Origin of the sequence: Brucella intermedia LMG 3301 (genome assembly GCF_000182645.1) — a bacterium.
Lineage (GTDB): Bacteria > Pseudomonadota > Alphaproteobacteria > Rhizobiales > Rhizobiaceae > Brucella > Brucella intermedia.
Map to the genome: position 1 here is coordinate 1,376,481 of NZ_ACQA01000001.1, position 55,863 is coordinate 1,432,343.

The following is a 55,863-nucleotide window of genomic DNA, read 5'->3' on the forward strand; positions in this document are numbered from 1 at the left end:
CCAGCAGACAGCTTGATCTGGCACACGCCGGAAGGGATTGACGTCAAACCGCTCTATACCGAAGACGACCTGAAAGGGATTGGTCATCTGGGCACCTTGCCTGGTTTCGAGCCTTTCGTTCGCGGCCCGCGTGCCACCATGTATGCGGGTCGTCCCTGGACAATCCGGCAATATGCGGGGTTCTCGACGGCGGAAGAATCCAATGCATTCTATCGCAAGGCTCTCGCCGCCGGTCAGCAGGGCGTTTCAGTCGCCTTCGATCTCGCCACCCATCGCGGCTACGACAGTGATCACCCACGCGTGGAAGGCGATGTCGGCAAGGCTGGCGTGGCGATCGATTCCGTCGAGGACATGAAGATCCTTTTCGACGGCATTCCGCTTGAAAAAATCTCTGTTTCGATGACGATGAATGGCGCGGTGATCCCGATCCTCGCCAATTTCATCGTCGCGGGTGAGGAACAGGGGGTTCCGCGTGCGCAACTTTCCGGTACGATCCAGAACGACATCCTCAAGGAGTTCATGGTTCGCAATACCTATATCTATCCGCCGGAACCATCCATGCGGATTATTGCGGATATTATCGCCTATACGGCAACCGAAATGCCGAAATTCAACTCGATTTCCATTTCTGGCTACCACATGCAAGAGGCAGGCGCGACGCTGGTTCAGGAACTGGCCTTCACGCTTGCCGATGGGCGCGAATATGTACGCGCTGCGCTCAATAAGGGCTTGAATGTCGATGAATTTGCAGGGCGTTTGTCCTTCTTTTTCGCCATTGGCATGAATTTCTTCATGGAAATTGCCAAGCTGCGCGCTGCGCGCCTGCTCTGGTCACGCATCATGAAGGAATTCCATCCGAAGAAGCCCGGCTCGCTGATGCTGCGCACACATTGCCAGACTTCCGGCGTTTCGCTTCAGGAACAGGACCCCTATAACAACATCGTCCGCACGGCCTTCGAAGCCATGTCGGCCGCATTGGGCGGAACGCAGTCGCTGCACACCAATTCCTTCGATGAAGCCATTGCTTTGCCAACGGAATTCTCCGCACGCATTGCCCGGAACACTCAGCTCATCCTCCAGAATGAAACCGGCGTGACCAAAGTGGTCGATCCGCTGGCGGGCTCCTATTACATCGAAAACCTCACCAATGAGCTTGCCGAAAAGGCTTGGGCCTTGATTGAGGAGGTCGAGAAACTCGGTGGCATGACCAAGGCCGTCGAAAGCGGACTGCCTAAACGTCTCATCGAGGAAGCGGCCACCAAACGGCAAGCGGCAGTCGATAAGGGCGAGGAAGTCATTGTCGGCGTCAACAAATTTCGGCTGGAGCAGGAAGACGAAATCGACATTCTGGAGATCGACAATTCGGCCGTTCGCCAGTCGCAGATTGCGCGTCTCAACCGCATCAAGGAGACGCGCAACAAGGCAAAGGTCGAAGCCGCACTAGCGGAACTGCAAAAGGTAGCGGAGACCGGCGAAGGCAACCTCCTCGCTGCCGCAGTCGAAGCCTCTCGTGCGCGCGCCAGCGTCGGCGAGATCTCCGATGCCATGCGCCGCGCATTTGGCGATCATGCTGCAGTTCCGAAGGTCGTCAACCGAGTTTACGGCTCAGCCTATGAGAACGAACCGGAATATCAAACGCTGGTTGACCGGCTAAGCGATTTTTCAAAACAGATCGGTGAAAAGCCAAAGGTGATGGTAGCCAAGCTCGGCCAGGATGGCCATGATCGTGGTGCCAAGATCATTGCCTCAGCATTCGGTGATATAGGCTTCGAGGTGTTGGCTGGTCCGCTGTTCCAGACGCCCGACGAAGCCGCTGACATGGCAATCGAGGCGAAGGTCCATGTTCTGGGAGTTTCGTCGCTCGCAGCCGGTCACAAGACACTTCTGCCCCAGCTTGTGGACACACTGCGCAAAAAAGGGGCGGAGAATATCATCGTGGTCTGCGGCGGTGTCGTTCCGCGTCAGGATTATCAGTATCTGTTCGATCATGGAGTAGCAGCGGTGTTTGGACCGGGCTCCAATGTGCTCGACTGCGCCCGTGCAGTGCTCGACCTGATGGAAGGTAAGCGCCGCAATCTTTGAGTATTATCAGTCAGATATATTGATTGCAGGACTCATTTTGTGAACTACTTCAGAAGCCGGGCAAACAGCCCGGCTTCTTGCTTGCAGCCATCTTTCAATCTTTCGGCCCGGTAAAACCTGCGATCGTTGAACCAGTTACGGAGACCGGATCGCTGGCGGGAAACGTGTCCTCCAAACCTTCATCGAGCTGGCGTTCGAGCTCTGCCCGATCACCGGCACGGCGGGCGCTTGGACGCGTCACAAAACTGCCCGGCTCGATACCGCATTCCGTACATGCAACCCCAAGAGCCTCACCCAGCTTCATGGCAGCGCGCCGCAGTACTTCATCGCGTGCCAATTCTGCGTCTGTCTCATTCTCCACCTTGACGGTGATCTTCTCTTCGCCCTCGGTGACGAATTCCACCATATAGAGCTTGAAGCCCCCCACCGAGCTGATGCGGGTTTCAACAATTACCATCGGCTAACCTCCGCGTTTTCTATGTAGGGGAAACGTTGAGCAGCGCGTGAAAGTTCCCTGCCTCATGCGATTGCGGAACCGCGCCCCTCCATTGAGCGTTTTATGTCAGCCATTTTGGAGGTTTAGATGTCACAGTTCTTCACAAAGCTCAGCGAAAAAGCTGCCGAACTTGCAGGTCATTACCTGGCGTTCGTTTTGGCGAGTTTGTTCATCATCATATGGGGCGTCACCGGCCCCCTGTTTAACTTCTCAGACACGTGGCAACTTGTGGTGAATACGTCGACCACTATAATCACCTTTCTGATGGTCTTTCTTATCCAGAATGCGCAGAATCGCGAAGCGAGTGCGACCCAGGCCAAACTTGATGAAATCCTGACTATCGTATCTACGACCAAGATCGAGACCATCGGTGCGGAACATCTGCCCCTCAATGAGTTGAAGCTGCTTTTACAACGGTTTGAAGAGCAAAGCGAAGCCGTCCACGTCGAGGAGCAGAAATGAGGAGCCTATCTTTCCATGCTGGCGGCCGCGCCTATATTCCACCGGAAAAATCCCATCGTTAGCAGAAAGGATGTCCCATGGCCGTCACCAGAAAGCAGGAAGCGCGTGCCCTCAATGCCGACGAAAAAGAACTGGTCGAAAAATCGCACCATCCTTTTTTGCAAAACGTTCCCGATGAAGAACTTGGCCATCTGGCGAAACTGATCCGCGAACGCCGCAAGAAGGCACGAGATCAGGCCCATCAGCGCAGGCGCGAAATGCGCGGAAAGGCAGCGGCTCGCGGAGCCACTCCTGCCAAAGCCGACGAAGGCTCGCATCTCAAAGTTTCCATTTTGGCCATGGCAGTGCGTCGTATCAACACGGAAGTTGAACGTCGGCGCCGCATGGCGGCGAGCGCCCAATTGATTGCAAATGCCCGTAAAGCGCTCGCGGTCAAGGAAGCAAACGAAAAGAAGGGCAAGGATTTCAACACGCGCCACGCACTGCAAGGCATGCGTAACATTCCGAACGAAAAATACGACAGCCTCGTCCGGCCGGCAGAACGTGGGCGGTTACGAAAGGCTGCAAGCGTAGCGCAGGCCAAGAAGGATGCCCGCCAGAAGGAAGCGGGTTAAGCACGTCCGCTCGTTACAGCATTTCCAGCGCCGTCTTTCGGGACGGCGGCGAGAAAGTCTGGTCCAGACGTTTCAACTGATCGTTGGAAAGCCGCAACTCAGCAGCTTTTCTGTTATCCTGGACATGATGCAGGTTGGACGACTTTGGAATTGCGATGACATTGCCGCCGCGCATCGTCCAGGCAAGCGCGACCGAAGCTGGCGTACCGCCTGTCTGACCCGCAATTTCGGTCAAGACGGGATCATCCAGCAATCGTCCCTGTTCAATTGGCGAATAAGCCATCAGCGGAATTTTTCGCTCTGCACACCACGGCATCAGGTCGAATTCGGGTCCACGCCGCGTCAAATTATAGAGTATCTGGTTCGTCGCGACATCCATGCCGCTCGCCACACTGGCAAGTTCTTTCATGTCGTCCGTGTCGAAATTGCTGACGCCCCAGCTCGCGATCTTGCCTGCATGTTTCAGCTGTTCGAAAGCCGCGACAGTCTCTTCCAGTGGATAGCGCCCACGCCAATGCAGAAGGTAGAGATCGATACGCTCGGTACGGAGCCGCTTCAGGCTTCGTTCACAGGCCTCGATGGTACCCTTCCGTGACGCGTTGAACGGCAGAACCTTGCTGACGAGGAATACATCGTCCCGCCGACCTGAGACCGCTTCCCCAACGACGTCCTCCGCCTCGCCGTCTGCATACATTTCCGCCGTATCGATCAGCGTCATTCCCAGATTGATACCACTCCTCAGCGCTTCGATTTCATAGCGGCGTTGTGCGCTGTCCTCGCCCATATACCAGGTGCCCTGCCCGAGCGCCGGAACCATCTGTCCCGATGGAAGAGTAATCCTTGGTATGGTTCCGGTCATGGCATTTCCCCTTGAAACGATCATGGCCATGATCGTCACCTGGCCGCAAAATTCAAGACCTTGGGGGAGAGATCAGGCGAAATGCAGACCGAAGCCCTGCATGAGCCTGCGAATGGCGTAATCCGGATTCTGCGAGGTCACCACCGCCAGATCGTTGTGATGATGCAGTTCCTCAACGGCTCGACGCGGTTTCAGCAAAGAAACGGTACGCCGGGCAATCGCTTCGGCCGGATCGAGCCAATCGACCGGCCATGGCGCCAGGCGCCGAAACACATTGGCAAGGAACGGATAATGCGTACAGGCCAGAACAACAATGTCGGTCCGGTTGCCATCCTGTTCAATGAAACAGGGGGCAATCTGTGCCACGACCAGCGCTTCGTCGATCTTCTCGCCACGAATATGAGCTTCCGCTACTGCCGCAAGCTGGTCAGCACCGACGAGACGAACATGGCACTGGGACGCAAAGGATTGAATGAGATCGCGCGTATAGGCCCGCCTGACGGTGCCGGGGGTGGCCAGCACGGAAACAAGGCCCGATGAGGTTCTTTCGGCCGCGGGCTTGATCGCCGGTACGGTTCCCACGAATGGCACCGCAGGATAGGCGTTCCGTAAGTCGTCCAACACCAGCGTGGAGGCGGTATTGCAGGCGATCACCGCAATTTCAGGATCATAGTCGGCAATGAGCTTGCCGAACAGTTGGACTATTCTCGCCCTCAACGCATCCTCTTCCCATCCGCCATAGGGAAATCCGGCATCGTCCGCGACATAGACGAAACGGCGATCCGGCATCAGCACCCGCGCTTCCCGCAAGACCGTCAGCCCTCCGATGCCGCTGTCGAAAACCAGAATCGGTCTTTCGGCGTCGGCGGAAGGCACGGCAGAGAAGCTCACAGCGAGTGCGTTTTTCATTCATCCTTGTCCTTTGTTGCCGGAGCCTCGGTCGCGGGCTTGCGCGCACGCCCATCCGGAGCACCAGAACCACGTGGCTTTTTCGGCGAGAACACATCGAGCGACGTGATGACGCCGCGCAGAAGTTTCAGCTCTGCTGATGCGAAACCGGCGCGGGTCAGCACTGCCCGCAGATTATTGACCATGATTTCCTTGCGGGCTTCCGGGCGGAAATAGCCGCGCACATCAAGGGCTTCTTCGAGATGGTTGAAGAGTCCCTGCAATTCCTGCTTCGGCGCCAGCTCAAGTTCCGGCCCACGGAATACCGTCTCCGTTTCGTTCTCAAGCCCCGATTTCATCCACTCATAGGACATGAGCAGGACAGCTTGCGCGATATTCAGCGATGCAAAGGCTGGGTTGACCGGGAATGTCACCAGTTCGTCCGCAAGTCCCACTTCCTCGTTGCTGAGGCCGAAGCGTTCGCGGCCAAACAGGATACCGGTCTTCTCCCCAGTTCTAAAACGACGGCGCAGCTCGCCACCGGCTTCCACGGCACTGCGAACCTGCTTGAAACCGTCGCGTTCGCGAGCCGTCGTTGCATAGACGAAATTGAGGTCAGCGATAGCGGAAGGCAGGTCGTCATAAACCACAGCATTGTCGATCACATGATCGGCCTTGCTCGCCGCGGCCCTCGCCTTCTCGCTCGGGAATTCCTCGCGGGGATTGACCAGACGTAGTTCTGCCAGTCCGAAATTGGCCATGGCGCGCGCCACCATGCCGATATTCTCCGGCAATTGCGGTTCTACCAGAACGATTGCTGGTCCTTCCGCGAGTATGGGGCGCTGTTTATCTGTTCCTGCCATGATGTTTTCCGCTGTGCTATAAAATCGTGGCGCTTCCCTGACATAATTGACGCTGAATCGCAAAGATTCCCCTTACAGGCCCGGGTGAAAAGCCTGTGTAGTAGCCCGATAACACCTATCTTCCGCCGATTTGTGCCAGGCTGTCGCCACCGGATACAGGATCAAGGGAGGAAACCATGTCGGGTAAGAAAATACTGATGCTTTGCGGCGACTTCGGTGAGGACTATGAAACGATGGTCCCGTTCCAGACGTTGCTGACTGTTGGCCATGCGGTTCATGCGGTCTGCCCCGGCAAGAAAGCCGGGGACCATATCGCGACAGCCATTCATGATTTTGAGGGCCACCAGACCTATACGGAAAAGCCGGGCCATAACTTCACCCTCAATGCAACCTTCTCCGACGTGAAACCGGAGAGCTATGACGCGCTTGTCATTCCCGGTGGCCGGGCGCCGGAATATCTGCGTCTCGACGACAAGGTTATCGCCGTGGTGAAACATTTCTTCGAGGCGAACAAGCCCGTTGCAGCGGTCTGCCACGGTGCACAACTGCTCGCCGCCGCGCGCGTTCTGGAAGGCCGCACCTGCTCGGCCTATCCGGCTTGCCGGCCTGAAGTCGAACTCGCCGGCGGCACCTATGCCGATATTCCGGTCGACCAGGCCGTTACGGAGGGCAATCTCGTCACCTCGCCTGCGTGGCCCGCCCATCCGGCCTGGCTGGCACAGTTCCTCACAGTCCTCGGCACCAGGATCACCCACAGCTGATCGCGCTCTCCCCGCCCGTACCCGACACGGTTGCAGGCGGGGCAAAACTGCGCGACAGTAAGTCTGGGAGAATGATCCGGAGGAAACCATGTGCAGGCTGTTCATCGGCGCCAATCCTGAACTCTGGCTGAGCGTGACGCGATCGCTGCGCATAGACGGCGTTGTAACAAGCGTTCGCCTTGAAAATTTCTTTTGGTGGGCTTTGGAAGATATTGCGGCGCGCGATGATCTCACTGTCAGTCGCCTCATTGGCAAACTTTATGATGAATCCCGGAATGAAGGCCACGACCTCGATAATTTCGCCTCATTCCTGCGGGTCTGCTGCGGTCGATATCTTTCGCTGCAGCTGAATGGTCTCGTACCCACAGACAGGGCGACTGCCATCTCCACGCTGGATGCAGACGCCATTCTGGCAAGTGAAGAGAAAAACTATCGCCAGCGGCAATCATCTTGGGAGAAGTCTCGCGATAACGACAGGTCGGCCCACCGCGCTGCATGATCGGGTTTGCCCGAAAGACGTTTCGCGCATTTCGCAAAATCTCTCCCGAATTTTTGACCATTCAGATGGTCTATAGGCCAAAGAATAAGCCTCTTACGCTTTGCCTTATTCGCCGTGAGTGCTATACGGGCGCGACGCATTGAAAAAGAGGCTTCATCCATGGCAAAAATCAAGGTTGCGAACCCGGTCGTCGAACTCGACGGCGACGAGATGACCCGCATTATCTGGCAGTTCATCAAGGACAAGCTTATCCATCCTTACCTCGACATCGATCTGAAATATTACGATCTGTCGGTTGAGAACCGCGATGCGACCAACGATCAGGTCACCATCGATGCAGCCAATGCCATCAAGGAACATGGCGTCGGCGTGAAGTGCGCAACCATCACGCCTGACGAAGCGCGCGTTGAGGAATTCAAGCTCAAGAAAATGTGGAAGTCGCCAAACGGCACCATCCGCAACATTCTGGGCGGCGTGATCTTCCGCGAGCCGATCATCTGCAAGAACGTGCCGCGTCTGGTGCCGGGTTGGACCCAGCCGATCATCGTTGGCCGCCACGCATTCGGCGACCAGTACCGCGCGACGGATTTCAAGTTCCCCGGCAAGGGCACGCTGACGATTAAGTTCGTTGGTGAAGATGGTGAAACCATCGAACACGAAGTCTATCAGGCTCCTTCGGCTGGCGTGGCTCTTGCCATGTACAACCTTGACGAATCGATCCGCGAGTTCGCCCGCGCTTCGTTCAACTATGGCCTGCAGCGCGGCTATCCGGTCTATCTCTCCACGAAGAACACCATCCTGAAAGCCTATGACGGCCGGTTCAAGGATATCTTCCAGGAAGTCTTCGACGCAGAATTCAAATCGAAGTTCGAAGAAAAGAAGATCTGGTACGAACACCGCCTCATCGACGACATGGTCGCTTCGGCACTCAAGTGGTCGGGCGGCTACGTCTGGGCATGTAAGAACTATGATGGCGACGTTCAGTCGGACATCGTGGCACAGGGCTTCGGCTCGCTCGGCCTGATGACCTCCGTTCTGATGACGCCGGATGGCAAGACCGTTGAAGCTGAAGCTGCCCACGGCACCGTGACCCGTCACTACCGCCAGCATCAGAAGGGCGAGGAAACCTCGACCAACTCGATCGCTTCGATCTTCGCATGGACCCGCGGTCTTGCCCACCGTGCCAAGCTTGACGACAATGCCGAGCTGAAGCGTTTTGCCGACACGTTGGAAAAGGTCTGCGTGGACACTGTTGAAAGCGGCTTCATGACCAAGGATCTGGCGCTGCTCATCGGTCCGGATCAGCCTTGGCTTTCCACCACGGGTTTCCTCGACAAGATCGATGAAAACCTCAAGAAGGCCATGGCCGCCTGATCGGCTATTCGACCCCTTCTCGATATGCAGAACCCGGCAGCATTGCTGCCGGGTTTTTTCATTTCCTTTTCAAGGGAAAAAGCGCATCCTGCCACCTCTTACAGGGAGGATGAAATGGCTGAGTTGAAGCTCTATACCAACCCGATGTCGCGCGGACGTATCGCGCGCTGGATGCTGGAGGAGATCGGCAAACCCTACGATGTGGAAATACTGGATTTCGGCCCGCCGATGAAAGGCCCCGACTACTGCACGATCAACCCCATGGGTAAAGTGCCGGCCCTGCGTCACGGCGATGCGGTGGTGACGGAAGTGGCGGCGATCTGCGCTTATCTCGCAACGACATTTCCCGAAGCCGGTCTGGCGCCGCATCCGAATGAGCGTGCAAATTTCTTCCGCTGGCTGTTCTTTACGTCCGGCCCCGTCGAAGCTGCACTTTCCAACCATGCGCTCGGCGTTGAAATCCCCGCCGACAAGCAGGGAATGGTCGGCTACGGCAATTACGACACAGTGGTCAACACTTTGGAAAAAGCCGTCTCACAGCATCCATATATCACCGGCGACCGTTTCACCGCAGCTGACGTTTACGTCGGTTCACACGTAGGATGGGGCCTGCGCTTCGGCACGCTGCCGGCCCGGGGAGCATTTGTGGCCTATTGGGACCGGTTGAAGGATCGCCCCGCGATGAAACGAGCCACTGAACTGGACGAAGCAGCCGCTGCCGCAACACAACATTCATACTGAACGCTGGCTGTTCAGGTCACGTGATCTGGCCAGCCAGTTCAAATGTCCGCGAAAATGCCTGTGATCCTTTGGGCGAAAAAGCGATGACCCGGCCCGCTTCCCGGCGTGCCCACCCTTGCGAAATAAAATGGTTCAGGAGCGCCGCACCCAGTGCTCCGCCAAGATGGTTGCGGCGTTCGCTCCAGTCGAGGCAGTGCCGGCAGACCGGCCGCTTGCCCTGCTCCAGGGTAGTGACATTCACACCAAGACAGTTGAAAAACGATTTGCCCTTCTCGGTCAGCATCGGCTCGCCATCGTCGGCAATGAGACCAAGTCTATACGACGCATCAAGCAACTCGACGCCCCGTTCACCCGCCAGATGATCGTAGCAGATGCGCGCCTTGCGTAGCGCCTGGTCTTTCGGGCCCGTCCTCACCCGCACGGCGCCGGTGCGTTGCGCGAGTCCCATTAGTCCTTCCAGAACCTGCGCAACATCCGTTCCTGAAAGACGGAAATAGCGATGCCGTCCCTGCTTCTCCGCAACCAGCAGATTAGCAGCATCAAGTTTTGCAAGGTGCCCGCTGGCCGTTTGCAATGTCACACCTGCCGCAGACGCAAGCTCACTGACCGTCAGTGCGCGGCCGTCCATCAGCGCCGTGAGCATGTTTGCACGCGCAGGGTCCCCAAGGAGCGCGGCAACGGAAGCTATGATCGGGCCATCTTTCATACTTCGATGCTAACCGAACTATAGAGATAATTCAATTGCTACATTGTCAGCATCGAACACAGGCATTTGAAGGAGACATGCATGATTACCTGTTTCATCCGCTATCAGATCGACCCGTTCAAGGCGGATGCCTTTGCTGAATATGCACGCAACTGGGGACAGGCCATTCCGCGATGCGGCGCCGATCTCATTGGTTATTTCGGACCACATGAGGGTTCGTCAACGACAGCATATGGCGTCTATTCAATCGAAAATCTTGCCGCTTACGAAGCCTATCGCGCTCGGCTTGCCTCCGATCCACTGGGACGCGAGAATTATGAATTTGCGCGCCGGGAGCAATTCATCCGGTCCGAAGACCGAATCTTCCTGAAACTTCAATCCGCACCGCATGGGGAGTTCATCAAGCCATGATTGCAGTCATATTCGAAGTCTGGCCGGCTGATGACGACAGGCGCGGCCAATATCTCGATATTGCAACTAGCCTGCGCGACGATCTTTCCAGAATCGACGGCTTCCTGTCGATAGAGCGCTTTCAAAGCCTTGCCGATCCCGATAAGTTGCTCTCGCTTTCGTTCTGGCGCGACGAAGAAGCCGTGCGCGAATGGCGCAACTTGCCGTCCCACCGACTGGCACAGGGACAGGGCCGCAAGGGCGTTTTCGAGAATTATCGCTTACGTGTGGCCAGCGTCATGCGCGATTATGGCCTCGATGATCGTTTTGAGGCTCCCGAAGACAGCCGTTCAGCGCACGCTGCATAATGAAAAGCCGGGCAATCGCCCGGCTTTTCTATTTCTGTTTTCGGCCTTAACCGATCAGCGCCTTGACCGCGGCGATTGCATCAGCCGCTTTTGCACCATCCGGGCCACCGGCCTGGGCCATATCTGGCCGACCGCCGCCGCCTGCACCGCCAAGGGCTGCGGAAGCGGCCCGAACCAGATCAACCGCGCTGAACCGACCAAGCAGATCTTCCGTGACCGCCGCTACTGCGCTGGCCTTGTCGTCTTCGCCGACACCAATAAACAGCACGACGCCGGAACCGACCTGCTTCTTGCCTTCATCAGCAAGCGGCTTCAGATCACGCGGAGAAACGCCGGTAACAATCTTGCCGAGGAAATTGACGCCATTCACGGCTTCAACTGCACTGCCCCCGTCCGCCGAGCCGCCGCCAAGTGCAAGCTTCTTGCGGGCATCAGCAAGTTCACGCTCCAGCTTCTTGCGTTCATCGAGCAGTGCATTGACGCGTTCCAGCGCCTCGGCCGGCGTCGTCTTCAATGCTCCGGCGATGGCCTTTACGCGTTCGTCCTGCTCTTCGAGATAGAGGCGTGCAGCCTCACCCGTCAGCGCTTCCATGCGGCGAACGCCAGCGGCGACCGCGCCTTCGGAAACGATACGCACGAGGCCTATATCGCCGGTCTGGCGCACATGCGTGCCGCCGCAAAGCTCAACAGAATAGGCTTTGCCTTCCTTCGAGCCGTGTTTGGCGGTGCCCATGGAAACAACGCGCACTTCGTCGCCATATTTTTCACCGAACAGCGCCATGGCGCCTTCGGCAATGGCATCGTCAACGGCCATCAGACGCGTGCTAACAGGAGCGTTCTGCAAAATGATCTCGTTGGCAAGGTTTTCAACCTTCGCCAGTTCTTCGGCAGAAATCGGCTTGGGATGTGAGAAATCGAAGCGCAAGCGATCCGGCGCGACGAGCGAACCCTTCTGGGCAACATGGCTGCCGAGCGTTTCCCGCAGGGCCTCATGCAGAAGATGCGTTGCCGAATGGTTGGAACGGATACGAGTGCGGCGCGCCGAATCCACTTTCAGCTCAACCGCATCGCCGGTCTTGACCGTGCCCTTGGCAACTTCGCCGATGTGAACGAAAACGCCCTCGCCCTTCTTCTGCGTATCCTTGATAGCGATGACAAAACCTTCACCGGAAATCGTGCCGGTATCGCCCTGCTGGCCACCGGATTCTCCGTAGAACGGTGTCTGGTTGACCACCACCGAAACAACCTCGCCTTCAGAAGCCGACTGCACTTCAGCACCGTCGCGCACCAGGGCAGCCACAACACCTTCCGCGCTTTCAGTTTCATAACCGAGGAATTCAGTCGCACCGACCTTATCCTTGATACCGAACCAGATCGTTTCGGTTGCGGCTTCACCGGAACCAGCCCAATTGGCCCGTGCCTCGGCCTTCTGGCGCTCCATGGCCGCGCTGAAACCGTCCGTATCCACGGCAATGCCACGCTGGCGCAGCGCATCCTGCGTCAGATCAAGCGGGAAGCCATAGGTGTCGTAAAGCTTGAAAGCAGTTTCACCGTCGAGGCGATCGCCTTCGACAAGGTTTTCAGTTGCGTCCGACAGAAGTCCAAGCCCGCGATCCAGCGTCTTGCGAAAGCGGGTCTCTTCAAGCTTGAGCGTTTCCGAGATAAGAGCCTCAGCGCGGATCAATTCCGGATAAGCCTGTCCCATTTCACGGATCAGGGTTGGCAGAAGACGCCACATCAGTGGCTCTTTCGCGCCCAGAAGCTGGGCATGGCGCATCGCGCGGCGCATGATGCGACGCAGCACATAACCACGGCCTTCATTGGATGGCAGAACGCCATCGGCGATCAGGAAGCTCGACGCGCGCAGATGGTCGGCGATCACCCGGTGGCTGGCACGGAGTTCGCCGTCAGCCTTCACGCCGGTAGCCTCTTCCGAAGCGCGGATCAATGCCTTGAAGAGATCGATATCGTAATTGTCATGCACGCCCTGCAGAACCGCTGCAACCCGCTCAAGTCCCATGCCGGTATCGATGGACGGACGCGGCAGGTCGATACGCTGTTCAGGCGTGATTTGCTCGAACTGCATGAAAACGAGGTTCCATATCTCAATGAAACGATCGCCGTCTTCGTCAGCCGATCCGGGAGGTCCACCCCAGATATGGTCGCCATGGTCGAAGAAGATTTCCGAACATGGACCGCAGGGCCCGGTGTCCCCCATGGCCCAGAAATTATCGCTGGTGGCGATGCGGATAATACGGTCGTCGGAAAGACCGGCGATCTTCTTCCAGTAATTCGCTGCGTCGTCGTCCGTATGATAAACGGTGACGAGGAGCTTGTCCTTCGGAAGACCGAATTCCTTGGTGATCAGGTTCCAGGCGAAGCTGATGGCTTCGTCTTTGAAATAGTCGCCGAACGAGAAATTGCCCAGCATTTCAAAGAAAGTATGGTGACGCGCCGTATAGCCGACATTGTCCAGATCGTTGTGCTTCCCGCCGGCGCGAACGCATTTCTGAGAGGTCGTGGCGCGATTATATGAACGATGTTCGAGGCCGGTGAAGACATTCTTGAACTGCACCATGCCCGCATTGGTGAACATCAGCGTCGGATCGTTACGCGGAACGAGCGGGCTCGATGGAACGACCTCATGCCCGTTCTTGCGGAAATAATCGAGGAATGTGGACCTAATCTCGTTGACGCCAGCCATAAGTCACCTTTGGGCTTTACTGCCCTGCACGGACACAGCTTTGCAGAAAGCTGCATCAATTATCCTGTTCAAACTCCCACAGCCGCCAACCGTCATCGAAGGCCCGAGGCTCTCTCGCGCTGCTAGGACGTGAAGTGGAGTTTTCGGTTGACCGCTTTTAACGGTGCCTTGCTTTTCTGTCCAGATAAGTACGCTGCGCCATAAAAGCAATTCTGCTGAAAGACGTTAAAGCAGGCGCTTTTCATATCGCAAGAATCTATCGCCCAAAAACAAAGCCCCGTGCGCATGCACGGGGCTTTGATAATTCAACCCAGACTGGCGATCCTACATTTCTGCGGCGTCGCCAGCGTCTTCTTCGGGTCCGCCATCTTCGAGGAATTGCTCGGCAATCAGCCCGGCATTCTGACGAAGCGTGGTTTCGATCTCGCGGGCCACTTCCGGGTTGTCCTTGAGATACTGCTTGGCATTTTCACGGCCCTGCCCGAGCCGTTGGGAATTATAGGAGAACCACGCACCCGACTTTTCGACAACACCAGCCTTCACGCCAAGATCGACCAACTCACCGGTCTTGGAAACGCCAGCACCATACATGATGTCGAATTCGACCTGCTTGAAGGGCGGAGCAAGCTTGTTCTTGACGACCTTGACACGGGTCTGGTTGCCTACGACTTCATCACGTTCCTTGATCGAGCCGATACGGCGAATATCGAGACGAACCGAAGCATAAAACTTGAGAGCGTTACCGCCAGTCGTCGTTTCCGGCGAACCGAACATCACACCGATCTTCATGCGGATCTGGTTGATGAAGATCACCATGCAGTTGGAACGAGAGATAGACGCGGTAAGCTTGCGGAGCGCCTGGCTCATGAGACGTGCCTGAAGACCAGGCAGGGAGTCACCCATTTCACCTTCGATTTCGGCGCGAGGCGTCAAGGCTGCGACCGAGTCGACGACGAGAACGTCGATAGCGCCCGAACGCACGAGCGTATCGGTGATCTCAAGCGCCTGCTCGCCCGGTATCCGGCTGCGAAATCAGCAGGTTTTCAAGATCGACGCCCAGCTTGCGGGCATAGACCGGATCGAGCGCATGTTCCGCATCGACGAATGCACAGATACCGCCCTTCTTCTGTGCCTCCGCGATCGTGTGCAGCGCCAGTGTCGTCTTACCGGAGCTTTCCGGGCCGTAAATCTCGACAATACGTCCTTTAGGCAAGCCACCAACGCCGAGCGCGATGTCCAGCGAGAGCGATCCGGTCGATACTGTTTCGATCTCTACGACCTGATCGTTCTGGCCAAGGCGCATGATCGAGCCCTTGCCGAACGCCCTTTCAATCTGCGACAATGCCGCATCGAGAGCCTTAGTCTTGTCCACTGAATTTTCCTCAACAAGTCGCAATGAATTCTGAGACATCTTACACCATCCTCTTGTCTCGCTAGAAGCCCGGCAGGCTCGTTGCCACGATCTATTTGTATCTGTTTTGTTCTCATTTTGCAATGCCGTTAACTCATTGATTATAAACAATTCTGAAATTTTGTTCTTTAATCGTTCTCTAACATCAGTAATTACGAAAATAATAAAGCCATCCACCAATTAACTTATTTCAAACCAAACCGTGAGCCCGACGATTCGCGAGAACAAACAAAAACGCAGCCCTTCTGGCGAAGGACTGCGTGATTGCGGTGACTGGTTTTGCGAAACGGAATCAGCTGGCAGCGCGGAGCGGCGAAATCTGGATTTCCACGCGGCGGTTCTGCGCGCGTCCTTCCGGCGTCGCATTGGTGGCAACCGGCTGGCTGGCCCCATAGCCGATGACGGCAAAACGACGTGGGTCGATGCCCTGCGAACCGAGATAGCTTGCAACCGAGGCGGCGCGGCGCTGCGACAAAGCCTGATTATGGCTGACGCTGCCCGTCGAATCGGTGTGGCCGTAGACATCCACGAGCGTCTGATTGAACTTGCGCAGCACGATCGCGACCGAATTAAGCGTCGGATAGAACTGGCTTTTCACCTGATCCTGATCGGTATCGAAGGTGATACTCGAAGGCATGTTCAGGATGATCTGGTCGCCATTACGGGTCACGGAAACGCCCGTGCCCTGCAACTGCGCGCGGAGCTCGTTTTCCTGACGATCCATGTAATTGCCGATTGCACCGCCACCGAGCGCACCGATACCGGCGCCGATCAGCACGGCATTGCGCTGCGCACGGCTCGAACCGCCGACCATCAGGCCGCCGAGAGCACCCACAGCCGCGCCGATCGCAGCACCACCGGCAGTGTTCGACATCTTCTGTTCCCCGGTATAAGGATCAGTGGTGCAGCCTGCGAGAAATGTGGCGGCGAAAAGGGCAATACCGGTCTTTTTCAGCATGAAATGGTCATCCTCGATTAGCGAATCCGCTCGCATGATAGTAGCGATTAAGGCCGGATGGTGTTTTGGATACGAGATTGAATCCAGCCAGTCGCTTTTTAACTGAAGCCTCCGCAATTGCGCAACTGCGCGGCGTAACGATTGGCCATTGATTGGGCGCGTTTTGCGCCATTGAGTGCCGTTGCATTCCCCCGCCAGGCGCCGCGTGCATAACCGCCATGGCCGGAATAGTAGGCGAGATACAGGCTGTAGGCATCGCCACGATTGATCCCGTTCTTCAGATAGCTCTGGTAGTGATACCATCCGATGAAGTGAACCGCGTCCGCAAAATTGGTGCGCGATGCCGTCCAGCGACCCGTTTCGCGCTTGTAGCGGTCCCAGGTGCCATTCAGCGCCTGCGAATAGCCGTAGGCGCTGGAAGCCCGCTTCCACGGGATGATCCAGAGAATCTTGGTGCGCGGCGGGCGCGCATAGGGCTGAAAGCCGGATTCCGTATAGATCGTCGCCATCAGAACCGGAACCGGAACGCCGAACTCGCGCGAAACCCGTGTGGCAGCCGTCTGCCAGTTATTGAACCAACCGTCGCGTTGATCGAAGACCGCGCATACATTGTTGACCTGCCGTGGGGCGGTCGCGCAGCCTCCAAGGATCACGAGCGCGACGAGAAACAAAACGCGCATCATGGAAAACCTCGTCTCTTTGCAAAGATTGATAAAATGTAAAGATTAAGAAGACCTTTCTAACGAGAGGTCATCCCCTCTCCACCACTTCAAACCCCTGTGAAGAAACTAAGCAAAAGCCGCATCCAATGCGGACGCGGCTCAAGCTGTGGATGAATGTGGATAACTATGGGGATAGTTCATTTTCAAAAGAATAGAACGGTTCCGCTGAAACCGGTCTTCACCGGCGTCCCTGACGCTCCTGCCGCAACCGTGCCCAATATTCCAGACGCTTGCGAATATCCCGTTCGAAGCCGCGCTCCGGCGGATCGTAGAATTTCTGCCTTCCCATGCTTTCCGGAAAATAATCCTGCCCCGAAAAAGCATCGGGCTGATCATGGTCATAGGCGTAGCCCTCGCCATAGCCCTCGTTCTTCATCAGCTTGGTTGGCGCATTGAGAATATGCTTGGGCGGCAGAAGCGAACCATTCTCCTTGGCCGCACGCATAGAGGCTTTATAGGCCATATAAACCGCATTCGATTTCGGGGCGGTCGCAAGGTAAACGCAGGCCTGCGCCAGCGCCAGTTCGCCTTCCGGTGACCCCAGATAGTCATAGGCATCCTTGGCGGCATTGCAGATGACCAAGGCTTGCGGATCGGCAAGGCCTATGTCTTCCACCGCCATACGCACAAGCCGGCGGCCGAGATAGAGCGGATCCTCGCCCGCATCGAACATACGCGAAAGATAATAGAGCGCCGCGTCGGGGTCCGATCCGCGAACGGATTTATGCAGTGCCGAAATCAGATTGTAATGCCCGTCCTGCCCCTTGTCGTAAACCGGAGCACGGCGCTGCACGACATCCTGTAATTTTTCTGCTGTAAACACTTCATCCGGACGGGCAGCGCGCCAGACTTCCTCGCCAAGCGTCAGCGCAGCGCGCCCATCCCCATCGGCCATTCGAATAAGACTGGCCCGTGCTTCTTCGTCCAGCGGCAGCGGACGCTCTTCCTGCTCCTCGGCGCGGGTTAGAAGGGTTGCGATGCTCTCGCCGTCATGCGGATGGAAGGTCAGTACCCTCGCCCGGGACAAAAGAGCGGCATTGAGCTCAAAAGACGGGTTCTCTGTCGTCGCGCCGATCAGGATTACGGTGCCGTCTTCCATGACCGGCAGAAAACTATCCTGCTGTGCGCGATTGAAGCGATGAATTTCGTCCACGAAAAGCAACGTTTGACGCCCGGACATACGACGTGCGCGCGCAGCTTCAAAAACCTTTTTGAGATCGGCAACGCCGGAAAAGATTGCCGAAATCTGTTCGAACGCCAGATCAGTCTCTCCGGCAAGCAGGCGGGCAACCGTCGTCTTGCCGGTTCCCGGTGGTCCCCAGAAGATCATGGAGCCGAGCGACCCGGATGCGATCATGCGCGTCAGCACACCTTCAGGCCCTGTCAGATGTTCCTGACCGGTCACTTCCGACAGATGTCTAGGACGCAGACGGTCAGCAAGCGGACGGTTGCGGTCCGCGTTTGGGTCTGCCGCTGCTGAGAAAAGATCGCTCATTCAATTGCTCTATCAAAAGACCATACCGCTTCAGGCATAATGCGGCCCGAAGCGGCATGCAACTTTTAGCAATCCGTCGGTATCGGTTTAACGCACAAACTGGCGCAACAGCATTCCGTTACGCTCCACCTCAAGCCGCCAGGCGAGACCACGCCCCGCTTCCAGAATCGCGGTCAGATCTCCCACCGTCCGGATGGAGTTTCCGTTGATGCTCCGAACAATATCACCGGGACGCAAGCCGAGCCTTGCCGCCGGAGAACCGGAATAGACCTCAACGACCGCCACGCCCTGGCTGTCGCGCCTGAGGCGCAATTTTGCAGCGGTCGAAGGCGTGAGTTCAAGCACCGATGCACCAGCAAAGGGATTGTCGCCCTCGATAACCTGCGGTGCGGTTTCCTTGACCGCTGGCGCTTTGGAGAGCTTCACCGGGATGGTCTGGTTTTTTCCGTTCCTCATGATTTCGATCGACACGGTGTTACCAATACCGGCCGTCGAAAGACGATAACCAAGAACGTCCTGGTTATCGACGCGGACGCCCTGGACGGACAAAACCACATCGCCGATTTTCAGCCCGGCCGCTTCAGCCGGTCCGCCTTTTGCGACGGCAGTGATCAAGGCCCCGTATGGCTTCTCCATGCCGAGGCCTTCGGCCAGATCGGCCGTCACGCCCTGGAAAGTCGCGCCGATATAGGGGCGCTCGAAACTCGTGCTGCCATTCTGCGCGGCCTCGACAACGGCGCGAACCATGTTCGACGGAATCGCGAAGCCGATCCCAACCGAGCCGCCGGAACGCGAATAGATCGCGGTGTTGATACCGATCAGGCGCCCGCGCATGTCGATCAGCGCACCGCCCGAATTGCCGGGATTGATGGCAGCATCGGTCTGGATGAAGAAATCGAAATCGGAAATCCCAACCTGAGTGCGCGATTGCGCGGAAACGATACCGCTCGTCACCGTCTGGCCCACGCCGAAGGGATTGCCAATCGCAAGCACCAGATCGCCGACTTCCACGTCATCAGAGTTACCGAGGCCGAGAACTGGAAACTTGTCCTTGGCTTCGATTTTCAGAACGGCGAGATCAGTGGTTTCGTCACGCAGAAGCAGCTTGCTTTCAAACTCGCGCCCATCCGACAGGGCGACTTTGATTTCATCCGCATCCTTGATGACGTGGTTGTTCGTCACCACGATGCCCGAACTCTCGACGATCACCCCGGAACCGAGCGATTGCTGGATGCGCGGCTTGCTTTCGCCAAACTGCCGTCCGAAAAACTGCTCAAAAAAAGGATCGCCCGCAAAGGGCGAACGCGCCTGCACCTGACGAGCGGCATAGACGTTCACAACGGCGGGCGTCGTTTCCTTCACAAGCGGAGCGAAGGACAACTGCATGTCGGCCCGGTTGAGCGGTATCTGTTTCTGTGGCGCCGCGGGAGCGTCCTGCGCCATGGCTGAAGGAACAGCCAGTCCGACCGATGCCAGCACGAGACCCAATATGCTTAAACGTCGCCAATTCATGCACATACTCCGCACTTATCAAGGTCTGCCGCTTCCACAAAGGAAGCAAGACTCGGGTGTTGAATGTAGTCAACTGAACGCAAGGATAAAGGGCCACATTGTGACCTGGGGCCATAAACCGTCTGTTTTTGGCGCATGCTGCCCCGCAAAAAACATAAACGGCCAAGAACGCAAACAAAAAGGGCCGCACACGGCGGCCCTTTGATTGATCAGAAATCAGCGCAGATTATGCTGCGTCTGCTTCCGCAGCCTGTTCGGCTTCGACGCGGGCGCGGTCAGCCTTGCCCTTTGCATCGACGTCGCGTTCCACGAATTCGACAACTGCCAGAGGCGCGTTGTCGCCAGCGCGGAAGCCAGCCTTCATGATACGGATGTATCCACCGTTGCGGGTCGCATAGCGAGCAGCCAGCGTATCGAACAGCTTTGCGACGAGCTTGACGTCGCGAATAGCCGAGATAGCCTGACGGCGGGCATGCAGATCGCCGCGCTTGCCGAGCGTGACAAGCTTTTCAACGATCGGGCGAATTTCCTTAGCTTTTGGAAGCGTCGTCACAATCTGCTCGTGTTCGATAAGCGAAGCAGCCATGTTGGCGAACATCGCCTTGCGGTGCGAGGCAGTGCGGTTCAGCTTACGGTATCCGTTACCGTGACGCATGAGCCTTCTCCTTAATTAGTTCTAGCCGGATAGCCGGTCTTAATATTGGTCTTCGTAGCGCTTTGCGAGATCTTCGATATTTTCCGGCGGCCAGGACGGGATTTCCATACCGAGATGGAGACCCATCGATGCCAGAACTTCCTTGATCTCGTTGAGCGACTTGCGGCCGAAATTCGGAGTCCGCAGCATCTCGGCTTCCGTCTTCTGGATCAGATCGCCGATGTAGACGATGTTGTCGTTCTTCAGGCAGTTTGCCGAACGGACGGACAGTTCGAGTTCGTCCACCTTCTTGAGCAGAGCCGGGTTGAAAGCCAGTTCCGCAACCTGTTCCTGCGGAGCCTCCTTCTGCGGCTCTTCGAAGTTGACGAAGATCGCCAGCTGGTCCTGGAGAATACGAGCAGCGTATGCCACTGCGTCTTCACCGCTGACCGAGCCGTTTGTCTCGATGTTCAGCGTCAGCTTGTCATAATCGAGAACCTGACCTTCACGGGTGTTCTCGATCTTGTACGACACCTTGCGAACCGGCGAATACAGGCTGTCGACCGGGATAAGCCCGATCGGAGCGTCTTCCGCGCGGTTGCGGTCGGCAGGCACATAGCCCTTGCCGGTGTTGACGGTGAATTCCATGCGGATTTCAGCGCCTTCGTCCAGCGTGCAGATGACGTGATCCGGGTTGAGGATCTCGACATCGCCGACAGTCTGAATGTCGCCAGCCGTAACGACGCCTGGGCCTTCCTTGCGGACGACCATGCGCTTCGGGCCCTCGCCTTCCATGCGGATGGCGATTTCCTTGACGTTCAGAACGATATCCGTAACGTCTTCGCGGACGCCCGGGATCGAAGAGAATTCATGCAGAACGCCATCGATCTGAATGGCGGTCACGGCAGCGCCGCGAAGCGACGACAGAAGCACGCGACGCAGGGCATTACCGAGCGTCAGACCGAAGCCGCGTTCCAGCGGTTCAGCAACGACGGTTGCATGCGTGCGGGAGCCGTTGGTGATGAAATCCACCTTGTTCGGCTTGATAAGTTCCTGCCAGTTCTTCTGGATCATGTAAGTATCCCTCTATCAATCGTCGCTACCATCCTATCGTAGCGATCAAGTGTAGAAACCGCAGAGGAGCCCCGAACTTGAAAAGCCCGAGGCTCATACGGCATGTGAATGAGGATTAGACCCGGCGCTTCTTGCGCGGACGGCAACCGTTGTGCGGGATCGGCGTAACATCGCGGATCGACGTGATCACAAAGCCGGCAGCCTGAAGGGCGCGCAGCGCGGATTCACGGCCAGAGCCCGGTCCGCAAACCTCGACTTCGAGGGAGCGCATGCCATGTTCCTGTGCCTTCTTGGCGCAGTCTTCGGCAGCGATCTGAGCGGCAAACGGGGTCGACTTGCGCGAACCCTTGAAACCCTGAGCACCGGCAGACGACCAGGCAATCGCATTGCCCTGAGCATCCGTAATGGTGATCATGGTGTTGTTGAACGTCGAATTTACGTGGGCAACGCCCGACGAGATGTTTTTACGCTCGCGACGGCGAACGCGCGTGGCTTCCTTGGCCATGACAGTCCTTTCAATCGATCTCTACACCGCCGTAATTCCAGCGGCTACACCGGTCCTCAAGAAAGGACCAGCATCAAACCCAACCGGCGCACCGGAAGGGCTCGACGGAACATGCGTCCCGTCGAAATTACTTCTTCTTGCCTGCGATTGCCTTCGCCGGACCCTTGCGGGTGCGTGCGTTGGTGTGCGTGCGCTGGCCGCGAACCGGCAGCGAACGACGATGACGCAGACCGCGGTAGCAGCCCAGGTCCATCAGGCGCTTGATATTCATCGAAACTTCACGACGCAGGTCACCTTCGACCTGGTAATCAGCATCGATTGCTTCGCGGATCTGAAGGACTTCAGCATCCGACAGCTGGTTAACGCGACGATCGTCAGCAATGCCGACCTTCGTTACGATTTCCCGAGCAAATTTCGGTCCGATCCCATGGATGTACTGAAGCGCAATAACAACGCGCTTGTTCGTCGGGATGTTGACGCCAGCGATACGTGCCACGTCTGTTCTCCTTGAGTTATAGAAATTTCCATCTGGCAGATGCGATCAACCAGACAGCATTAAATGACCGGTACCGGCCTCTTTCGATTTCCGCCGATACCCGCCATTCAAAACCAGTTGAAGTGGCGCAGTCTTTGACGGAATCGCCCGAAAAAGTCAACTCTTAACTGTCCGTAAAGCCATCAAACCGGCCTGACAGACAATTCGAGCAACTTCTGGAAGCAATAAACGGGCAGAAAACGCTTCACGCATTCCCTGCCCGTATTGGAACAAGGCTTCTTCAAGCCTCATCAATTTTTACGCCGGAACGAGAATTCTCTCGATTTCGGCGGTAACTTCTTCAACCGGCGCCATGCCATTGATGACGCGCAGTTCACCGGTTCCCGCATAATAGCTCGAAAGCGGCGCTGTCTTTTCGCGGTATTCCACGAGACGCTTGCGGAAAGCTTCGGGATTGTCGTCCGAACGGACCTGACCACCCTTGGCGATCGTCTCGTTCACACGGCTCTCCATCCGCTTGACCAGGGCATTCTCGTCAACCTTCAGCTCGATCACTGCATCGAGCTTGAGGCCCTTGCCCGCCAACATGGTTCCCAGAGCCTGGGCTTGCGGCACAGTGCGAGGGTAACCGTCAAGGATGAACCCGTTCGCGCAATCCGGAGCATCTATGCGCTCCGATACGATCTGGTTCACGATCTCGTCGGAAACCAGTTGCCCGGCGTCCATCACGGCCTTGGCGCGCTTCCCGATCTCGCTCTGCTGGGCGACTGCTGCACGCAGCATGTCGCCGGTCGAGAGCTGAGGAATTCCATGCTTCTTGGTAAGAAGTCCAGCCTGCGTCCCCTTACCTGCTCCGGGCGGCCCAAGAAGTATCAGTCTCATTTATTGCGTTTCCCACCTCTGAGTTTGGACTTCTTGATCAACCCTTCATACTGATGGGCGATCAGATGCCCCTGAATTTGCGCAACCGTGTCGAGCGTCACGCTCACAACGATCAGCAGCGAGGTGCCACCAAGATAGAAGGGCACACCGGTTGCGGAAATCAGGAATTCCGGCAGGAGACAGACAAGCACGATATAGATGGCGCCGACAACAGTGATGCGTGTCAGCACATAGTCTATGTATTCGGCGGTACGCTCACCCGGACGAATGCCCGGAATAAAGCCGGAATGCTTCTTGAGCTGGTCAGCGGTGTCCTTGGGATTGAACACAATGGCCGTGTAGAAGAAGCAGAAGAATGCCATCAATGCAGCATAGAACAGCATGTAGAGCGGCTGTCCGTGGCCAAGCGCATTGAGAATGGTCGTCGCCCAGGCAGGCATTTCCGTCGTGTTGGCGAAGCCGGCAACAGTCGCAGGCAAAAGCAGCAGCGACGAAGCGAAAATCGGAGGAATAACGCCTGCAGTATTGAGCTTCAGCGGGAGATGCGAGGTGTCGCCCTGGAACATGCGATTGCCGACCTGACGCTTCGGATACTGGATCAGAAGACGACGCTGCGCACGTTCGACGAAAACGATGACCGCAATCAGCACGATAGCAAGAATGATGACACCCAGAATGAGGCCCGTCGACAGCGCGCCGGTACGGCCGAGTTCCAGTGTGCCGGAAATTGCGTGCGGCAGGTTTGCGACGATACCAGAGAAGATGATCAGCGAAATACCGTTGCCGATACCGCGCGCAGTGATCTGCTCGCCGAGCCACATCAGGAACATCGTGCCACCCACAAGGGTAATCACTGACGAGACCATGAAGAAAGGTCCGGGGCTGGTAACGATGCCGTTACCGGACTGCAAACCGACCGAAATCGCGTAGGCCTGAACAAGCGCCAGAAGCACCGTGCCGTAACGCGTGTACTGATTGATGATCTTGCGACCCGCCTCGCCTTCCTTCTTCAGCGCTTCAAGCGACGGCACAACGGACGTCATGAGCTGCACGATAATGGAGGCAGAGATATAAGGCATGATGCCGAGCGCAAAAATGGCCATACGGCCCACGGCGCCACCGGCAAACATGTTAAAGAGCCCGAGCACACCCTGGCTATGCTGCTGGAAAGCCTGCGCAAGCGCGTCAGGATTGATGCCGGGAAGCGGAATATAGGTGCCGAACCGGTATACGAGCAAAGCACCCAGCGTGAACCAGATGCGCTTCTTGAGTTCTTCTGCCTTCGAGAAAGCCGAAAAATTGAGATTGGAAACTAGCTGTTCAGCAGCCGATGCCATTAAATTTCTCCGGTGAAAAGTCTCCGGTCCTCCGCCCCCGTCAGCGCAATCTATAGCGGTCGCGCCTCGAGACTAAAAAGACCCTACCCAGATATGCGCATTGGCATAAATGTGCAAGCGGCGGCACTAAGGCCGCCGCTTTTTATTTTTGTATCGAAGCCTTATTCGGCAGCGGCTTCAGGGAGCTTGAAGCTACCGCCAGCCTTTTCGATCTTTTCGACCGCAGCCTTGGAAGCACCGGCTACTTCGAAGGCAACCTTTGCCTTCAGTTCGCCGTCCGAAAGGATGCGAACGCCGTCCTTGGCGCGACGAATCACACCAGCAGCCTTCAGCGAATCGAGGTTCACAACAGCCTTGGCGTCGAGCTTGCCTGCATCGATAGCGGCCTGAATACGGCCGAGCGACACAACGTTGAAGCTCTTTGCAAAGATGTTGGTGAAGCCGCGCTTCGGCAGACGGCGGTAGATTGGCATCTGGCCGCCTTCGAAGCCATTGATCGAAACGCCCGAACGGGACTTCTGACCCTTGACGCCGCGACCACCGGTCTTGCCGGTGCCCGAACCGATACCGCGACCAACGCGCTTGCGCGCCTTGACCGAACCTGGCTTGTCACGCAGATCGTTGAGTTTCATATCTCTATCTCCCTGCGCTATCACGCCTCGTCCACAACGCGAACGAGGTGCGGAAGCTTGGCGATCATGCCACGGACTGCCGGAGTATCTTCCAGCGTGCTGCGGCGGTGCATTTTATTAAGACCCAGACCGATCAGCGTTGCGCGCTGCTCGGCTGGACGACGGATTGGGCTTCCGATCTGCTCGACCGTAACCGTCTTGCCCTTCTTCTCAGCCATCACTCAAATCCCTTGTCTATGGCGTATCCGGTGGCCTGAGCGGCCCCGGACGAACACAAACTATCGGCTATTCTTCCGAACCGACCACATCATGGCGACGAGCCTGAAGGGTCGAGTACTTGATGCCGCGCTGTGCAGCGATGTCCTTCGGATGCATCTGATGCTTCAGAGCATCGAACGTCGCACGAACCATGTTGTAAGGGTTCGACGAACCGAGCGACTTGGCGACAACGTCCTGAACGCCGAGCGTTTCGAACACTGCACGCATCGGACCACCGGCGATGATACCCTTACCAGCAGGAGCTGCGCGAAGCAGAACCTTACCGGCGCCGTGACGGCCTTCAACATCGTGATGCAGCGTACGGCCCGAACGCAGCGGTACGAAGATCATATCGCGCTTGGCAGCTTCGGTAGCCTTGCGGATAGCTTCCGGCACTTCACGTGCCTTGCCATGACCGAAGCCTACGCGGCCCTTCTGATCGCCAACAACGACGAGCGCAGCAAAACCGAAGCGACGGCCGCCCTTGACGACCTTGGCAACACGGTTGATGTGAACGAGCTTATCGACGAATTCGCTGTCGCGCTCCTCACGGCCGCGATCTTCGCGGTTACGTTCTCTCTGTGCCATATCCTGATTTCCTTTTTCTTTTCCGGAAGCACAAATGCTAATTAGAAGCTGAGGCCGCTTTCGCGAGCAGCTTCGGCGAGAGCCTTCACACGGCCGTGGTAAATGAATGCACCACGGTCGAACACTACGTCCTTGACGCCAGCCTTGACGGCACGCTCAGCAACCAGCTTGCCAACGGCAGCGGCTGCTGCGGAGTCGGCACCGGTCTTGAGCTTGCCCTTGAGGTCGCCATCGAGGGTCGAAGCGGCCGCAAGCGTAACGCCGCGGACGTCGTCGATGATCTGGGCGTAGATGTTCTTGGAAGAACGGTGCACGCTGAGACGCGGACGGCCATTGGCGACAGCCTTGACCTGGCGGCGTACACGAGCAGCGCGACGCTGCAAAGTTTCTTTTGGCGATGCCATGACGCGCTTCCCTTACTTCTTCTTGCCTTCTTTGCGGACGATCTTCTCGCCAGCATACTTGACGCCCTTGCCCTTGTAAGGCTCGGGGCCGCGATATTCGCGGATCTCAGCCGCGACCTGACCGACCTGCTGCTTGTCGATACCCGAAACGACGATTTCCGTCGGCTTCGGAACAGCAACAGTAATGCCAGCAGGCACGTCGTAGACCACTTCGTGGCTGAAGCCGAGCGAAAGCTGCAGGTTCTTGCCCTGCATGGCAGCGCGGTAACCGACGCCGCTGATTTCGAGCTTCTTTTCAAAGCCGTCCTTCACGCCAACAAAAATGTTGGAGATCATCGTGCGGGACATGCCCCACTTCGAACGAGCTTCCTTCGACTGGTCGCGTGGATCGACGCTAACAGCGCCGTCTTCCATCTTGACCAGAACTTCATCGTGCACGACGAAGGAGAGTTCACCCTTCGCGCCCTTTGCCTTGACGATCTGCCCATCAACACTGGCGGTCACGCCTGCCGGGACCGGCACGGGTTTTTTACCGATACGAGACATTTTGATACCTGTCTTTTATCTGTTCGCTGTCAACCGCATCAGAAGATGCGGCAGAGCAGCTCACCACCAACGTTTTGTTCACGGGCTTCATGATCCGCCATCACGCCCTTCGGCGTGGAGAGGATCGAGATGCCGAGGCCGTTCGCGACCTGCGGGATCGACTTGACCGACACGTAAACGCGACGGCCAGGCTTCGATACGCGGCTGATCTCACGGATAACCGGAACACCTTCGTAGTACTTCAGTTCGATTTCGATCTCGGCCTTGCCGTTCACGAATTCACTCTGCGTGTATCCGCGGATGTAGCCTTCAGACTGAAGGACATCCAGAACGCGAGCGCGCAACTTGGAAGCCGGGGTCGTAACCTTGGTCTTCTTGCGGCCTACTGCGTTGCGAATACGGGTCAGCATATCGCCGATAGGATCTGACACAGACATATGCTACTCCTTACCAGCTCGACTTGACGATGCCCGGTACCTGACCGAGCGAACCCAACTGACGGAGCGCGATACGCGACATCTTCAGTTTACGGTAGTAACCACGCGGACGGCCCGAAACTTCGCAACGATTGCGAATACGAACCTTCGATGAATTGCGCGGCAGTTCGGCAAGCCGGATGGTGGCGCGGAAGCGCTCTTCCAGCGGAAGGCCCTGATCCATTACGATCGCCTTCAGACGTGCACGCTTGCCAGCGTGACGCTTAACCAACTTTTCGCGGCGCTTGTTTTTTTCGACTGCGCTAGTCTTGGCCATATTAATATACCTCGCTACGCTTGCCGTTACTGCCGGAAGGGGAAGTTGAATGCACGCAGAAGAGCGCGCGCTTCATCATCCGTCTTGGCGGTCGTGCAAACGATGATGTCCATGCCCCAGATCTGATCAACCTTATCGTAGTTGATTTCCGGAAACACGATGTGCTCCTTGATGCCCATGGCATAGTTGCCGCGGCCGTCAAAGCTCTTCGGGTTCAGGCCGCGGAAGTCGCGGACGCGAGGAAGAGCGATCGTGACAAGACGATCAAGGAATTCGTACATGCGGTCCTGGCGAAGGGTAACCTTCGTGCCGATCGGCATGCCCTCACGCAACTTGAACGTTGCGATCGAGTTACGGGCGCGGGTCACGACGGCCTTCTGGCCGGCGATCTGGCTGAGGTCTTCAGCAGCAACCGCAGGCTTCTTGGAATCGCCAGTGGCTTCGCCAACGCCCATGTTGAGGACAACCTTGGTGATGCGCGGAATCTGCATCTCGTTGTCGTATTTGAATTCTTCAAGCAGAGCCTTACGAATGTTTTCGTTGTAAAGCTTCTTGAAGCGGGGAAGTGCCTTAGCTTCAGCCATCGATCAGCGCTCCAGAACGTTTTGCGACACGAACCTTCTTGCCGTCCTCGACGCGGAAACCGACGCGAGTCGGCTTGCCGTCCTTGGGGTCAGCAATTGCCAGGTTGGACAGGTGGATCGGCGCTTCCTTGGAGATAATGCCGGCTTCCTGGGTCTGGGTCTGACGCTGATGGCGCTTTACAATGTTGATACCGCGAACGAGCGCCTGCTCATCCTTCGGCATAACCTTGAGAACTTCGCCCTTACGGCCCTTGTCCTTACCGGACAGCACGACAACGCTGTCGCCTTTGCGAATCTTCTGCATCGTCTTGCTTCCTTACAGAACTTCCGGAGCCAGCGAGATGATCTTCATGTGGTTCTTTGCGCGGAGTTCGCGCGGAACCGGTCCGAAGATACGCGTGCCGATTGGCTCTTTCTTGTTATCGATGAGAACGGCTGCATTGTTATCGAAACGAATAACGCTGCCGTCCGGACGACGGATGTCCTTGGCGGTGCGTACAACAACCGCCTTCATCACGTCACCCTTTTTGACGCGGCCGCGCGGAATAGCTTCCTTGATCGACACCACAATGATGTCGCCAACGGAAGCGTAACGCCGCTTCGAGCCGCCCAGCACCTTGATGCACATGACACGACGTGCGCCGGAATTATCCGCCACGTCGAGGTTTGTTTGCATCTGAATCATGACTGGCCGCCTTCTTTCCTCTCAGCTGGTTAAGGGCTCCTGCCCTACCTAAGCTGCGTGTTTATAATTTAGCCTGCTGCTTCGTTCGTCAGAACGACCCAGCGTTTGTCCTTCGAGATCGGAGCCGATTCCTGGATGGAAACGAAATCGCCGACCTTGAACTGGTTGTTTTCGTCATGCGCCTTGTACTTCTTAGACTGACGCACGGTCTTCTGGAGGAGCGGATGCGAATAGCGGCGCTCAACCTTGACCACAACAGTCTTGTCATTCTTGTCGCTGACGACAACGCCCTGCAGAACGCGTTTAGGCATTATATTCTTCCTTATGCCTTGCTTGCGGCCGCCTTCTGGCGGGCAATAGTCTTGATACGCGCGATGTCGCGGCGAACCTGCTTCACGCGCGCGGTTTTTTCGAGCTGGCCGGTAGCCTTCTGAAAGCGCAGGTTGAACTGCTCTTTCTTCAGGGTGCCCAGCTCGTCATTCAGTTGATCGAGGCTCTTCGCCCGAACGTCTGCGGCTTTCATAGTTGCCTCTCTCTTATTCAGCAATGCGCTGGATAAAGCGCGTCTTGATCGGCAACTTTGCGGCGCCGAGTCTGAGGGCTTCGCGTGCCACATCTTCGGGTACGCCGTCAAGCTCAAACATCACGCGACCTGGTGCCACACGGCATGCCCAGTAGTCAACCGAACCCTTACCTTTACCCATACGGACTTCAGTAGGCTTCGAAGTTACCGGCAGGTCAGGGAAGATGCGGATCCACACGCGACCGGCACGCTTCATGTGACGGGTGATCGCGCGGCGGGCCGCTTCGATCTGACGTGCAGTGACGCGTTCCGGCTCAACCGCCTTCAAACCGAATGCACCGAAATTCAGATCCGTGCCGCCTTTCGAGTTGCCGTGAATACGGCCCTTGAACTGCTTGCGGAACTTGGTGCGCTTAGGCTGCATCATTGTTCTCTACTCCAAATTTCTCGCCCGCGGCCCGCTTTTTAAGCGTTTTCGCGGCGGCGGTTCGACGAGGAACCCTGATTGTCACCCTCGACCGCACGACGCTCGGAAGCCATCGGATCGTGTTCAAGGATTTCGCCCTTGAAGACCCAGACCTTCACGCCGCAGATACCATAAGCGGTCTTCGCTTCTGCCGTGCCGTAGTCAATATCGGCGCGCAGCGTATGAAGCGGAACGCGACCTTCACGGTACCATTCCATGCGAGCGATTTCCGCGCCACCCAGACGACCCGAGCAGTTGATACGGATACCTTCGGCTCCAAGACGCATTGCCGACTGAACGGCACGCTTCATGGCGCGACGGAATGCCACACGGCGTTCGAGCTGCTGAGCGATCGACTGGGCGATCAGCGTAGCGTCGATTTCCGGCTTGCGAACTTCAACGATGTTGAGCGACGTATCGGCATTGGTCATCTCGGAAAGCTTCTTGCGGAGCTTCTCGATGTCTGCACCCTTCTTGCCGATGATGATGCCCGGACGAGCCGAATGGATCGTCACGCGGCACTTCTTGTGCGGACGCTCGATAACGATCTTGGAGATCGCGGCCTGCTTGAGTTCCTCGGTGAGGAATTCGCGGATCTTGACATCTTCATGCAGCAGCTTGCCGTACTCACCGGTATTCGCGTACCAACGCGAATCCCAGGTGCGGTTGATGCCGAGACGAAGACCGATCGGATTAATCTTCTGACCCATTATGCGGCCTCCCCTTTTTCCGCGACTTCGCGGACAACAATGGTGAGATGCGAAAACGGCTTCTCGATCCGGCTTGCACGGCCACGTCCGCGGACGTGGAAGCGCTTCATGACGATCGACTTGCCGACATAAGCTTCGGCGACGATCAGAGCATCGACGTCGAGGTCATGGTTGTTTTCAGCGTTCGCAATTGCGGACTGAAGCGTCTTCTTGACCGTATCGGCGATCCGCTTGCGCGAGAACGTCAGATCGGCAAGTGCCGCATTCACCTTCTTGCCGCGGATCATGCTCGCAACAAGGTTCAGCTTCTGCGGGCTGACGCGCAGCGTGCGGGCAACAGCTTGCGCTTCGTTGTCCTTGAGCTGACGGGGAGCTTTAGCCTTGCCCATCGTTACTTCCTCTTCGACTTCTTGTCCGCGCCGTGACCGTAATAGGTACGCGTAGGCGCGAATTCACCGAACTTGTGTCCGACCATTTCTTCCGAAACCGACACCGGCACATGCTTGTTGCCGTTGTAGACGCCGAAAGTCAGGCCGACAAACTGCGGCAGGATGGTGGAGCGGCGGCTCCACATCTTGATAACTTCATTACGACCGCCTTCGCGTACCTTCTCAGCCTTCTTGAGAAGATAGCCGTCGACAAACGGACCTTTCCAAACTGAACGAGCCACTTCAGACTACCTCTCTTACTTCTTGCGCTGATGGCGCGAACGCATGATGAACTTGTCGGTCGCCTTGTTCGAGCGCGTCTTCTTGCCCTTCGTAGGCTTGCCCCACGGAGTGACAGGGTGACGGCCACCCGAGGTACGACCTTCACCACCACCATGCGGGTGATCGACCGGGTTCATTGCAACGCCGCGAACGTGCGGACGCTTGCCACGCCATACCGAACGACCGGCCTTACCGTCGTTGATGTTGCCGTGGTCCGGGTTGGATACTGCACCGACCGAAGCAAAGCAGGCACCTGGAACCAGGCGCTGTTCACCGGAATTGAGGCGCAGAATGGCCATGCCCTGATCGCGACCGACGAGCTGTGCGTAGGTGCCAGCCGAACGAGCGATCTGACCGCCCTTGCCCGGCTTCAGCTCGACGTTGTGGATGATCGTGCCAACCGGCATGGAAGCGAGCGGCATTGCGTTGCCCGGCTTCACGTCGACGGAGTTGCCGGCAATAACCTTGTCGCCAACAGCAAGACGCTGCGGAGCCAGGATGTATGCCAGTTCACCGTCTTCATAACGGATCAGCGCGATGAACGCGGTGCGGTTCGGATCGTATTCCAGGCGTTCTACGGTGCCGACAACGTCAAGCTTGCGGCGCTTGAAGTCGATGAAACGGTACGAACGCTTGTGACCGCCGCCCTGAAAGCGGACAGTGATACGACCGGTGTTGTTGCGGCCACCCTTCTTGGACAGACCTTCGGTCAGGGACTTGACCGGCTTGCCCTTGTAGAGTTCCGAACGGTCCACGATGACCAGCTGACGCTGGCCTGGCGTGATCGGATTAAAATGCTTGAGTGCCATTGTCTCTTACTCCATGGCCTCTCAGAGACCGGTCGAAACGTCGATGCTCTGGCCTTCGGCCAAAGTAACGATCGCTTTCTTGACGTCGCTCTGGCGCCCGATAAGGCCGCGGAAACGCTTGACCTTACCCTTGCGCACTGCAGTGTTGACTGCGGTAACCTTGACGCCGAACAGCGCTTCGACTGCAGCCTTGATTTCCGGCTTCGTTGCCTTGCGGGCTACGTTGAAGACAACCTGGTTGTGTTCGGAAACCATGGTGGACTTCTCGGTGATAACCGGGCTGACGATCACGTCGTAATGGCGAAGATCAGTCATTTGAAACGCTCCTCGAGGGCTTCGACAGCCGCCTTGGAAAGAACGAGCTTGCCACGGCGAAGGATGTCGTAAACATTGATGCCCTGCACTGGCAGAACGTCGATGTTCGGGATGTTCGAAGCCGCGCGCTGGAAGTTCGCATCGATCTCTGCACCGCCGATGAGGAGTGCGTTTTCGAGACCGAGCTTGGCGAACTGCGAAACAAGCTGCTTCGTCTTGGCTTCCGTTGCAGCCAGATCATCGATAATGATCAGGTCAGATGCCTTTGCCTTTGCAGACAGGGCATGGCGCAGGCCAAGAGCGCGAACCTTCTTCGGCAGATCGTGATCGTGCGAACGGACAACCGGTCCGTGAGCCTGACCACCGCCGCGGAACTGCGGTGCGCGAGCCGAATGGTGACGAGCGCGGCCCGTACCCTTCTGCTTGTACATCTTGGCGCCGGTGCGGCTTACGTCGCCACGGCCCTGAGCCTTATGGGAGCCCTGCTGGCGGCGAGCCAGCTGCCAGCGCACGACGCGCTGAAGAATGTCGTCACGCGGGTCGAGGCCGAAGATTTCTTCGTTCAGCTTGACCTTGCCGGCATCCTTGCCTTCAAGAGTGGTAATCGTGAGATCCATTATTCGGCTCCCTCAGTCGCGACAGCTTCAGCCTTCGCGGCACCTGCACGCAGAGCGGCCGGCTTTGGCGCGTTCTCAGGCAGCGAGACCTTTACCGCGTCGCGCACGATGATCCAGGCACCCTTGGAGCCCGGAACCGCACCGCGAACCAGGATCAGGCCGCGATCGCTGTCCGTCGAGACAACTTCAATATTCTGCGTGGTTACGCGGGTCTGGCCCATATGACCAGCCATCTTCTTGCCCTTGAACACCTTACCCGGGTCCTGACGCTGACCGGTCGAGCCGTGAGCGCGGTGGGTAATGGAGTTACCGTGCGAAGCACGATGGCCACCGAAGTTATGACGCTTCATAACACCGGCAAAGCCCTTACCGATCGAAGTACCCGTCACGTCGACCTTCTGGCCGGCGACGAAGTGTTCGGCGGTGATTTCAGCGCCGACTTCGAGGAGGTTATCCGGCGAAACGCGGAATTCCGCGACCTTCGCCTTAGGCTCGACCTCGGCCTTCGCGAAATGACCGCGCATAGCCTTGGACGTGTTCTTTACCTTGGCGATACCAACGCCAAGCTGAACAGCCGTGTAACCGTTCTTTTCAACTGTACGCTGAGCTACCACGTGGCAGTTCTCCATGCGGAGAACCGTCACCGGCACATGCTCGCCGGCGTCGTTATAGACGCGGGTCATGCCCAGCTTCTGTGCAATAACACCTGAACGCATCGGGTTCGTTCCTTCCGTCCTCAAGCCGATTAAAGCTTGATCTCGACATCGACACCGGCGGACAGATCGAGCTTCATCAGCGCGTCCACCGTCTGCGGGGTCGGGTCAACGATATCGAGAAGACGCTTGTGCGTGCGCATCTCGAACTGCTCGCGGCTCTTCTTGTCGATGTGCGGCGACCGGTTAACCGTGAACTTCTCGATCCGTGTTGGAAGCGGGATCGGTCCGCGCACATTTGCACCGGTACGCTTGGCAGTCGACACGATTTCCCGCGTCGAAGCGTCAAGGATCCGATGATCAAACGCCTTCAGGCGAATGCGGATGTTTTGACCGTTCATTTCATCTGTTCCTTGTTACGCGGAAACGCCCGCTCTTGAGCGAGCGTTCCTGCACAAACCTTCATTACTCGATGATCGAGGAGACGATGCCTGCACCGACGGTGCGGCCGCCTTCACGGATAGCGAAGCGGAGCTTCTCTTCCATGGCGATCGGCACGATCAGCTGCACGTCCATGGCGACGTTATCGCCAGGCATGACCATTTCCGTGCCGGCCGGCAGCGTGACAACGCCCGTCACGTCCGTCGTGCGGAAGTAGAACTGCGGACGGTAGTTCGTGAAAAACGGCGTATGACGGCCACCCTCGTCCTTGGTCAGAATGTAGGCTTCTGCCTTGAACTTGGTGTGCGGCTTCACAGAACCCGGCTTGCAGAGAACCTGGCCGCGTTCAACGTCTTCACGGCCAACGCCGCGGATCAGCGCGCCGATGTTGTCGCCAGCCTGGCCCTGATCGAGCAGCTTGCGGAACATTTCAACGCCGGTAACCGTCGTCTTCGCCGTCGCCTTGATGCCGACGATTTCAACTTCTTCACCAACCTTGACGATACCGCGCTCAACGCGACCCGTCACAACCGTGCCACGGCCCGAGATCGAGAACACGTCTTCGATCGGCATCAGGAACGGCTGGTCGATCGGACGTTCCGGGGTCGGAATGTAGTCGTCAACAGCAGCCATCAGCGAACGAACGGCGTCTTCGCCCAGTTCCTTCGAGGAATCTTCCAGAGCAGCAAGAGCCGAGCCCTTGATGATCGGGATTTCGTCGCCAGGGAATTCGTACTTCGACAGAAGTTCGCGAACTTCCAGTTCAACCAGTTCGAGCAGTTCTGCGTCGTCAACCTGGTCGCACTTGTTGAGGAACACCACGATTGCCGGAACGCCAACCTGACGGGCGAGCAGGATGTGCTCGCGGGTCTGCGGCATCGGGCCGTCAGCAGCCGAAACCACCAGGATCGCGCCGTCCATCTGGGCAGCGCCGGTGATCATGTTCTTCACATAGTCGGCGTGGCCGGGGCAGTCGACGTGTGCGTAGTGACGGTTTGCGGTTTCGTACTCGACGTGGGCCGTCGAGATCGTGATGCCGCGGGCGCGCTCTTCAGGAGCGGCGTCGATCTGGTCATACGCCTTGAACTCACCAAAGAACTTGGTGATCGCTGCAGTCAGCGACGTCTTGCCATGGTCAACGTGACCAATCGTGCCGATGTTAACGTGGGGCTTCGTACGTTCAAACTTACTCTTTGCCATTTGAGCTCTCCGTAAATTTAGCCTGCTCAGGCATTCTTTTAATTGGGAGCGTGACCCTTAGATCACGCAAACTTCTTCTGGATTTCCTGTGCGACCGCCGTCGGAACCGGCTCATAATGGTCGAACTGCATCGTGTACTGTGCACGGCCCTGGGACATCGAACGCAGCGAGTTCACGTAACCAAACATGTTGGCCAGCGGAACATTTGCATTGACGACCGTGGCGATGCCGCGGGCTTCGGTGCCGGAAATCTGACCGCGACGCGAGTTCAGATCGCCGATAACGTCACCAACGTAATCTTCCGGCGTGACAACCTCGACCTTCATGATCGGTTCGAGGAGCTGCGCGCCAGCCTTCTGCGCACCTTCACGGAACGCTGCACGGGACGCGATTTCGAAGGCGAGAACAGACGAGTCAACGTCATGGTACGCACCGTCGATCAGGGTGGCCTTCACGCCGAGCATCGGGAAGCCAGCCAGCGGGCCTGCACCCATGACGCTTTCGATACCCTTCTGGACACCCGGAATGTATTCCTTCGGAACCGAGCCGCCGACGATCTTCGATTCGAAGATGAAATCGTCGCCGTCATGCGGTTCGAAGATGATCTTGACGCGAGCGAACTGACCCGAACCGCCCGACTGCTTCTTGTGGGTGTAATCGATTTCAGCCTGACGGGTGATCGATTCACGGTAAGCAACCTGCGGAGCGCCGACGTTGGCTTCAACCTTGAATTCGCGCTTCATGCGATCGACGAGAATGTCGAGGTGAAGTTCGCCCATGCCGGCGATGATGGTCTGACCGGATTCTTCATCCGACTTGACGCGGAAAGAAGGATCTTCGGCAGCCAGACGATTGAGCGCGATGCCCATCTTTTCCTGGTCGGCCTTGGTCTTCGGTTCGATAGCGATTTCGATAACCGGATCCGGGAATTCCATGCGCTCGAGGATAACCGGCTTCAGCGGATCGCAGAGCGTATCGCCAGTGGTGGTTTCCTTGAGGCCAGCCAGAGCAACGATGTCGCCAGCAAAGGCTTCTTCGATGTCTTCACGGCTGTTAGAGTGCATCTGCAACATACGGCCGATACGCTCACGCTTGCCCTTGACGGTGTTTTCGAGCGAAATGCCCTTGGTCAGCTTGCCCGAGTAGATACGAGCGAAGGTCAGCGAACCAACGAACGGGTCGTTCATGATCTTGAATGCGAGCATCGAAAGCGGTGCTTCATCCGAAGATTCACGGGTGGTTTCGCTTTCCGTCTTGACGTCGATGCCCTTGATGGCAGGAACATCGGTCGGAGCCGGAAGGAATTCCACAACAGCGTCGAGAAGCGGCTGAATGCCACGGTTCTTGAACGCGGTGCCGCAAAGAACTGGATGGAACTTGACGTCGATGGTGCCCTTACGGATCAGAGCGCGCAGCTCGTCATTCGTAGGCATGGTGCCTTCGAGATAGGCTTCCATTGCAGCTTCGTCGATTTCCACGGCCAGCTCGATGAGCTTCTCGCGGTATTCTTCAGCCTTGTCCTTCAGATGGGCAGGAATTTCACCAACCGTCGCAGCTGCGCCGATGGTGCCATCCCAGGTCAGGGCCTTCATTTCGATCAGGTCGATGACGCCTTCGAACTCGTTTTCAGCGCCGATCGGCAGCTGAACCGGGAGTGCTACTGCGCCAAGACGCGAACCGACCATTTCTACGCAACGGTAGAAATCGGCACCGATCTTGTCCATCTTGTTGACGAAGACCATACGCGGGACGTGGTACTTTTCAGCCTGACGCCACACGGTTTCGGTCTGGGGCTCAACGCCAGCGTTGGCGTCGAGCAGCGCGATTGCGCCGTCGAGAACACGCAGGCTGCGCTCAACTTCAATCGTGAAGTCAACGTGACCAGGCGTGTCGATGATGTTGAAACGGCGCTTCTTACCATCACGGCCCTGCCAGAACGTGGTCGTAGCAGCGGAAGTGATCGTGATACCGCGTTCCTGTTCCTGCTCCATCCAGTCCATGGTCGACGCACCATCGTGGGTTTCGCCGATCTTGTGGTTCTTACCGGTATAGAACAGAATGCGCTCGGTCATCGTCGTCTTACCGGCGTCGATGTGAGCCATGATACCGAAATTGCGGTAGTCTTCGATTTTATATTCGCGGGCCATGATAGTCGCTCTTTGAATAGGTTTCGACGATTACCAGCGGTAATGCGAGAAGGCGCGGTTGGCTTCAGCCATGCGGTGCGTGTCTTCACGCTTCTTCACAGCAGAACCACGGTTGTTGGCAGCGTCAAGCAGCTCACCGGAAAGACGATCGATCATCGTCGTCTCGTTACGGCCACGAGCAGCATTGATGAGCCAACGGATGGCAAGTGCCTGGCGGCGTTCTGGACGCACATCAACCGGAACCTGATAGGTTGCACCACCAACGCGGCGCGAACGGACTTCGATGTGCGGAGCTACGTTGTCGAGCGCCTGATGGAACAGCGCGACCGGCTCGGACTTTGCCTTGGCTTCGATTGCATCGAGCGCACCGTAAACGATGCTTTCAGCAACCGACTTCTTGCCATGAAGCATGACTGCATTCATGAACTTCGTGATAACGAGATCGCCGAACTTCGGATCCGGATTGATCTCACGCTTCTCAGCCTTATGGCGTCTGGACATTTCGTCTCTTCTTTCAATTACATCGGGCTCAGCTCGCCTTCTGGCGGCCGGTATCCCCGGAAAATCTTACTTCGGACGCTTTGCACCGTACTTCGAACGGCGCTGCTTGCGGTTCTTGACGCCCTGGGTGTCGAGAACGCCGCGGATGATGTGGTAACGCACACCCGGCAAGTCCTTTACACGACCGCCGCGGATCATGACGACGGAGTGCTCCTGCAGGTTATGCCCTTCACCAGGGATATAACCGATAACTTCGAAGCCGTTCGTCAGACGAACCTTGGCAACCTTACGCAGAGCCGAGTTCGGCTTCTTCGGGGTCGTCGTGTAAACGCGGGTGCAAACGCCGCGCTTCTGAGGGTTTGCCTGCAGTGCAGGAACCTTATTACGCTTTACCGGCGCAATGCGCGGCTTGCGGATAAGCTGGTTTACGGTTGGCATACAACCTTCCTCTTTAAAAAATCTCGTATCCACGCCCCAAGGGGCCGTTTCACCGGCATGCTCATGCACAAATTCGGAGTCAGCCCTCGTCAACCGGTGGCCACCCCGAACAAAAGCAGAGGAAGCTGACGCTTCATGCGAACGGCAAGTTGCATTTCGATCGTAAAACGAACCCTGTTTGAGACGAACTTCAGGACGCGTCGTCCCGAAAAAGCCTGTCTCACATCGGCTCAGATGGGCTGCTGATACGTCTTTAGCGACGTTTCGTCAAGGGCAGCGGCTCAAGTTTCTTTAATGAAAGCCCTGAAACCGGCGTTTTGATCCCGCCCGGACAGGTTATTGCGCCGCATTTGACGACTATTCGCTAATATTACGCGATCAAAACCGTCATTTTCCTATGCAAGCATGGCGCAGTCACTCAGGTCAGGCTATTGAAGCACATCCGAGTCGAAACGCAACCGAATATTAAGGGTTTCTCAATGTCTTCCACATCCACAAATGATTCCACTCCGGCGGGCGACGATTCGCCAACCGTCCATCTCGTCATCGCTGATGTCTGGAACGAAGGCGAAGAATCCCCGGTCGAAGTACACCTGCTTTTGAAATCGGACGAGAACGAAGATCTCGTTCAGACTGTCCTCAGCATTCTTGCCGAAGAAGGCTACCATGAAGCCGAGCTTCTGGAGATGGGCACACTGACCGAAGAGCCGGAAGAAGAACCGCACAAGAGCGCCTGGGCCACCGCCCTTAGCGGTGAAGTCGCGCTGATCGAATTCGACGGCGACGACGAAGAAGAATAAGCATCATGGAGAGCGCCGGTTTCAACCGGCCTTTTTTTCTTCTGCTGATGCGGGCTCTCCCGTTATCCCGAAATACAAAAAGGCCGCCCTGAAAGGCGGCCTTTTTCAGTTTCGTATCCGCCGATCTTATTCGGCGGCGTTGTTGGTCATGTCCACCAGCATCGCATTGGCTTCCGCGGAACCGGAAGACTTGCGGCGCTCGTCGATGATCAGATCGTCGCGAGCGGTTGCGATGCGACGGATCTGGTTGGTCATGCCACCAGTACCGGCCGGGATGAGACGGCCAACGATGACGTTTTCCTTGAGACCCTGCAGCGTGTCCATCTTGCCGGCCACCGCAGCCTCGGTGAGAACGCGGGTGGTTTCCTGGAACGACGCAGCCGAGATGAACGAAGGCGTCTGCAGCGAAGCCTTGGTGATACCAAGCAGAACAGGATTGCCGGAGCCCGGCTTCTTGCCCTCTTCGATAAGACGCTCGTTGATCTCTTCCAGCTCGATGCGGTCGACGTGGTCGCCCGGAATGTAGCCGGTATCGCCGGATTCCGTGATTTCCACCTTCTGCAGCATCTGCCGGACAATCACTTCGATGTGCTTGTCGTTGATCAAAACGCCCTGCAGACGATAGACTTCCTGGATTTCGTTCACGAGGTACGAAGCCAGAGCTTCGACGCCCTTGATCGCCAAAATGTCATGCGGTGCCGGGTTGCCGTCGAGGATGTACTCACCCTTTTCGATGACGTCGCCGTCCTGAAGATGGAACGGCTTGCCCTTCGGAATGAGGTACTCGACCGGCTCGATCGTGTCGTCGTTCGGCTCGATGATGATGCGACGCTTGTTCTTGTAGTCGCGACCGAAGCGGACGGTACCATCGATCTCGGCGATGATGGCATGGTCCTTCGGACGACGTGCTTCGAACAGTTCGGCCACACGCGGCAGACCGCCGGTGATGTCCTTGGTCTTGGCGCTTTCCATCGGCAGACGGGCGATAACGTCACCAGCCTTCACATGCGCGCCGGGCTCGACCGAAAGGATCGATTCCACGGAGAGCAGGAAGCGGGCATCGCCACCCTTCGACAGCTTCAGGATCTTGCCGGCCTTGTCCTTGATGACCATGGCAGGCTTGAGGTCCGAACCGCGAGGCGTCGAACGCCAGTCGATGACGACGCGCTTCGTGATACCGGTCGACTCGTCAGCCGTTTCCGAAACCGAGAGACCATCGACGAGATCTTCGAACTCAACGTAGCCTTCAACTTCGGTCATGATCGGACGGGTATACGGGTCCCACTCGGCAATACGCTGGCCGCGCTTAACCGTATCGCCCTCGTCCACGAACAGGCGCGAACCATAGGTCACGCGGTGGACCGCACGTTCCTTGCCCGTTGCGTCGAGGATCAGTACAGCCATGTTACGGCCCATCACCACGAGGTTTCCATCGGAGTTGCGAACCACATTGCGGTTACGCAGCTTGACGGTGCCTTCGTACGAAGCTTCGAGATACGAGCTGTCAACCACCTGTGCAGTACCGCCCAAGTGGAAGGTACGCATGGTGAGCTGGGTGCCCGGCTCGCCGATCGACTGGGCAGCGATAACGCCGACCGCTTCACCCTGGTTGACCGGAGTACCGCGTGCAAGGTCGCGACCATAGCACTTGGCGCAGACGCCGTTGCGGGTTTCGCAGGTCAAGGCCGAACGGATGCGGATCGACTGGATACCAGCCTTCTCGATGATCTCGACGTCCTTTTCCTCGATCATGCGGCCAGCTTCGACGATGACTTCGCCGGTTGCCGGATGCAGGATCGGATCGAGAGCCGTACGGCCCAGAACGCGCTGGCCGATCGAGGCAACAATCTGACCAGCATCGACGATCGGCTGCATGGTGAGACCGATTTCGGCGCCGCAATCGACTTCCGAAATGATCGCATCCTGTGCAACGTCAACGAGACGGCGGGTCAGGTAGCCCGAGTTAGCCGTCTTCAAGGCGGTGTCTGCCAGACCCTTACGGGCACCGTGGGTCGAGTTGAAGTACTCGTTAACGGTCAGGCCTTCCTTGAAGTTCGAGATGATCGGAGTTTCGATGATTTCACCCGACGGCTTGGCCATCAGGCCACGCATGCCGCCAAGCTGACGCATCTGGTTGACCGAACCACGGGCACCCGAATGCGACATCATGTAGACCGAGTTCATCTGCTTCTGGCGACCGGTCACCGGATCGAATTCGACGGCCTTCAGGCGCGCCATCATCTCTTCGGTGATCTTATCGGTAGCCTTGCCCCAGGCGTCAACGACCTTGTTGTATTTTTCGCCCTGAGTGATCAGGCCGTCATTGTACTGCTGTTCGTATTCGGTCGTGAGCGCTTCGGTGTCGGCGACGATCTTCGCCTTCGTGTCCGGGATAACCATGTCATCCTTGCCGAAGGAGATGCCTGCACGGCAGGCGTGAGCGAAGCCGAGCTGCATGATGCGATCGCAGAAGATGACCGTCTCTTTCTGACCGCAATGGCGGTAGACGTGGTCGATCATCTTGGAGATGTTCTTCTTGGTCATCTCCTGATTGCAGATGTCGAACGGCACCATGACGTTCTTCGGCAGAAGCTCGCCAATGATCATGCGGCCAGGCGTCGTGTCGTAAATCTTCGACACTGGCTTGCCTTCGGCGTCGACCGTCTTGAAGCGGCCCTTGATCTTGGTGTGCAGCGTGACGACCTTGTTTTCAAGCGCATGCTGCAGTTCGCCCATATCGGCGAACATCATGCCCTCGCCCGGCTCCTTCTCCGCCACGATGGACAGATAATAAAGGCCGAGAACCATGTCCTGCGAAGGAACGATGATCGGTGCGCCGTTAGCCGGATGCAGGATGTTGTTGGTCGACATCATCAGCACGCGGGCTTCAAGCTGAGCTTCAAGCGACAGCGGAACGTGAACAGCCATCTGGTCACCGTCGAAGTCGGCGTTGAACGCCGTACAGACGAGCGGATGCAGCTGGATGGCCTTGCCTTCGATCAGGGTAGGCTCGAATGCCTGAATACCGAGACGGTGCAGCGTCGGGGCGCGGTTCAGGAGAACCGGATGCTCACGGATCACTTCGTCAAGAATATCCCAGACTTCCGGACGTTCCTTTTCAACCAGTTTTTTCGCCTGCTTGACGGTCGAGGAATAACCCTTGGCGTCGAGACGTGCGTAGATGAATGGCTTGAACAGTTCGAGCGCCATCTTCTTCGGCAGGCCGCACTGGTGCAGCTTCAGTTCCGGACCGGTCACGATGACCGAACGACCGGAATAGTCGACGCGCTTGCCGAGCAGGTTCTGACGGAAACGGCCCTGCTTGCCCTTGAGCATGTCGGACAGCGACTTCAGCGGGCGCTTGTTGGCACCGGTGATGACGCGGCCACGACGACCGTTGTCGAACAGCGCGTCCACAGCTTCCTGCAGCATGCGCTTTTCGTTGCGGATGATGATGCCCGGTGCGCGCAGTTCGATCAGGCGCTTCAGACGGTTGTTACGGTTAATGACGCGGCGATAGAGATCGTTCAGATCCGACGTCGCGAAACGACCGCCGTCCAGCGGCACGAGCGGACGCAGGTCCGGCGGAATGACCGGAACGATCTTCATGATCATCCATTCCGGGCGGTTTCCCGACTCCAGGAAGTTTTCGACGATCTTCAGACGCTTCATCAGCTTCTTCTGCTTTAGGTCCGAAGTGGTCTCGGCAAGCTCGACGCGCAGATCGGCGGCGATCTTTTCGAGTTCCATCGAAGCCAGAAGCTCGTAGATAGCTTCAGCACCAATGAGGGCCGTGAACTGATCTTCGCCGAATTCATCGACGGCAATCATATATTCCTCTTCCGACAGAAGCTGGTGCTCCTTCAGCGAGGTCAGGCCCGGTTCGGTAACGATGTAGTTCTCGAAGTACAGGACGCGCTCGATATCCTTGAGCGTCATGTCCAGCAGCGTGCCGATACGGCTCGGCAGCGACTTCAGGAACCAGATATGGGCAACCGGGGCCGCGAGTTCGATGTGGCCCATGCGCTCGCGACGAACGCGCGAGAGCGTGACTTCCACGCCGCACTTTTCGCAGATGATGCCCTTGTATTTCATACGCTTGTACTTGCCGCACAAGCATTCATAGTCCTTGATCGGGCCGAAGATGCGCGCGCAGAAGAGACCATCGCGTTCAGGCTTGAACGTACGGTAGTTGATCGTCTCCGGCTTCTTGATCTCGCCGTATGACCAGGACAGAATCTTCTCAGGGCTGGCAATCGAGATTCTGATGGAATCGAACGTCTGTGCCGGAGCCTGAGGATTGAAAAGATTCATGACCTCTTGGTTCATGCCGTTCTCCTTGAGGGCGATCCGTCGCCCTGTGTCGTCGATGACAAGCTGAAAATCCTTGCCATCCTGAAAAGAAATCGCGGTGCTACGCAGTTATGAACTGGCTTGCCGTAGTCTCGCTTCCTCTTGCGGGGAAAAACCGCCGTCATCGAAAACGAGTTTACCGGCGCGCCACGGCGATACCATGGCGCGCCTTGAAGTTTATTCCGCCGCGTCCGGCAGGGCCGGCTGTTCAGCGTCACGCGTGTCGTCGAGTTCGACATTGAGGCCGAGCGAGCGCATTTCCTTGACGAGAACGTTGAAGCTCTCCGGAATGCCCGCTTCAAACGTGTCGTCGCCGCGCACGATCGCTTCGTAGACCTTGGTACGGCCTGCCACGTCGTCCGACTTGACGGTAAGCATTTCCTGCAGCGTGTAGGCCGCACCGTATGCTTCCAGAGCCCAGACCTCCATTTCGCCGAAGCGCTGGCCGCCGAACTGGGCCTTGCCGCCCAGAGGCTGCTGCGTAACGAGCGAGTAAGGTCCGATCGAACGAGCGTGGATCTTGTCGTCGACCAGGTGGTGGAGCTTCAGCATATAGATGTAGCCCATGGTCACCTGACGGTCGAACGGCTCACCCGTACGCCCATCGTAAAGCGTCGACTGACCAGACGTTGCAAGTCCGGCATCCGTCAGCATCGCGTTGATGTCGGCTTCAACCGCACCGTCGAAGACCGGCGTTGCGATCGACACGCCGCGCTTCACCTGGTTGGCCAGCATGAGGACGGAATCGTCATCATAAGACCGGACCGGTTCATTGCGGTCGTTGTCCGGATAGATGTGCTCCAGCGTCTGGCGCAGCGGCTCGATATTGGCCGTTTTGCGATAAACATCGATGAGCTCACCGATCTTCTTGCCCATGCCTGCGCAAGCCCAGCCGAGGTGGGTTTCCAGAATCTGGCCCACGTTCATTCGGCTCGGAACGCCAAGCGGGTTCAACACGATGTCGGCATGCGTACCATCTTCCAGGAACGGCATGTCCTCGACCGGCAGAATGCGCGAAACCACACCCTTGTTGCCGTGACGGCCAGCCATCTTGTCGCCTGGCTGAATCTTGCGCTTCACAGCGACGAAGACCTTGACCATTTTCATGACGCCCGGAGGCATCTCGTCGCCGCGCTGTACCTTTTCGACCTTGTCCATGAAACGTGCTTCAAGCAGCTTCTTGGAGTCGTCGTACTGGCTGCGCAGAGCTTCCAGTTCGCCCTGAAGCTTCTCGTCTTCAACGGCAAACTGCCACCACTGCGACCGCGGATACTCCGTCATGAGATCGCGGCTGATCGTCGTGCCCTTCTTGAAGCCCTTCGGGCCGGCAGCGGCAACCTTGCCATCGATCATGTCGGCGAGACGGCCATAGACGTTGCGGTCCAGGATCGCCTGTTCGTCGTCACGGTCCTTGGCGAGACGCTCGATTTCCTCGCGCTCGATAGCCATGGCGCGTTCGTCCTTTTCAACGCCGTGGCGATTGAAAACGCGAACTTCCACAACCGTACCGTAGGTTCCGGGCGGCATGCGCATGGAGGTGTCACGGACGTCCGATGCCTTCTCACCGAAGATGGCGCGCAGAAGCTTTTCTTCCGGCGTCATCGGGCTTTCACCCTTCGGCGTGATCTTGCCGACAAGAATGTCGCCAGGATGCACTTCGGCACCGATATAGACGATACCGGCTTCGTCGAGGTTCTTCAGCGCTTCTTCCGAAACGTTCGGAATATCGCGGGTGATTTCCTCAGGTCCAAGCTTGGTGTCGCGGGCAGCAACTTCGAATTCCTCGATATGAATCGAGGTGAACACGTCTTCCGAAACGATCTTCTCGGAAAGCAGGATCGAGTCTTCGTAGTTGTAGCCGTTCCACGGCATGAACGCGACGAGCACGTTGCGGCCGAGAGCCAGATCGCCCAGATCCGTGGACGGACCGTCAGCGATGATGTCGCCCTTGCCGATCGGGTCGCCGACGCGAACGAGCGGACGCTGGTTGATGCAGGTCGACTGGTTCGAGCGCTGGAACTTCTGCAGACGATAGATATCGACGCCCGACTTGGACGGATCGAGATCTTCCGTTGCACGGATAACGATACGGGTCGCATCCACCTGGTCGACGATACCGCCGCGACGCGCCGCAATAGCTGCACCGGAGTCGCGAGCGACAATCGGTTCCATGCCGGTGCCGACGAACGGCGCTTCAGCGCGAACGAGCGGAACGGCCTGACGCTGCATGTTCGAGCCCATGAGAGCGCGGTTGGCGTCGTCGTTTTCAAGGAACGGAATCAAAGCCGCAGCAACCGAAACAAGCTGCTTCGGCGAAACGTCCATCAGGTCCACGTTTTCACGCGGAGCCATCATCACTTCGCCTGCATGACGGCAGATGACGAACTCGTCAACGAAACCGCCCTGCTCGTCCAGTTCGACGTTGGCCTGGGCAACCGAGTGCTTGGCTTCTTCCATGGCCGACAGATAGACAACGTCGTTCGTCACCTTGCCGTCGACAACCTTGCGGTACGGGCTTTCGATGAAGCCATACTTGTTGACGCGGGCAAAGGTTGCGAGCGAGTTGATCAAACCGATATTCGGGCCTTCCGGCGTTTCAATCGGGCAGATACGGCCATAGTGGGTCGGATGCACGTCGCGGACTTCGAAGCCGGCGCGCTCGCGGGTCAGACCACCCGGTCCAAGTGCCGACAGACGGCGCTTGTGGGTGATTTCCGAAAGCGGGTTGGTCTGGTCCATGAACTGCGACAGCTGCGAGGAACCGAAGAACTCGCGCACGGCTGCAGCAGCCGGCTTCGCGTTGATCAGGTCCTGCGGCATGACAGTGTCGATTTCGATCGAGGACATGCGTTCCTTGATCGCGCGCTCCATGCGGAGCAGACCGACGCGGTACTGATTTTCCATCAGTTCGCCGACCGAACGCACGCGGCGGTTGCCGAGATTGTCGATATCGTCGATTTCGCCGCGACCATCGCGCAATTCCACAAGCATCTTGACCACGGCCAGGATGTCTTCCTTGCGCAGAACGCGCACGGTGTCTTCCGCATCGAGGTCCAGACGCATGTTCATCTTCACGCGACCGACGGCCGAAAGGTCGTAACGCTCGGCATCGAAGAACAGCGAGCTGAACATCGCTTCGGCCGAATCCATCGTAGGAGGCTCGCCCCGGACGCATGACGCGATAGATGTCGAACAGGGCTTCCCTGACGGCTTTCGTTCTTGTCGACAGCCAGCGTGTTGCGGATATACGCGCCGATATTGACATGGTCGATATCGAGAACGTTGATTTCCGTCTCGCCGGTGTCGAGCAGGGTCTTGAGGACCTTCTCGTCGATTTCGTCACCGGCTTCCAGATAAATCTCACCGGTTGCGTAATTGACGACATCTTCCGCAAGATAAGAACCGAACAGATCGTCTTCCGTCGCCTTGATGGCCTTGAGGCCCTTTTCGGCAAGCTGCTTGGCCGAACGGGCGGTCAGCTTCTTGCCGGCTTCCAGAACAACTTCGCCGGTGTCCGCGTCGATAAGATCGGAGATGATCTTCATGCCCTTGAAGCGGTCAGCCGAATACGGAATGCGCCAATTGTCGCCGTCACGCGTATAGGTGACGGTCTTGTAGAACGTCGACAGAATTTCTTCGCCGTCCATGCCGAGCGCCATCAGCAGCGTGGTGGCCGGCAGCTTGCGGCGACGGTCGATACGTGCGTAGACGATGTCCTTGGAATCGAATTCGATATCGAGCCAGGAACCGCGATAAGGAATGACGCGAGCCGCGAACAGGAGCTTGCCCGACGAATGGGTCTTGCCCTTGTCATGATCGAAGAAGACGCCCGGCGAACGGTGCATCTGTGAAACGATCACGCGCTCGGTGCCATTGACGATGAACGTGCCGTTGTCGGTCATGAGCGGCATATCGCCCATGTAGACATCCTGTTCCTTGATGTCCTTGATCGACTTCGCGCCGGTATCTTCGTCAATATCGAACACGATGAGACGCAGCGTCACCTTGAGTGGCGCCGAATACGTCAGATCGCGCTGACGGCATTCGTCAACGTCGAATTTTGGTGCGTCGAACTCGTAGCGAACGAATTCGAGCATTGAAGCGCCGGAGAAATCCTGAATTGGGAAAACAGACTTGAAAACCGCCTGCAAACCCTCGTCAGGACGCCCACCGGATGGTTCTTCAACCATAAGGAACTGGTCGTAAGATGCCTTTTGAACCTCGATAAGGTTCGGCATCTCGGCGACCTCTGGGATCTTGCCGAAAAATTTGCGTACGCGCTTGCGACCATTGAAAGAATGGGTCTGAGCCATCGTCGCTCCTCGTTCTATAGCCTTGCGGCTTGCTCACGCCTTGCGGCCTTTATCATGCGCCGCCCTTCGGCGGTCCTTCGAGCACATGAACCTTCTGATCGGCCCCTTTCAGATCGGATGGATCGAAAGGATCATATGCAAACTTTCCAGAGCGGCCTTCAGCATCGTTGCCGACACGCGGCGCTCTTAACGGGCTAAAACCCGTTTCCTGAAAGCCGTTCCGGCACTCAGGAAAAGGGTTCCAGTCATCCGACCCACCGGGAAAGTCCGGCGGGAACTGGCGGATGGAAAACCATCCGCCAGAATAGTCCGAACTTACTTGAGTTCGACCTTGGCGCCAGCAGCTTCGAGCTGTGCCTTGATCTTCTCAGCTTCGTCCTTCGAAGCGCCTTCCTTGACAGCCTTCGGAGCGCCTTCGACCAGGTCCTTGGCTTCCTTGAGGCCGAGACCGGTGATTGCGCGCACTTCCTTGATCACGTTGATCTTGTTAGCGCCGCCGTCAGCGAGAACGACGTCGAATTCGGTCTTTTCCTCTGCAGCAGCAGCAGGGGCAGCGCCACCAGCAGCAGCAACAGCGACCGGAGCAGCAGCCGAAACGCCCCACTTCTCTTCGAGAAGCTTGGACAGCTCAGCGGCTTCCAGAACGGTCAGGGCCGAAAGGTCTTCAACGATCTTTGCGAGATCAGCCATTTTTGTACTTCCTATTATAAAGGTTTGAACTGTTGACAGCGAGAAACGGCCTTAAGCCGCCTCGTTCTTCCGGGCGTGCGCGCCGATAACGCGGGCGATCTGGCCCGCCGGAGCGCTGGTAAGTACTGCAAGACGCTGAGCCGGGGTCTGGATCATTCCAACCAGCTTTGCGCGCAGTTCGTCGAGCGACGGGAGCGAAGCAAGCGACTTGACGCCATCGGCGTTAAGCGTCGTTGCACCCATTGCACCGCCGAGGATAACGAGCTTGTCGTTAGTCTTGGCGAATTCGACGGCTACTTTCGGAGCGGCGATCGGATCGTTTGCGTAAGCAACGACCGTCTGACCCGTAAACAGGTCAGCAATACCTTCCGATTCCGTGCCCTGAAGAGCGATTTTGGCAAGGCGGTTTTTCGCGACTTTAACGGACCCACCTGCATCACGCATCTTCGAGCGAAGATCGCTCATTTGCGAAACGGTGAGACCGGTATAGTGGGCCACGACGACCGAACCGGACTCTTTGAAAGCGCCGTTCAGCCACGCGACAAATTCGCGCTTTTCCGCTCTATCCACTGTCTCTCTCCAGTTGACAGGACCACATGGCCCTGCCGGGTTGCCTTTGCCGGACGAACTTCACAGTCAGTCCGACGTTCGAGGATCCTGTCCCCTTCAGCTCCACCTGCAAGCAGGCTTCACCCAAAGGCAACTACGGTTCAAACCTTGCATGCACATTCGTGCGAAACAGGGTTATTCCACGTCTCATGCAGGCTTTGCGTTTAAGGAAAACCACCCGAAGATGATGATCCGCCTGCAATCTCGGACAGGATAACCGGATTTTCATCCGGCTATCCGGGTCTTGCGACCCGGAATTCTTGCCGTTCGTCCTGTTGTTCCAGAACTGGCTGGCAGCCATCCCTTCCCAATCGGAAAGGCTTGGGCCCCGGCGAACCGGAGCCCTGAAACTTAGGCGACGACCTTGACGGTTGCCGGGTCGACCTTGACGCCAACGCCCATGGTCGAGGAAATCGACACGCGCTTGACGTATTCACCCTTGGCAGCCGATGGCTTTGCCTTGATGACGGCGTCAGCGAAAGCCTTGATGTTTTCTTCGAGCTTGGCATTGTCGAAGGAAACCTTGCCGATACCGGCATGGATGATACCGGCCTTCTCGACGCGGAATTCGACTGCGCCGCCCTTGGAAGCAGCAACAGCAGCTGCAACGTCGGTGGTGACGGTACCAACCTTCGGGTTCGGCATCATGCCGCGAGGGCCGAGCACCTTACCGAGACGGCCAACGAGCGGCATCATGTCCGGGGTTGCAATGCAGCGATCGAATTCGATCTTGCCGCCATTGACGATTTCGAACAGTTCTTCCGCACCAACGATGTCGGCGCCAGCCTTCTTGGCTTCTTCAGCCTTGTCGCCGCGAGCGAAAACAGCAACGCGAACCGTACGGCCCGTGCCATTCGGCAGGTTGACGACGCCGCGGACCATCTGGTCGGCGTGGCGCGGATCGACGCCGAGGTTCATCGCGATTTCGATGGTTTCATCGAACTTGGCGACAGCACGTTCCTTGACGAGGCCGATAGCAGCCGACAGATCGTACAGCTTGTTGCGATCGACGCCTTCACGGATCTTGTTAATGCGCTTGGAAATCTTCGCCATCGTCTCAGCCCACCACTTCCAGGCCCATCGAACGGGCAGAACCTTCGATCATGCGCATCGCTGCTTCAATGTCAGCGGCGTTCAGATCCTTCATCTTCGCTTCAGCGATCGTACGAACCTTGTCGCGGGTGATCGTGCCGGCGCTTGCCTTGCCCGGGGTCTTCGAACCGGACTTGAGGTTAGCGGCCTTCTTGAGGAAGTAGGTTACCGGAGGCGTCTTCATCACAAAAGTGAAAGACTTGTCCTGGTAATAGGTGATCACGACTGGAATCGGCGAACCCTTTTCCATTTCCTGCGAGGCAGCGTTGAACGCCTTGCAGAATTCCATGATGTTGATGCCGCGCTGACCCAGGGCCGGACCGATCGGGGGCGACGGATTGGCCGCACCTGCCGCTACCTGGAGCTTCAGCTGGCCTGCAATTTTCTTAGCCATTGCTTTCTGCCTTTTTTACTTTGCCGGAAATCCGGCTTTCTCGATTAATGCCGGAAAATCCGGCTCTCGACTGACGCCAGTTCGACTGGCGGGCAGTTCGGTGGTCCGGAGATCGGCGACCGGCTAAGCCGCCTTCCCTTCCACCATTTCCGCTCCAGCCGAAATTCGCCTGGAGTGGAGCCCTTCACGGGCAAACGATCACAGCTTGTCGACCTGACCGTATTCCAGATCCACGGGCGTTGCGCGCCCGAAGATGGAAACCTCAACCTTGAGACGCGCGCGCTCTTCGTCGACTTCCTGAACGATCCCGTTGAAGGAAGCGAACGGACCGTCGGAAACGCGAACGTTTTCGCCAATCTCGAAGGATACCGAAGTCTTCGGGCGCTCGACGCCATCCTGAACCTGGTTCAGAATCTGGTCGACTTCCTTCTGGGAAACCGGCACCGGCTTGGAATCGCCAAGGAAGCCAGTGACCTTCGGAGTATTCTTGATCAGCGAGAAGACGGCATCCGTAAGGGTTGCACGCACCAGCACATAACCCGGGAAGAACTTGCGCTCTGCGTCAACCTTGCGGCCGCGGCGCACTTCAACGATCTTCTCGGTCGGCACAACGATCTGCTCGATAAGCTCGGACAGACCCTTCTGCTTTGCCTTGGCCTCGATGTCCTCGGCGACCTTCTTTTCGAAATTGGAATAGGCGTGAACGATGTACCAGCGCGCCGTCATCTAAAAACTCCCCAATCCTAACTTATCGACCAAGGCCGAGAATAAATTCTACGCCATAGGCCATAAGCTGGTCGGCAAGAAAAAAGAACGCGGCAGCCAGAAACGCCATGATCACCACCATAATGGTGGAGATGACCGTTTCACGCCGTGTAGGCCAGGTCACCTTCGCCGTTTCGGCGCGAACCTGCTGAAAAAAGGTGATCGGATTCGTCTTGGATGCCATCTGCCGCTCTGTCATTGATCCGGCGCTATCCCCAAACTCTAGCTCGCAAAAACGAATCAAAAGCCTGAAGTCACGCGTATACGGCACGCAAAGCTGAAAATTCAGCCCCACGCGCCGCGTGTCTGTTGACGCTACATAGAATCGATTCCCGAAAAAAACAAGCCCAAAGGTTAAAAGAATACCATACAGGCTTATCGGAGATCCAATCCTTGCGAATATCACTCGGCGCACCATCCAATCGTGCGACGGCGATCCTCCCCTGCCCGGCCAACAAATCCCGCAGGGAATTATCATTTTCCACGACGTCGCCCTGCCGAAGCCTGCGCCATCATCGAAAAGGTAAGGCGGCATAGATTGCCGCCCAAACTATCATATAGAAAACGGGCGCCCATAGTCAAGCCATGAGCACCCGTTCTGAAATGGCAGGGGCAGCAGGGTTCGAACCCGCGACCTACGGTTTTGGAGACCGTCGCTCTACCAACTGAGCTATACCCCTATGCGGCATTTAGAATGCCAGACTGGCGGCGTAACCGCCAGTCAAATTCATTACTCGATGATCGAGGAGACGATGCCTGCACCGACGGTGCGGCCGCCTTCACGGATAGCGAAGCGGAGCTTCTCTTCCATGGCGATCGGCACGATCAGCTGCACGTCCATGGCGACGTTATCGCCAGGCATGACCATTTCCGTGCCGGCCGGCAGCGTGACAACGCCCGTCACGTCCGTCGTGCGGAAGTAGAACTGCGGACGGTAGTTCGTGAAAAACGGCGTATGACGGCCACCCTCGTCCTTGGTCAGAATGTAGGCTTCTGCCTTGAACTTGGTGTGCGGCTTCACAGAACCCGGCTTGCAGAGAACCTGGCCGCGTTCAACGTCTTCACGGCCAACGCCGCGGATCAGCGCGCCGATGTTGTCGCCAGCCTGGCCCTGATCGAGCAGCTTGCGGAACATTTCAACGCCGGTAACCGTCGTCTTCGCCGTCGCCTTGATGCCGACGATTTCAACTTCTTCACCAACCTTGACGATACCGCGCTCAACGCGACCCGTCACAACCGTGCCACGGCCCGAGATCGAGAACACGTCTTCGATCGGCATCAGGAACGGCTGGTCGATCGGACGTTCCGGGGTCGGAATGTAGTCGTCAACAGCAGCCATCAGCGAACGAACGGCGTCTTCGCCCAGTTCCTTCGAGGAATCTTCCAGAGCAGCAAGAGCCGAGCCCTTGATGATCGGGATTTCGTCGCCAGGGAATTCGTACTTCGACAGAAGTTCGCGAACTTCCAGTTCAACCAGTTCGAGCAGTTCTGCGTCGTCAACCTGGTCGCACTTGTTGAGGAACACCACGATTGCCGGAACGCCAACCTGACGGGCGAGCAGGATGTGCTCGCGGGTCTGCGGCATCGGGCCGTCAGCAGCCGAAACCACCAGGATCGCGCCGTCCATCTGGGCAGCGCCGGTGATCATGTTCTTCACATAGTCGGCGTGGCCGGGGCAGTCGACGTGTGCGTAGTGACGGTTTGCGGTTTCGTACTCGACGTGGGCCGTCGAGATCGTGATGCCGCGGGCGCGCTCTTCAGGAGCGGCGTCGATCTGGTCATACGCCTTGAACTCACCAAAGAACTTGGTGATCGCTGCAGTCAGCGACGTCTTGCCATGGTCAACGTGACCAATCGTGCCGATGTTAACGTGGGGCTTCGTACGTTCGAATTTGCTCTTTGCCATCGCCGTTGTTCTCTTTGTTCTAGAACCGCTCAAGCGCCAGCACAAAAGCCTCTTGGCTTCCGGGCCAGCATTTATGCCAAAACGGAACGGCGAACCGCCCGTCGATGATTCCTTACACGCCAAACCGCTCGGAAAAATTTGGAGCGGGTAGCGGGAATCGAACCCGCGTATTCAGCTTGGAAGGCTGCTGCTCTACCATTGAGCTATACCCGCGCACTCTTAACTCTGATCCGACAGTGGTGGAGGGAGTTGGATTTGAACCAACGTAGGCATAGCCAACGGATTTACAGTCCGTCCCCTTTAACCACTCGGGCATCCCTCCAGATATCACTATCAGCAGAGTCGAGCGACTAGGCATTTCCGCGGGGCTTCTGGCTGACTGTTGGGCCAGCCGTCGATCCGCGAGGGGCCTTATGACGATAAGCTTATCCCCTGTCAACAGGGTAAAAGCGAAAAGAATGCATGTCTGTTCACAACGGCGTGGAAACATTGCCTTCTCTCGCCCGTTCATGCGGGAAGAAAGGCCCGGTTTCGCGGGCTTTGCAGATTATTCTGCAATCAGAACAGCCTGATAGCATTTGCAGGGCTGGCCGCTATCTTCCGCACTGCTAAAGAGCTATAAGCACGCCATGACCGATCAAAATTCACCCCGCACACCAAAAGATTCTCATTATGCGCGCCTGCGCCGCCAGCATCGCGACCAGAAGGCCGGAACGGAAGGCAAATCACCGCGCAAGCCGCAGCGTCCTTCCATATCGGCAAGTGCCGTGACCGAAGGAACGGTTCGTCTGTATGGACTGCATACGGTCCGCGCCGCCGTGGAAAACCCGGAACGCAGGATACTGCGCATGCTGGCGACACGAAACGGATTCGCACGGCTGGAAATCGGAGAGGCCGAATCTCTCCCCTTCCCTGTCGAAATCGTCGAGCCGCGCGATATAGACAAGGAAACCGGTTCGGAAGCCGTCCATCAGGGCGTCATGATCGAGGCCGAGCCGTTGCGCGCCAGAAAGCTGTCCGAACTGAAGGACAGTCCGCTGCTGCTCGTGCTCGATCAGGTGACCGATCCGCATAATGTCGGCGCCATCATGCGTTCAGCGGTAGCCTTCGGTGCCGGTGCGCTGATTACGACAAGCCGCCACAGCCCGCAGGAAACCGGCGTCCTCGCCAAAGCAGCCTCGGGAGCCCTCGAACTGATCTCTCATATCGAAGTGCGCAATCTGGCCGAAGCGATTGAGGAACTTCATAGCCTCGGATTCCAGACCATCGGGCTTGATTCGGAGGGGCCGCTGGAAATGGAAGCCACCTTGTCCGGCGGACGAATCGCTCTCGTGCTTGGTGCGGAAGGCAAAGGCCTGCGTCAAAAGACACGCGAAACGGTCACCGCGCTTGCCCGCCTCGACATGCCGGGCGAAATCAAGTCGCTCAACGTATCGAATGCGGCTGCGATCTCGCTTTACGCTGCCGAGAGATATCTCCGCGCACGTTGAGTTGATTCCCCTGTAAAAACTCTCCCGGTTGGCCTTTCCATCCGGGAGAATGGCCAGACGTCGAGTCGCTCAGGCCGTAGCGATATAAGTGCGGATATCTTCCGCCTCGCGTTCGACATCTTCGATGCGCCGTTTCACCACGTCACCGATTGAAACGATTCCCACGAGCTTGCCGCCTTCTTCCACCGGCATATGGCGGAATCGGCTCCGCGTCATGATTTCCATCACCTGATTGATCGTATGATGTTCGCGGCAGACCTGCACCTTTGCCGTCATGACTTCGGCGACGGGCATGCTCATGGCCTTGGTCTCCTGCGCAGCAACGGCGCGGACGACATCGCGTTCAGACAGAATTCCCTTGATTCGACCGGCCTCGTCGCACACCACCAACGCGCCGATCTTGTGTTTGTTCAGCATGGCGACAGCGTGGGACAGCGTATCGGCAGGCGCGATAACCACCACATCCCTGCCCTTTGTCTCGAGAATCGATCTTACGGTCATGCCAAAGTCCCTCCAAGATTAAAGCATTTCCAGCAAAAGCGCGAAGCGGTTTTGCGTCGGATAATGCTTAAAACAAAGAGCTAGAGCGGTTCGACTGTTCTCTAATAAGGGAACAACTCTAGCACTCGCTGCTTCGG

At 57.2% G+C, this 55,863-nt stretch carries 61 protein-coding genes, 3 tRNA genes and 2 pseudogenes (1 of these 66 cut by a window edge); 11 read left to right on the plus strand and 55 right to left on the minus strand.

Annotation, left to right across the window (positions count from 1 at the left end):
• A protein-coding gene (gene scpA / locus OINT_RS06525) for a methylmalonyl-CoA mutase (RefSeq protein ID WP_006471632.1) crosses the window boundary here: on the plus strand, positions 1–2,082 show its 3' portion. It extends 63 nt beyond the left edge of the window; 2,082 of the gene's 2,145 nt are visible here — the last part of the coding sequence; the start codon falls outside the window, past its left edge; its stop codon occupies positions 2,080–2,082.
• Positions 2,083–2,176: 94 nt separating this feature from the next.
• Here scpA and OINT_RS06530 read toward each other — a convergent pair whose 3' ends face one another.
• A complete protein-coding gene (locus tag OINT_RS06530; RefSeq protein ID WP_006466982.1) occupies positions 2,177–2,539 on the minus strand; it encodes a hypothetical protein in 363 nt (120 codons plus the stop codon).
• A gap of 126 nt (positions 2,540–2,665) precedes the next feature.
• Here OINT_RS06530 and OINT_RS06535 point away from each other — a divergent pair, with 126 nt between their 5' ends.
• Together OINT_RS06535 and OINT_RS06540 are read left to right on the plus strand one after the other, a co-directional pair.
• Positions 2,666–3,040 (plus strand): low affinity iron permease family protein, encoded by a 375-nt coding sequence (locus OINT_RS06535; protein ID WP_006466983.1) that lies wholly within the window; start codon positions 2,666–2,668, stop codon positions 3,038–3,040.
• A gap of 77 nt (positions 3,041–3,117) precedes the next feature.
• Positions 3,118–3,654: a hypothetical protein gene (locus OINT_RS06540; protein WP_006466984.1), complete on the plus strand. Its 537-nt coding sequence runs from the start codon at positions 3,118–3,120 to the stop codon at positions 3,652–3,654.
• 13 nt (positions 3,655–3,667) lie between these two features.
• Here OINT_RS06540 and OINT_RS06545 read toward each other — a convergent pair whose 3' ends face one another.
• The 3 genes from OINT_RS06545 to OINT_RS06555 form a co-directional block, all read right to left on the minus strand.
• Positions 3,668–4,513, minus strand: coding sequence for an aldo/keto reductase (locus OINT_RS06545; protein WP_036565147.1), 846 nt, complete (start codon positions 4,511–4,513; stop codon positions 3,668–3,670).
• A 72-nt stretch (positions 4,514–4,585) separates the two neighbouring features.
• Positions 4,586–5,422, minus strand: a complete 837-nt coding sequence (gene murI, locus OINT_RS06550) for a glutamate racemase (protein WP_006466986.1) — start codon at positions 5,420–5,422, stop codon at positions 4,586–4,588.
• Positions 5,419–6,264 carry an RNA methyltransferase gene (locus tag OINT_RS06555; protein WP_006471634.1) on the minus strand — a complete coding sequence of 282 codons (846 nt, stop codon included), beginning with the start codon at positions 6,262–6,264 and terminating at the stop codon, positions 5,419–5,421. Before OINT_RS06555 ends, murI begins: the two co-directional genes overlap by 4 nt.
• 176 nt (positions 6,265–6,440) lie before the next feature.
• On the opposite strand from OINT_RS06555, the gene OINT_RS06560 reads away from it, so the two are divergent.
• The 4 genes from OINT_RS06560 to OINT_RS06575 all read left to right on the plus strand — a co-directional run bounded on the left by OINT_RS06560 (position 6,441) and on the right by OINT_RS06575 (position 9,639).
• On the plus strand, positions 6,441–7,025 hold the full coding sequence (locus OINT_RS06560) for a DJ-1/PfpI family protein (RefSeq protein WP_006466988.1): 585 nt from the start codon (positions 6,441–6,443) through the stop codon (positions 7,023–7,025).
• A gap of 88 nt (positions 7,026–7,113) precedes the next feature.
• Positions 7,114–7,524 (plus strand): ribbon-helix-helix domain-containing protein, encoded by a 411-nt coding sequence (locus OINT_RS06565; protein ID WP_006466989.1) that lies wholly within the window; start codon positions 7,114–7,116, stop codon positions 7,522–7,524.
• Between the two features lie 159 nt (positions 7,525–7,683).
• Positions 7,684–8,898 (plus strand): NADP-dependent isocitrate dehydrogenase, encoded by a 1,215-nt coding sequence (locus OINT_RS06570; protein WP_006471635.1) that lies wholly within the window; start codon positions 7,684–7,686, stop codon positions 8,896–8,898.
• 114 nt (positions 8,899–9,012) lie between these two features.
• On the plus strand, positions 9,013–9,639 hold the full coding sequence (locus OINT_RS06575; protein WP_006471636.1) for a glutathione S-transferase family protein: 627 nt from the start codon (positions 9,013–9,015) through the stop codon (positions 9,637–9,639).
• Positions 9,640–9,655: 16 nt separating this feature from the next.
• On the opposite strand, the gene OINT_RS06580 is transcribed toward OINT_RS06575, so the two are convergent.
• Positions 9,656–10,345 carry an ArsR/SmtB family transcription factor gene (locus tag OINT_RS06580; RefSeq protein ID WP_006466992.1) on the minus strand — a complete coding sequence of 230 codons (690 nt, stop codon included), beginning with the start codon at positions 10,343–10,345 and terminating at the stop codon, positions 9,656–9,658.
• An 81-nt stretch (positions 10,346–10,426) separates the two neighbouring features.
• Here OINT_RS06580 and OINT_RS06585 point away from each other — a divergent pair, with 81 nt between their 5' ends.
• Complete coding sequence (locus tag OINT_RS06585; protein ID WP_006471637.1) at positions 10,427–10,756, plus strand: NIPSNAP family protein; 330 nt, start codon at positions 10,427–10,429, stop codon at positions 10,754–10,756.
• A complete protein-coding gene (locus OINT_RS06590; protein WP_006466994.1) occupies positions 10,753–11,103 on the plus strand; it encodes an antibiotic biosynthesis monooxygenase family protein in 351 nt (116 codons plus the stop codon). Before OINT_RS06585 ends, OINT_RS06590 begins: the two co-directional genes overlap by 4 nt.
• A gap of 46 nt (positions 11,104–11,149) precedes the next feature.
• Here OINT_RS06590 and alaS read toward each other — a convergent pair whose 3' ends face one another.
• The 37 genes and pseudogenes from alaS to rpsL all read right to left on the minus strand — a co-directional run bounded on the left by alaS (position 11,150) and on the right by rpsL (position 38,813).
• Entirely contained in the window at positions 11,150–13,807 is a 2,658-nt protein-coding gene (alaS, locus tag OINT_RS06595) for an alanine--tRNA ligase (protein WP_006466995.1), read from the minus strand.
• Between the two features lie 324 nt (positions 13,808–14,131).
• A pseudogene (recA, locus tag OINT_RS06600) lies at positions 14,132–15,218 on the minus strand (recombinase RecA).
• A 292-nt stretch (positions 15,219–15,510) separates the two neighbouring features.
• Positions 15,511–16,176: an OmpA family protein gene (locus OINT_RS06605; RefSeq protein WP_006471639.1), complete on the minus strand. Its 666-nt coding sequence runs from the start codon at positions 16,174–16,176 to the stop codon at positions 15,511–15,513.
• Between the two features lie 98 nt (positions 16,177–16,274).
• Positions 16,275–16,859, minus strand: a complete 585-nt coding sequence (locus tag OINT_RS06610; protein WP_006466997.1) for a transglycosylase SLT domain-containing protein — start codon at positions 16,857–16,859, stop codon at positions 16,275–16,277.
• Positions 16,860–17,076: 217 nt separating this feature from the next.
• Complete coding sequence (locus OINT_RS06615; protein ID WP_006466998.1) at positions 17,077–18,393, minus strand: replication-associated recombination protein A; 1,317 nt, start codon at positions 18,391–18,393, stop codon at positions 17,077–17,079.
• An 87-nt stretch (positions 18,394–18,480) separates the two neighbouring features.
• Complete coding sequence (locus OINT_RS06620; RefSeq protein ID WP_006471640.1) at positions 18,481–19,905, minus strand: DegQ family serine endoprotease; 1,425 nt, start codon at positions 19,903–19,905, stop codon at positions 18,481–18,483.
• Between the two features lie 226 nt (positions 19,906–20,131).
• Positions 20,132–20,560: a 50S ribosomal protein L17 gene (gene rplQ / locus OINT_RS06625; protein WP_006467000.1), complete on the minus strand. Its 429-nt coding sequence runs from the start codon at positions 20,558–20,560 to the stop codon at positions 20,132–20,134.
• Positions 20,561–20,599: 39 nt separating this feature from the next.
• The gene (locus OINT_RS06630) at positions 20,600–21,613 is read right to left on the minus strand and encodes a DNA-directed RNA polymerase subunit alpha (protein ID WP_006467001.1); all 1,014 of its coding nucleotides are present in this window, start codon (positions 21,611–21,613) and stop codon (positions 20,600–20,602) included.
• Positions 21,614–21,728: 115 nt separating this feature from the next.
• A complete protein-coding gene (gene rpsK, locus OINT_RS06635; protein WP_002964339.1) occupies positions 21,729–22,118 on the minus strand; it encodes a 30S ribosomal protein S11 in 390 nt (129 codons plus the stop codon).
• 127 nt (positions 22,119–22,245) lie between these two features.
• Positions 22,246–22,614, minus strand: a complete 369-nt coding sequence (gene rpsM, locus OINT_RS06640) for a 30S ribosomal protein S13 (protein ID WP_006467002.1) — start codon at positions 22,612–22,614, stop codon at positions 22,246–22,248.
• A gap of 297 nt (positions 22,615–22,911) precedes the next feature.
• Positions 22,912–23,496 carry an adenylate kinase gene (locus OINT_RS06645; protein WP_006467003.1) on the minus strand — a complete coding sequence of 195 codons (585 nt, stop codon included), beginning with the start codon at positions 23,494–23,496 and terminating at the stop codon, positions 22,912–22,914.
• Positions 23,493–24,833: a preprotein translocase subunit SecY gene (gene secY, locus OINT_RS06650; RefSeq protein ID WP_006467005.1), complete on the minus strand. Its 1,341-nt coding sequence runs from the start codon at positions 24,831–24,833 to the stop codon at positions 23,493–23,495. The genes OINT_RS06645 and secY overlap by 4 nt, the downstream gene beginning before the upstream one ends.
• A gap of 161 nt (positions 24,834–24,994) precedes the next feature.
• The gene (gene rplO, locus OINT_RS06655) at positions 24,995–25,465 is read right to left on the minus strand and encodes a 50S ribosomal protein L15 (RefSeq protein ID WP_006471642.1); all 471 of its coding nucleotides are present in this window, start codon (positions 25,463–25,465) and stop codon (positions 24,995–24,997) included.
• Between the two features lie 20 nt (positions 25,466–25,485).
• On the minus strand, positions 25,486–25,683 hold the full coding sequence (gene rpmD / locus OINT_RS06660; protein WP_002967737.1) for a 50S ribosomal protein L30: 198 nt from the start codon (positions 25,681–25,683) through the stop codon (positions 25,486–25,488).
• Positions 25,684–25,750: 67 nt separating this feature from the next.
• The gene (rpsE, locus tag OINT_RS06665) at positions 25,751–26,311 is read right to left on the minus strand and encodes a 30S ribosomal protein S5 (RefSeq protein WP_006467009.1); all 561 of its coding nucleotides are present in this window, start codon (positions 26,309–26,311) and stop codon (positions 25,751–25,753) included.
• Between the two features lie 41 nt (positions 26,312–26,352).
• Entirely contained in the window at positions 26,353–26,715 is a 363-nt protein-coding gene (gene rplR / locus OINT_RS06670; RefSeq protein ID WP_006467011.1) for a 50S ribosomal protein L18, read from the minus strand.
• A gap of 12 nt (positions 26,716–26,727) precedes the next feature.
• The gene (gene rplF, locus OINT_RS06675; protein WP_006467012.1) at positions 26,728–27,261 is read right to left on the minus strand and encodes a 50S ribosomal protein L6; all 534 of its coding nucleotides are present in this window, start codon (positions 27,259–27,261) and stop codon (positions 26,728–26,730) included.
• 38 nt (positions 27,262–27,299) lie between these two features.
• Positions 27,300–27,698 (minus strand): 30S ribosomal protein S8, encoded by a 399-nt coding sequence (rpsH, locus tag OINT_RS06680; RefSeq protein ID WP_006467014.1) that lies wholly within the window; start codon positions 27,696–27,698, stop codon positions 27,300–27,302.
• Between the two features lie 10 nt (positions 27,699–27,708).
• Positions 27,709–28,014 (minus strand): 30S ribosomal protein S14, encoded by a 306-nt coding sequence (rpsN, locus tag OINT_RS06685; RefSeq protein ID WP_006467018.1) that lies wholly within the window; start codon positions 28,012–28,014, stop codon positions 27,709–27,711.
• A gap of 26 nt (positions 28,015–28,040) precedes the next feature.
• Positions 28,041–28,598, minus strand: coding sequence for a 50S ribosomal protein L5 (gene rplE, locus OINT_RS06690; protein ID WP_006467019.1), 558 nt, complete (start codon positions 28,596–28,598; stop codon positions 28,041–28,043).
• Entirely contained in the window at positions 28,591–28,902 is a 312-nt protein-coding gene (rplX, locus tag OINT_RS06695) for a 50S ribosomal protein L24 (protein ID WP_006467020.1), read from the minus strand. The genes rplE and rplX overlap by 8 nt, the downstream gene beginning before the upstream one ends.
• A 12-nt stretch (positions 28,903–28,914) precedes the next feature.
• The gene (gene rplN, locus OINT_RS06700) at positions 28,915–29,283 is read right to left on the minus strand and encodes a 50S ribosomal protein L14 (protein WP_004683923.1); all 369 of its coding nucleotides are present in this window, start codon (positions 29,281–29,283) and stop codon (positions 28,915–28,917) included.
• Positions 29,284–29,351: 68 nt separating this feature from the next.
• The gene (rpsQ, locus tag OINT_RS06705) at positions 29,352–29,594 is read right to left on the minus strand and encodes a 30S ribosomal protein S17 (RefSeq protein ID WP_006467021.1); all 243 of its coding nucleotides are present in this window, start codon (positions 29,592–29,594) and stop codon (positions 29,352–29,354) included.
• Positions 29,595–29,605: 11 nt separating this feature from the next.
• Positions 29,606–29,806: a 50S ribosomal protein L29 gene (rpmC, locus tag OINT_RS06710; RefSeq protein WP_006467022.1), complete on the minus strand. Its 201-nt coding sequence runs from the start codon at positions 29,804–29,806 to the stop codon at positions 29,606–29,608.
• Between the two features lie 13 nt (positions 29,807–29,819).
• Positions 29,820–30,233 carry a 50S ribosomal protein L16 gene (gene rplP, locus OINT_RS06715; RefSeq protein WP_006467023.1) on the minus strand — a complete coding sequence of 138 codons (414 nt, stop codon included), beginning with the start codon at positions 30,231–30,233 and terminating at the stop codon, positions 29,820–29,822.
• 38 nt (positions 30,234–30,271) lie between these two features.
• Positions 30,272–30,982 (minus strand): 30S ribosomal protein S3, encoded by a 711-nt coding sequence (rpsC, locus tag OINT_RS06720; RefSeq protein ID WP_006467024.1) that lies wholly within the window; start codon positions 30,980–30,982, stop codon positions 30,272–30,274.
• Positions 30,982–31,371, minus strand: coding sequence for a 50S ribosomal protein L22 (gene rplV / locus OINT_RS06725; RefSeq protein WP_006467025.1), 390 nt, complete (start codon positions 31,369–31,371; stop codon positions 30,982–30,984). Before rplV ends, rpsC begins: the two co-directional genes overlap by 1 nt.
• A gap of 2 nt (positions 31,372–31,373) precedes the next feature.
• Positions 31,374–31,652 (minus strand): 30S ribosomal protein S19, encoded by a 279-nt coding sequence (rpsS, locus tag OINT_RS06730; protein ID WP_006467026.1) that lies wholly within the window; start codon positions 31,650–31,652, stop codon positions 31,374–31,376.
• 15 nt (positions 31,653–31,667) lie between these two features.
• Positions 31,668–32,501: a 50S ribosomal protein L2 gene (gene rplB / locus OINT_RS06735; RefSeq protein ID WP_006467027.1), complete on the minus strand. Its 834-nt coding sequence runs from the start codon at positions 32,499–32,501 to the stop codon at positions 31,668–31,670.
• A 21-nt stretch (positions 32,502–32,522) separates the two neighbouring features.
• Entirely contained in the window at positions 32,523–32,816 is a 294-nt protein-coding gene (locus tag OINT_RS06740) for a 50S ribosomal protein L23 (RefSeq protein WP_006467028.1), read from the minus strand.
• Positions 32,813–33,433 carry a 50S ribosomal protein L4 gene (rplD, locus tag OINT_RS06745; RefSeq protein ID WP_006467029.1) on the minus strand — a complete coding sequence of 207 codons (621 nt, stop codon included), beginning with the start codon at positions 33,431–33,433 and terminating at the stop codon, positions 32,813–32,815. Before rplD ends, OINT_RS06740 begins: the two co-directional genes overlap by 4 nt.
• Positions 33,433–34,149: a 50S ribosomal protein L3 gene (gene rplC, locus OINT_RS06750; RefSeq protein ID WP_006471643.1), complete on the minus strand. Its 717-nt coding sequence runs from the start codon at positions 34,147–34,149 to the stop codon at positions 33,433–33,435. The genes rplD and rplC overlap by 1 nt, the downstream gene beginning before the upstream one ends.
• A gap of 29 nt (positions 34,150–34,178) precedes the next feature.
• Positions 34,179–34,487, minus strand: coding sequence for a 30S ribosomal protein S10 (rpsJ, locus tag OINT_RS06755; protein WP_002964363.1), 309 nt, complete (start codon positions 34,485–34,487; stop codon positions 34,179–34,181).
• Between the two features lie 64 nt (positions 34,488–34,551).
• A complete protein-coding gene (gene tuf, locus OINT_RS06760; protein ID WP_006467031.1) occupies positions 34,552–35,727 on the minus strand; it encodes an elongation factor Tu in 1,176 nt (391 codons plus the stop codon).
• A gap of 62 nt (positions 35,728–35,789) precedes the next feature.
• Positions 35,790–37,874, minus strand: coding sequence for an elongation factor G (gene fusA, locus OINT_RS06765; RefSeq protein WP_006467032.1), 2,085 nt, complete (start codon positions 37,872–37,874; stop codon positions 35,790–35,792).
• Between the two features lie 30 nt (positions 37,875–37,904).
• Positions 37,905–38,375: a 30S ribosomal protein S7 gene (gene rpsG, locus OINT_RS06770; RefSeq protein WP_006467033.1), complete on the minus strand. Its 471-nt coding sequence runs from the start codon at positions 38,373–38,375 to the stop codon at positions 37,905–37,907.
• A 66-nt stretch (positions 38,376–38,441) separates the two neighbouring features.
• A complete protein-coding gene (gene rpsL / locus OINT_RS06775) occupies positions 38,442–38,813 on the minus strand; it encodes a 30S ribosomal protein S12 (RefSeq protein ID WP_006471111.1) in 372 nt (123 codons plus the stop codon).
• 479 nt (positions 38,814–39,292) lie between these two features.
• On the opposite strand from rpsL, the gene OINT_RS06780 reads away from it, so the two are divergent.
• On the plus strand, positions 39,293–39,613 hold the full coding sequence (locus OINT_RS06780; protein ID WP_006471112.1) for a hypothetical protein: 321 nt from the start codon (positions 39,293–39,295) through the stop codon (positions 39,611–39,613).
• 126 nt (positions 39,614–39,739) lie between these two features.
• Here OINT_RS06780 and rpoC read toward each other — a convergent pair whose 3' ends face one another.
• The 12 genes and pseudogenes from rpoC to OINT_RS06840 all read right to left on the minus strand — a co-directional run bounded on the left by rpoC (position 39,740) and on the right by OINT_RS06840 (position 54,057).
• Positions 39,740–43,942 (minus strand): DNA-directed RNA polymerase subunit beta', encoded by a 4,203-nt coding sequence (gene rpoC, locus OINT_RS06785; protein WP_006467037.1) that lies wholly within the window; start codon positions 43,940–43,942, stop codon positions 39,740–39,742.
• Between the two features lie 201 nt (positions 43,943–44,143).
• A pseudogene (rpoB, locus tag OINT_RS06790) lies at positions 44,144–48,279 on the minus strand (DNA-directed RNA polymerase subunit beta).
• 315 nt (positions 48,280–48,594) lie between these two features.
• On the minus strand, positions 48,595–48,969 hold the full coding sequence (rplL, locus tag OINT_RS06795; RefSeq protein WP_006467038.1) for a 50S ribosomal protein L7/L12: 375 nt from the start codon (positions 48,967–48,969) through the stop codon (positions 48,595–48,597).
• 51 nt (positions 48,970–49,020) lie between these two features.
• Positions 49,021–49,539 (minus strand): 50S ribosomal protein L10, encoded by a 519-nt coding sequence (rplJ, locus tag OINT_RS06800; protein WP_006467039.1) that lies wholly within the window; start codon positions 49,537–49,539, stop codon positions 49,021–49,023.
• A 390-nt stretch (positions 49,540–49,929) separates the two neighbouring features.
• Positions 49,930–50,631 carry a 50S ribosomal protein L1 gene (rplA, locus tag OINT_RS06805; RefSeq protein ID WP_006467041.1) on the minus strand — a complete coding sequence of 234 codons (702 nt, stop codon included), beginning with the start codon at positions 50,629–50,631 and terminating at the stop codon, positions 49,930–49,932.
• Positions 50,632–50,635: 4 nt separating this feature from the next.
• Positions 50,636–51,064 (minus strand): 50S ribosomal protein L11, encoded by a 429-nt coding sequence (rplK, locus tag OINT_RS06810; RefSeq protein ID WP_006467042.1) that lies wholly within the window; start codon positions 51,062–51,064, stop codon positions 50,636–50,638.
• 198 nt (positions 51,065–51,262) lie between these two features.
• Positions 51,263–51,790, minus strand: a complete 528-nt coding sequence (gene nusG, locus OINT_RS06815) for a transcription termination/antitermination protein NusG (RefSeq protein ID WP_006467043.1) — start codon at positions 51,788–51,790, stop codon at positions 51,263–51,265.
• Positions 51,791–51,812: 22 nt separating this feature from the next.
• Positions 51,813–52,013 carry a preprotein translocase subunit SecE gene (gene secE / locus OINT_RS06820; protein WP_002964376.1) on the minus strand — a complete coding sequence of 67 codons (201 nt, stop codon included), beginning with the start codon at positions 52,011–52,013 and terminating at the stop codon, positions 51,813–51,815.
• Between the two features lie 420 nt (positions 52,014–52,433).
• Positions 52,434–52,509, minus strand: a tRNA-Trp gene (locus tag OINT_RS06825).
• A gap of 50 nt (positions 52,510–52,559) precedes the next feature.
• Entirely contained in the window at positions 52,560–53,735 is a 1,176-nt protein-coding gene (gene tuf, locus OINT_RS06830; protein ID WP_006467031.1) for an elongation factor Tu, read from the minus strand.
• A 139-nt stretch (positions 53,736–53,874) separates the two neighbouring features.
• Positions 53,875–53,948 (minus strand) — tRNA-Gly (locus OINT_RS06835).
• A 24-nt stretch (positions 53,949–53,972) separates the two neighbouring features.
• Positions 53,973–54,057: transfer RNA gene (locus tag OINT_RS06840), tRNA-Tyr, on the minus strand.
• 307 nt (positions 54,058–54,364) lie between these two features.
• Between OINT_RS06840 and OINT_RS06845 the strand changes: the two genes are divergently transcribed.
• Positions 54,365–55,225 carry a TrmH family RNA methyltransferase gene (locus OINT_RS06845; RefSeq protein WP_006470311.1) on the plus strand — a complete coding sequence of 287 codons (861 nt, stop codon included), beginning with the start codon at positions 54,365–54,367 and terminating at the stop codon, positions 55,223–55,225.
• A gap of 69 nt (positions 55,226–55,294) precedes the next feature.
• Here the strand turns inward: OINT_RS06845 and OINT_RS06850 are convergent, their stop codons facing one another.
• Positions 55,295–55,726, minus strand: a complete 432-nt coding sequence (locus OINT_RS06850) for a CBS domain-containing protein (RefSeq protein ID WP_006467047.1) — start codon at positions 55,724–55,726, stop codon at positions 55,295–55,297.
• Between the last annotated feature and the right edge of the window lie 137 nt (positions 55,727–55,863).

Coding starts and splice junctions, on each gene's coding strand:
- OINT_RS06530 (WP_006466982.1), bottom strand. CDS start 2,539: ATGGTAATTGTTGAAACCCGCATCAGCTCGGTGGGGGGCTTCAAGCTC.
- OINT_RS06535 (WP_006466983.1), top strand. CDS start 2,666: ATGTCACAGTTCTTCACAAAGCTCAGCGAAAAAGCTGCCGAACTTGCA.
- OINT_RS06540 (WP_006466984.1), top strand. CDS start 3,118: ATGGCCGTCACCAGAAAGCAGGAAGCGCGTGCCCTCAATGCCGACGAA.
- OINT_RS06545 (WP_036565147.1), bottom strand. CDS start 4,513: ATGACCGGAACCATACCAAGGATTACTCTTCCATCGGGACAGATGGTT.
- murI (WP_006466986.1), bottom strand. CDS start 5,422: ATGAAAAACGCACTCGCTGTGAGCTTCTCTGCCGTGCCTTCCGCCGAC.
- OINT_RS06555 (WP_006471634.1), bottom strand. CDS start 6,264: ATGGCAGGAACAGATAAACAGCGCCCCATACTCGCGGAAGGACCAGCA.
- OINT_RS06560 (WP_006466988.1), top strand. CDS start 6,441: ATGTCGGGTAAGAAAATACTGATGCTTTGCGGCGACTTCGGTGAGGAC.
- OINT_RS06565 (WP_006466989.1), top strand. CDS start 7,114: ATGTGCAGGCTGTTCATCGGCGCCAATCCTGAACTCTGGCTGAGCGTG.
- OINT_RS06570 (WP_006471635.1), top strand. CDS start 7,684: ATGGCAAAAATCAAGGTTGCGAACCCGGTCGTCGAACTCGACGGCGAC.
- OINT_RS06575 (WP_006471636.1), top strand. CDS start 9,013: ATGGCTGAGTTGAAGCTCTATACCAACCCGATGTCGCGCGGACGTATC.
- OINT_RS06580 (WP_006466992.1), bottom strand. CDS start 10,345: ATGAAAGATGGCCCGATCATAGCTTCCGTTGCCGCGCTCCTTGGGGAC.
- OINT_RS06585 (WP_006471637.1), top strand. CDS start 10,427: ATGATTACCTGTTTCATCCGCTATCAGATCGACCCGTTCAAGGCGGAT.
- OINT_RS06590 (WP_006466994.1), top strand. CDS start 10,753: ATGATTGCAGTCATATTCGAAGTCTGGCCGGCTGATGACGACAGGCGC.
- alaS (WP_006466995.1), bottom strand. CDS start 13,807: ATGGCTGGCGTCAACGAGATTAGGTCCACATTCCTCGATTATTTCCGC.
- OINT_RS06605 (WP_006471639.1), bottom strand. CDS start 16,176: ATGCTGAAAAAGACCGGTATTGCCCTTTTCGCCGCCACATTTCTCGCA.
- OINT_RS06610 (WP_006466997.1), bottom strand. CDS start 16,859: ATGATGCGCGTTTTGTTTCTCGTCGCGCTCGTGATCCTTGGAGGCTGC.
- OINT_RS06615 (WP_006466998.1), bottom strand. CDS start 18,393: ATGAGCGATCTTTTCTCAGCAGCGGCAGACCCAAACGCGGACCGCAAC.
- OINT_RS06620 (WP_006471640.1), bottom strand. CDS start 19,905: ATGAATTGGCGACGTTTAAGCATATTGGGTCTCGTGCTGGCATCGGTC.
- rplQ (WP_006467000.1), bottom strand. CDS start 20,560: ATGCGTCACGGTAACGGATACCGTAAGCTGAACCGCACTGCCTCGCAC.
- OINT_RS06630 (WP_006467001.1), bottom strand. CDS start 21,613: ATGATCCAGAAGAACTGGCAGGAACTTATCAAGCCGAACAAGGTGGAT.
- rpsK (WP_002964339.1), bottom strand. CDS start 22,118: ATGGCCAAGGAAGCCACGCGCGTTCGCCGTCGCGAGCGTAAAAACATC.
- OINT_RS06645 (WP_006467003.1), bottom strand. CDS start 23,496: ATGAGACTGATACTTCTTGGGCCGCCCGGAGCAGGTAAGGGGACGCAG.
- secY (WP_006467005.1), bottom strand. CDS start 24,833: ATGGCATCGGCTGCTGAACAGCTAGTTTCCAATCTCAATTTTTCGGCT.
- rplO (WP_006471642.1), bottom strand. CDS start 25,465: ATGAAACTCAACGATCTGCGTGACAAGCCAGGTTCGGTCAAGGCGCGC.
- rpmD (WP_002967737.1), bottom strand. CDS start 25,683: ATGGCTGAGAAGAAGGGCAAGACGGTTACGGTCGAGCAGATCGGAAGC.
- rpsE (WP_006467009.1), bottom strand. CDS start 26,311: ATGGCACAGAGAGAACGTAACCGCGAAGATCGCGGCCGTGAGGAGCGC.
- rplR (WP_006467011.1), bottom strand. CDS start 26,715: ATGGCATCGCCAAAAGAAACTTTGCAGCGTCGCGCTGCTCGTGTACGC.
- rplF (WP_006467012.1), bottom strand. CDS start 27,261: ATGTCTCGTATCGGTAAAAAACCCGTGCCGGTCCCGGCAGGCGTGACC.
- rpsH (WP_006467014.1), bottom strand. CDS start 27,698: ATGTCTGTGTCAGATCCTATCGGCGATATGCTGACCCGTATTCGCAAC.
- rpsN (WP_006467018.1), bottom strand. CDS start 28,014: ATGGCCAAGACTAGCGCAGTCGAAAAAAACAAGCGCCGCGAAAAGTTG.
- rplE (WP_006467019.1), bottom strand. CDS start 28,598: ATGGCTGAAGCTAAGGCACTTCCCCGCTTCAAGAAGCTTTACAACGAA.
- rplX (WP_006467020.1), bottom strand. CDS start 28,902: ATGCAGAAGATTCGCAAAGGCGACAGCGTTGTCGTGCTGTCCGGTAAG.
- rplN (WP_004683923.1), bottom strand. CDS start 29,283: ATGATTCAGATGCAAACAAACCTCGACGTGGCGGATAATTCCGGCGCA.
- rpsQ (WP_006467021.1), bottom strand. CDS start 29,594: ATGCCTAAACGCGTTCTGCAGGGCGTTGTCGTCAGCGACAAGAATGAC.
- rpmC (WP_006467022.1), bottom strand. CDS start 29,806: ATGAAAGCCGCAGACGTTCGGGCGAAGAGCCTCGATCAACTGAATGAC.
- rplP (WP_006467023.1), bottom strand. CDS start 30,233: ATGATGCAGCCTAAGCGCACCAAGTTCCGCAAGCAGTTCAAGGGCCGT.
- rpsC (WP_006467024.1), bottom strand. CDS start 30,982: ATGGGTCAGAAGATTAATCCGATCGGTCTTCGTCTCGGCATCAACCGC.
- rplV (WP_006467025.1), bottom strand. CDS start 31,371: ATGGGCAAGGCTAAAGCTCCCCGTCAGCTCAAGGACAACGAAGCGCAA.
- rplB (WP_006467027.1), bottom strand. CDS start 32,501: ATGGCACTCAAGCATTTTAATCCGATCACGCCAGGCCAGCGTCAGCTG.
- OINT_RS06740 (WP_006467028.1), bottom strand. CDS start 32,816: ATGACTGATCTTCGCCATTACGACGTGATCGTCAGCCCGGTTATCACC.
- rplD (WP_006467029.1), bottom strand. CDS start 33,433: ATGGATCTCACGATTACCACTCTTGAAGGCAAGGATGCCGGCAAGGTC.
- rplC (WP_006471643.1), bottom strand. CDS start 34,149: ATGCGTTCAGGTGTTATTGCACAGAAGCTGGGCATGACCCGCGTCTAT.
- rpsJ (WP_002964363.1), bottom strand. CDS start 34,487: ATGAACGGTCAAAACATCCGCATTCGCCTGAAGGCGTTTGATCATCGG.
- tuf (WP_006467031.1), bottom strand. CDS start 35,727: ATGGCAAAGAGTAAGTTTGAACGTACGAAGCCCCACGTTAACATCGGC.
- fusA (WP_006467032.1), bottom strand. CDS start 37,874: ATGGCCCGCGAATATAAAATCGAAGACTACCGCAATTTCGGTATCATG.
- rpsG (WP_006467033.1), bottom strand. CDS start 38,375: ATGTCCAGACGCCATAAGGCTGAGAAGCGTGAGATCAATCCGGATCCG.
- rpsL (WP_006471111.1), bottom strand. CDS start 38,813: ATGCCAACCGTAAACCAGCTTATCCGCAAGCCGCGCATTGCGCCGGTA.
- OINT_RS06780 (WP_006471112.1), top strand. CDS start 39,293: ATGTCTTCCACATCCACAAATGATTCCACTCCGGCGGGCGACGATTCG.
- rpoC (WP_006467037.1), bottom strand. CDS start 43,942: ATGAACCAAGAGGTCATGAATCTTTTCAATCCTCAGGCTCCGGCACAG.
- rplL (WP_006467038.1), bottom strand. CDS start 48,969: ATGGCTGATCTCGCAAAGATCGTTGAAGACCTTTCGGCCCTGACCGTT.
- rplA (WP_006467041.1), bottom strand. CDS start 50,631: ATGGCGAAGATTTCCAAGCGCATTAACAAGATCCGTGAAGGCGTCGAT.
- rplK (WP_006467042.1), bottom strand. CDS start 51,064: ATGGCTAAGAAAATTGCAGGCCAGCTGAAGCTCCAGGTAGCGGCAGGT.
- nusG (WP_006467043.1), bottom strand. CDS start 51,790: ATGACGGCGCGCTGGTACATCGTTCACGCCTATTCCAATTTCGAAAAG.
- secE (WP_002964376.1), bottom strand. CDS start 52,013: ATGGCATCCAAGACGAATCCGATCACCTTTTTTCAGCAGGTTCGCGCC.
- tuf (WP_006467031.1), bottom strand. CDS start 53,735: ATGGCAAAGAGCAAATTCGAACGTACGAAGCCCCACGTTAACATCGGC.
- OINT_RS06845 (WP_006470311.1), top strand. CDS start 54,365: ATGACCGATCAAAATTCACCCCGCACACCAAAAGATTCTCATTATGCG.
- OINT_RS06850 (WP_006467047.1), bottom strand. CDS start 55,726: ATGACCGTAAGATCGATTCTCGAGACAAAGGGCAGGGATGTGGTGGTT.